Source organism: Pectobacterium polonicum, from assembly GCF_005497185.1.
GTDB classification, from domain to species: domain Bacteria; phylum Pseudomonadota; class Gammaproteobacteria; order Enterobacterales; family Enterobacteriaceae; genus Pectobacterium; species Pectobacterium polonicum.
Window position 1 is genome coordinate 115,344 of sequence record NZ_RJTN01000006.1, and the last position, 51,410, is coordinate 166,753.

At 52.6% G+C, this 51,410-nt stretch carries 49 protein-coding genes and 2 CRISPR repeat arrays (1 of these 51 only partly in view); of the genes, 24 read left to right on the forward strand and 25 right to left on the reverse strand.

What is annotated here, in order from left to right; all coding sequences use genetic code 11:
• The 3 genes from EDI29_RS09240 to EDI29_RS09250 form a co-directional block, all read left to right on the forward strand.
• Nucleotides 1-75: the 3' end of a 1-acylglycerol-3-phosphate O-acyltransferase gene (locus EDI29_RS09240; RefSeq protein ID WP_137740656.1), read on the forward strand. Its footprint begins 663 nt before the window's first position; only the last 75 of its 738 coding nucleotides appear in the window; the start codon falls outside the window, past its left edge; it ends in the stop codon at nt 73-75.
• Between the two features lie 99 nt (nt 76-174).
• Nucleotides 175-1,590, forward strand: a complete 1,416-nt coding sequence (gene ftsP / locus EDI29_RS09245; protein ID WP_137740657.1) for a cell division protein FtsP — start codon at nt 175-177, stop codon at nt 1,588-1,590.
• A gap of 317 nt (nt 1,591-1,907) precedes the next feature.
• Complete coding sequence (locus EDI29_RS09250) at nt 1,908-2,645, forward strand: GntR family transcriptional regulator (RefSeq protein WP_137740658.1); 738 nt, start codon at nt 1,908-1,910, stop codon at nt 2,643-2,645.
• A gap of 42 nt (nt 2,646-2,687) precedes the next feature.
• Here EDI29_RS09250 and dkgA read toward each other — a convergent pair whose 3' ends face one another.
• The 3 genes from dkgA to EDI29_RS09265 form a co-directional block, all read right to left on the reverse strand.
• The gene (gene dkgA / locus EDI29_RS09255; RefSeq protein ID WP_137740659.1) at nt 2,688-3,515 is read right to left on the reverse strand and encodes a 2,5-didehydrogluconate reductase DkgA; all 828 of its coding nucleotides are present in this window, start codon (nt 3,513-3,515) and stop codon (nt 2,688-2,690) included.
• Between the two features lie 518 nt (nt 3,516-4,033).
• Nucleotides 4,034-5,197 carry an alcohol dehydrogenase gene (gene yqhD, locus EDI29_RS09260; protein ID WP_137740660.1) on the reverse strand — a complete coding sequence of 388 codons (1,164 nt, stop codon included), beginning with the start codon at nt 5,195-5,197 and terminating at the stop codon, nt 4,034-4,036.
• 3 nt (nt 5,198-5,200) lie between these two features.
• Nucleotides 5,201-5,941, reverse strand: a complete 741-nt coding sequence (locus tag EDI29_RS09265) for an NADPH-dependent oxidoreductase (RefSeq protein WP_137740661.1) — start codon at nt 5,939-5,941, stop codon at nt 5,201-5,203.
• Between the two features lie 210 nt (nt 5,942-6,151).
• Here EDI29_RS09265 and EDI29_RS09275 point away from each other — a divergent pair, with 210 nt between their 5' ends.
• On the forward strand, nt 6,152-7,117 hold the full coding sequence (locus tag EDI29_RS09275; protein ID WP_137740663.1) for an AraC family transcriptional regulator: 966 nt from the start codon (nt 6,152-6,154) through the stop codon (nt 7,115-7,117).
• Nucleotides 7,118-7,146: 29 nt separating this feature from the next.
• Here EDI29_RS09275 and EDI29_RS09280 read toward each other — a convergent pair whose 3' ends face one another.
• The 3 genes from EDI29_RS09280 to EDI29_RS09290 form a co-directional block, all read right to left on the reverse strand.
• Nucleotides 7,147-7,806, reverse strand: coding sequence for a DedA family protein (locus tag EDI29_RS09280; RefSeq protein WP_107170935.1), 660 nt, complete (start codon nt 7,804-7,806; stop codon nt 7,147-7,149).
• Nucleotides 7,807-8,136: 330 nt separating this feature from the next.
• The gene (gene metC, locus EDI29_RS09285; RefSeq protein WP_137740664.1) at nt 8,137-9,327 is read right to left on the reverse strand and encodes a cystathionine beta-lyase; all 1,191 of its coding nucleotides are present in this window, start codon (nt 9,325-9,327) and stop codon (nt 8,137-8,139) included.
• Between the two features lie 336 nt (nt 9,328-9,663).
• On the reverse strand, nt 9,664-11,217 hold the full coding sequence (locus EDI29_RS09290) for a carotenoid oxygenase family protein (protein WP_206664358.1): 1,554 nt from the start codon (nt 11,215-11,217) through the stop codon (nt 9,664-9,666).
• A 161-nt stretch (nt 11,218-11,378) separates the two neighbouring features.
• Here EDI29_RS09290 and EDI29_RS09295 point away from each other — a divergent pair, with 161 nt between their 5' ends.
• Complete coding sequence (locus tag EDI29_RS09295) at nt 11,379-11,987, forward strand: TetR/AcrR family transcriptional regulator (protein ID WP_137740665.1); 609 nt, start codon at nt 11,379-11,381, stop codon at nt 11,985-11,987.
• A 138-nt stretch (nt 11,988-12,125) separates the two neighbouring features.
• Here the strand turns inward: EDI29_RS09295 and EDI29_RS09300 are convergent, their stop codons facing one another.
• The 3 genes from EDI29_RS09300 to EDI29_RS09310 form a co-directional block, all read right to left on the reverse strand.
• Nucleotides 12,126-13,418 (reverse strand): TRAP transporter large permease, encoded by a 1,293-nt coding sequence (locus EDI29_RS09300; RefSeq protein WP_137740666.1) that lies wholly within the window; start codon nt 13,416-13,418, stop codon nt 12,126-12,128.
• Between the two features lie 15 nt (nt 13,419-13,433).
• Entirely contained in the window at nt 13,434-13,940 is a 507-nt protein-coding gene (locus tag EDI29_RS09305; protein ID WP_137740667.1) for a TRAP transporter small permease, read from the reverse strand.
• A 217-nt stretch (nt 13,941-14,157) separates the two neighbouring features.
• Nucleotides 14,158-15,135 carry a TRAP transporter substrate-binding protein gene (locus EDI29_RS09310; protein ID WP_137740668.1) on the reverse strand — a complete coding sequence of 326 codons (978 nt, stop codon included), beginning with the start codon at nt 15,133-15,135 and terminating at the stop codon, nt 14,158-14,160.
• A gap of 673 nt (nt 15,136-15,808) precedes the next feature.
• Between EDI29_RS09310 and exbB the strand changes: the two genes are divergently transcribed.
• Together exbB and exbD are read left to right on the forward strand one after the other, a co-directional pair.
• Complete coding sequence (gene exbB / locus EDI29_RS09315; protein ID WP_137740669.1) at nt 15,809-16,813, forward strand: tol-pal system-associated acyl-CoA thioesterase; 1,005 nt, start codon at nt 15,809-15,811, stop codon at nt 16,811-16,813.
• Between the two features lie 3 nt (nt 16,814-16,816).
• Nucleotides 16,817-17,242 carry a TonB system transport protein ExbD gene (gene exbD / locus EDI29_RS09320; RefSeq protein WP_005973764.1) on the forward strand — a complete coding sequence of 142 codons (426 nt, stop codon included), beginning with the start codon at nt 16,817-16,819 and terminating at the stop codon, nt 17,240-17,242.
• Between the two features lie 222 nt (nt 17,243-17,464).
• On the opposite strand, the gene EDI29_RS09325 is transcribed toward exbD, so the two are convergent.
• From EDI29_RS09325 to EDI29_RS09350, 6 genes are all read right to left on the reverse strand, one after another.
• A complete protein-coding gene (locus EDI29_RS09325) occupies nt 17,465-18,484 on the reverse strand; it encodes a YiiG family protein (protein WP_137740670.1) in 1,020 nt (339 codons plus the stop codon).
• A 474-nt stretch (nt 18,485-18,958) separates the two neighbouring features.
• Nucleotides 18,959-19,978, reverse strand: a complete 1,020-nt coding sequence (locus tag EDI29_RS09330; RefSeq protein WP_137740671.1) for a LacI family DNA-binding transcriptional regulator — start codon at nt 19,976-19,978, stop codon at nt 18,959-18,961.
• 30 nt (nt 19,979-20,008) lie between these two features.
• Complete coding sequence (locus EDI29_RS09335; protein WP_137740672.1) at nt 20,009-21,418, reverse strand: glycoside hydrolase family 32 protein; 1,410 nt, start codon at nt 21,416-21,418, stop codon at nt 20,009-20,011.
• Nucleotides 21,418-22,788, reverse strand: a complete 1,371-nt coding sequence (locus EDI29_RS09340; RefSeq protein WP_137740673.1) for a sucrose-specific PTS transporter subunit IIBC — start codon at nt 22,786-22,788, stop codon at nt 21,418-21,420. Before EDI29_RS09340 ends, EDI29_RS09335 begins: the two co-directional genes overlap by 1 nt.
• A 79-nt stretch (nt 22,789-22,867) precedes the next feature.
• Nucleotides 22,868-24,403: a carbohydrate porin gene (locus EDI29_RS09345; protein WP_137740674.1), complete on the reverse strand. Its 1,536-nt coding sequence runs from the start codon at nt 24,401-24,403 to the stop codon at nt 22,868-22,870.
• Between the two features lie 185 nt (nt 24,404-24,588).
• Nucleotides 24,589-25,524 carry an aminoimidazole riboside kinase gene (locus EDI29_RS09350; protein WP_137740675.1) on the reverse strand — a complete coding sequence of 312 codons (936 nt, stop codon included), beginning with the start codon at nt 25,522-25,524 and terminating at the stop codon, nt 24,589-24,591.
• A gap of 471 nt (nt 25,525-25,995) precedes the next feature.
• Between EDI29_RS09350 and EDI29_RS09355 the strand changes: the two genes are divergently transcribed.
• From EDI29_RS09355 to cas2e (EDI29_RS09395), 9 genes are all read left to right on the forward strand, one after another.
• Nucleotides 25,996-26,547 (forward strand): bactofilin family protein, encoded by a 552-nt coding sequence (locus EDI29_RS09355; protein ID WP_137740716.1) that lies wholly within the window; start codon nt 25,996-25,998, stop codon nt 26,545-26,547.
• A 27-nt stretch (nt 26,548-26,574) separates the two neighbouring features.
• Complete coding sequence (cas3, locus tag EDI29_RS09360) at nt 26,575-29,292, forward strand: CRISPR-associated helicase Cas3' (protein ID WP_137740676.1); 2,718 nt, start codon at nt 26,575-26,577, stop codon at nt 29,290-29,292.
• 574 nt (nt 29,293-29,866) lie between these two features.
• The gene (casA, locus tag EDI29_RS09365) at nt 29,867-31,435 is read left to right on the forward strand and encodes a type I-E CRISPR-associated protein Cse1/CasA (RefSeq protein ID WP_137740717.1); all 1,569 of its coding nucleotides are present in this window, start codon (nt 29,867-29,869) and stop codon (nt 31,433-31,435) included.
• Nucleotides 31,419-32,054, forward strand: a complete 636-nt coding sequence (casB, locus tag EDI29_RS09370; RefSeq protein WP_137740677.1) for a type I-E CRISPR-associated protein Cse2/CasB — start codon at nt 31,419-31,421, stop codon at nt 32,052-32,054. The genes casA and casB overlap by 17 nt, the downstream gene beginning before the upstream one ends.
• A 3-nt stretch (nt 32,055-32,057) precedes the next feature.
• Nucleotides 32,058-33,125 carry a type I-E CRISPR-associated protein Cas7/Cse4/CasC gene (gene cas7e, locus EDI29_RS09375; protein ID WP_137740678.1) on the forward strand — a complete coding sequence of 356 codons (1,068 nt, stop codon included), beginning with the start codon at nt 32,058-32,060 and terminating at the stop codon, nt 33,123-33,125.
• Between the two features lie 9 nt (nt 33,126-33,134).
• A complete protein-coding gene (cas5e, locus tag EDI29_RS09380) occupies nt 33,135-33,869 on the forward strand; it encodes a type I-E CRISPR-associated protein Cas5/CasD (RefSeq protein ID WP_137740679.1) in 735 nt (244 codons plus the stop codon).
• Complete coding sequence (cas6e, locus tag EDI29_RS09385; RefSeq protein WP_137740680.1) at nt 33,869-34,516, forward strand: type I-E CRISPR-associated protein Cas6/Cse3/CasE; 648 nt, start codon at nt 33,869-33,871, stop codon at nt 34,514-34,516. Before cas5e ends, cas6e begins: the two co-directional genes overlap by 1 nt.
• Nucleotides 34,517-34,543: 27 nt before the next feature.
• On the forward strand, nt 34,544-35,461 hold the full coding sequence (cas1e, locus tag EDI29_RS09390) for a type I-E CRISPR-associated endonuclease Cas1e (protein ID WP_137740681.1): 918 nt from the start codon (nt 34,544-34,546) through the stop codon (nt 35,459-35,461).
• Nucleotides 35,462-35,755 (forward strand): type I-E CRISPR-associated endoribonuclease Cas2e, encoded by a 294-nt coding sequence (gene cas2e, locus EDI29_RS09395; RefSeq protein WP_005973730.1) that lies wholly within the window; start codon nt 35,462-35,464, stop codon nt 35,753-35,755.
• 84 nt (nt 35,756-35,839) lie between these two features.
• A CRISPR array of direct repeats spans nt 35,840-36,234; the repeat unit is 29 nt; unit sequence GTGTTCCCCGCGCCAGCGGGGATAAACCG.
• A gap of 11 nt (nt 36,235-36,245) precedes the next feature.
• On the opposite strand, the gene EDI29_RS09400 is transcribed toward cas2e (EDI29_RS09395), so the two are convergent.
• Together EDI29_RS09400 and EDI29_RS09405 are read right to left on the reverse strand one after the other, a co-directional pair.
• Nucleotides 36,246-36,617: a helix-turn-helix domain-containing protein gene (locus EDI29_RS09400; RefSeq protein WP_029369175.1), complete on the reverse strand. Its 372-nt coding sequence runs from the start codon at nt 36,615-36,617 to the stop codon at nt 36,246-36,248.
• Between the two features lie 73 nt (nt 36,618-36,690).
• On the reverse strand, nt 36,691-36,951 hold the full coding sequence (locus tag EDI29_RS09405; protein WP_010310024.1) for a type II toxin-antitoxin system RelE family toxin: 261 nt from the start codon (nt 36,949-36,951) through the stop codon (nt 36,691-36,693).
• Nucleotides 36,952-37,187: 236 nt separating this feature from the next.
• Between EDI29_RS09405 and EDI29_RS09410 the strand changes: the two genes are divergently transcribed.
• Complete coding sequence (locus EDI29_RS09410) at nt 37,188-37,604, forward strand: helix-turn-helix domain-containing protein (protein ID WP_137740682.1); 417 nt, start codon at nt 37,188-37,190, stop codon at nt 37,602-37,604.
• 211 nt (nt 37,605-37,815) lie between these two features.
• On the opposite strand, the gene EDI29_RS09415 is transcribed toward EDI29_RS09410, so the two are convergent.
• Nucleotides 37,816-38,325: a hypothetical protein gene (locus tag EDI29_RS09415; RefSeq protein ID WP_137740683.1), complete on the reverse strand. Its 510-nt coding sequence runs from the start codon at nt 38,323-38,325 to the stop codon at nt 37,816-37,818.
• A gap of 353 nt (nt 38,326-38,678) precedes the next feature.
• Here EDI29_RS09415 and cas2e (EDI29_RS09420) point away from each other — a divergent pair, with 353 nt between their 5' ends.
• Together cas2e (EDI29_RS09420) and EDI29_RS09425 are read left to right on the forward strand one after the other, a co-directional pair.
• A complete protein-coding gene (gene cas2e, locus EDI29_RS09420) occupies nt 38,679-38,903 on the forward strand; it encodes a type I-E CRISPR-associated endoribonuclease Cas2e (protein ID WP_395303186.1) in 225 nt (74 codons plus the stop codon).
• 84 nt (nt 38,904-38,987) lie between these two features.
• A CRISPR array of direct repeats spans nt 38,988-39,322; the repeat unit is 29 nt; unit sequence GTGTTCCCCGCGCCAGCGGGGATAAACCG.
• 183 nt (nt 39,323-39,505) lie between these two features.
• Nucleotides 39,506-39,964: a hypothetical protein gene (locus EDI29_RS09425; protein ID WP_137740684.1), complete on the forward strand. Its 459-nt coding sequence runs from the start codon at nt 39,506-39,508 to the stop codon at nt 39,962-39,964.
• Nucleotides 39,965-40,044: 80 nt separating this feature from the next.
• Here the strand turns inward: EDI29_RS09425 and EDI29_RS09430 are convergent, their stop codons facing one another.
• Together EDI29_RS09430 and EDI29_RS09435 are read right to left on the reverse strand one after the other, a co-directional pair.
• Entirely contained in the window at nt 40,045-41,397 is a 1,353-nt protein-coding gene (locus tag EDI29_RS09430) for a pyridoxal phosphate-dependent decarboxylase family protein (protein ID WP_137740685.1), read from the reverse strand.
• 33 nt (nt 41,398-41,430) lie between these two features.
• Entirely contained in the window at nt 41,431-42,699 is a 1,269-nt protein-coding gene (locus EDI29_RS09435; protein WP_137740686.1) for an MFS transporter, read from the reverse strand.
• 154 nt (nt 42,700-42,853) lie between these two features.
• Between EDI29_RS09435 and EDI29_RS09440 the strand changes: the two genes are divergently transcribed.
• Genes EDI29_RS09440 through EDI29_RS09450 form a run of 3 tightly spaced genes read left to right on the forward strand, consistent with a single transcriptional unit; the run spans nt 42,854 to nt 44,487 of the window.
• Complete coding sequence (locus tag EDI29_RS09440; RefSeq protein WP_137740687.1) at nt 42,854-43,300, forward strand: winged helix-turn-helix transcriptional regulator; 447 nt, start codon at nt 42,854-42,856, stop codon at nt 43,298-43,300.
• 9 nt (nt 43,301-43,309) lie between these two features.
• Nucleotides 43,310-43,807, forward strand: coding sequence for a YhbP family protein (locus tag EDI29_RS09445; protein ID WP_137740688.1), 498 nt, complete (start codon nt 43,310-43,312; stop codon nt 43,805-43,807).
• A 26-nt stretch (nt 43,808-43,833) separates the two neighbouring features.
• Entirely contained in the window at nt 43,834-44,487 is a 654-nt protein-coding gene (locus EDI29_RS09450; RefSeq protein ID WP_137740689.1) for a Rossmann-fold NAD(P)-binding domain-containing protein, read from the forward strand.
• An 11-nt stretch (nt 44,488-44,498) separates the two neighbouring features.
• On the opposite strand, the gene nrdG is transcribed toward EDI29_RS09450, so the two are convergent.
• The 5 genes from nrdG to pyrB all read right to left on the reverse strand — a co-directional run bounded on the left by nrdG (nt 44,499) and on the right by pyrB (nt 49,484).
• Nucleotides 44,499-44,963 (reverse strand): anaerobic ribonucleoside-triphosphate reductase-activating protein, encoded by a 465-nt coding sequence (gene nrdG / locus EDI29_RS09455; protein ID WP_137740690.1) that lies wholly within the window; start codon nt 44,961-44,963, stop codon nt 44,499-44,501.
• An 81-nt stretch (nt 44,964-45,044) separates the two neighbouring features.
• Nucleotides 45,045-47,183: an anaerobic ribonucleoside-triphosphate reductase gene (gene nrdD, locus EDI29_RS09460; RefSeq protein WP_137740691.1), complete on the reverse strand. Its 2,139-nt coding sequence runs from the start codon at nt 47,181-47,183 to the stop codon at nt 45,045-45,047.
• 400 nt (nt 47,184-47,583) lie between these two features.
• Nucleotides 47,584-47,970 carry a 2-iminobutanoate/2-iminopropanoate deaminase gene (gene ridA, locus EDI29_RS09465; protein WP_039354809.1) on the reverse strand — a complete coding sequence of 129 codons (387 nt, stop codon included), beginning with the start codon at nt 47,968-47,970 and terminating at the stop codon, nt 47,584-47,586.
• A gap of 98 nt (nt 47,971-48,068) precedes the next feature.
• Nucleotides 48,069-48,533, reverse strand: a complete 465-nt coding sequence (gene pyrI / locus EDI29_RS09470; protein ID WP_039491703.1) for an aspartate carbamoyltransferase regulatory subunit — start codon at nt 48,531-48,533, stop codon at nt 48,069-48,071.
• 15 nt (nt 48,534-48,548) lie between these two features.
• Entirely contained in the window at nt 48,549-49,484 is a 936-nt protein-coding gene (gene pyrB / locus EDI29_RS09475; RefSeq protein WP_137740692.1) for an aspartate carbamoyltransferase, read from the reverse strand.
• A 449-nt stretch (nt 49,485-49,933) separates the two neighbouring features.
• Here pyrB and EDI29_RS09480 point away from each other — a divergent pair, with 449 nt between their 5' ends.
• On the forward strand, nt 49,934-50,398 hold the full coding sequence (locus EDI29_RS09480) for a NanQ anomerase/TabA/YiaL family protein (RefSeq protein ID WP_039279253.1): 465 nt from the start codon (nt 49,934-49,936) through the stop codon (nt 50,396-50,398).
• A gap of 368 nt (nt 50,399-50,766) precedes the next feature.
• The coding region (locus EDI29_RS09485) for a helix-turn-helix transcriptional regulator (protein ID WP_137740718.1) at nt 50,767-51,410 on the forward strand (644 nt) is incomplete at its 3' end.

A 51,410-nucleotide genomic window follows, 5' to 3' on the forward strand; every position in this document is an offset into this window, starting at 1 on the left:
CATGATGTGATGGCGGCCAAGATTGCGGCGCTGGATGCGGAAGTGGCGGCGCGCGAAGCCGCAAATAAAAAATAACTTTCCCCTCGGGTTACGCGATTATTTCTTCCGATTGTCTATTCAAGAACGAATCGGAAGTTAAACTTTGCTTACGGTTAATGGATTTACGGAGTCATTATGTCACTCAGCCGACGTCAGTTTATTCAGGCATCGGGCCTTGCGTTATGTGCGGGTATGACGCCACTAGCAGCGAAAGCTAGTGGGAATCCCACCGCATTGCCGATACCGCCATTACTGGAGTCGCGCCGAGGCCAGCCTCTTTTTCTGACGATGCAGCGTGCTCATTGGGCATTTTCTGGCGATCGTAAGACGTCCATTTGGGGAATTAACGGCCGTTATTTAGGGCCGACGGTGCGAGTCTATGACGGCGATGACGTTAAGCTGATCTACAGCAACCGTCTGAATGAGCCTGTCGCGATGACGATTGGCGGGTTGCAGGTGCCAGGGCCGCTGATGGGTGGTGCTGCCCGCATTATTTCTCCAGGAACCGACTGGTCACCGGTATTGCCCGTTCGTCAGCCAGCGGCGACCTGCTGGTATCATGCGAATACGCCGAATCGCATGGCACCCCATATTTATAATGGATTGGCAGGGCTGTGGCTGGTGGAAGACAGCACCAGCAAATCTTTGCCGCTACCTAATCACTACGGTGTCGATGATTTCCCATTGATTATTCAGGATAAACGACTGGATAACTTTGGTGTCCCTCTCTACAACCCGCCTTCTAACGGTGGGTTCGTCGGTGACTCGCTGTTAGTTAATGGCGTGCAAAACCCCTTTGTTGAAGTTTCTCGCGGCTGGGTTCGCCTGAGATTGTTGAACGCGTCGAACTCCCGGCGTTACGTAATGCGGCTCAGTGATGGCCGAGCGATGCATGTGATCGCCAGCGATCAAGGGCTATTACCGGCACCAATGGCGGTGAACCAACTGTCGCTCGCGCCTGGAGAACGACGCGAAATACTGGTCGATATGTCGCAAGGCGAAGAGGTCACGCTGACGGCAGGTGAGTCGGCTGGGATTATGGATCGCCTGCGCGGCTTGTTCGAGCCTTCCAGCATCCTGATTTCTACCCAAATTGTTACGCTTAAACCGACGGGGCTGTTGCCATTAGTCACGGACAACCTGCCGATGCGTTTGCTGGCCGACAACATCATTGAAGGCAGCATCAGCCGCACGCGTGAGTTCCGTCTGGGTGACAGTCTGCCTGGTATCAACGGTGCGATGTGGGACATGACGCGTGCTGATGTGCAAACTCAGCTTGGCCGCTGTGAACGCTGGATTATCCACGCCGATACGCCGCAGGCATTCCATATTCAGGGCGTTAAGTTTCTGGTGCGCAGCGCGAATGGTCGCCCACCCGCGGTGGAAGACAGCGGCTGGAAAGATACGGTATGGGTGGATAACGATGTCGAACTGCTGGTGTATTTCATGCAGCCTTCCTCAATGGCGTTCCCTTTCCTCTATTACAGCCAGACGCTGGAATTGGCCGATCGCGGCTCGACGGGACAGCTTATCGTACAGACGGCGATGTGAGTTTCTATTCTGCCAACAATCCTTCGCCGTTACGGACGTAACGGCACTATCTCCCGCCCTCGTTTGTTTCTTAATGTGATCCACTTCTATTCAGACACAGCAAAATTAAAGATACGGACCTGTGCGGACGATACCTTATAGAGTGATGTCGCTCTGCACTAAGGGAATATTTCGGATACTGGGTTTAATGAGTCATAAAAATATTTTTTATTACAACAAATTCAGAATCAGAGTATTTCGTGGCGTCCTGGAATCAGGTTCACTTCTGTTTTAACTCATACGTAGCCAGAATGCTGCGTTATTGAAAAGGCCGTACTATGCGGGAATTACTGCTTTGGGTCAGGGATCAGCTTGCTGTGGCGTCGTCGGCACCCCGCTATATGCAGCTTGCGTCGTTGCTTGAATCAGAAATCGGCCGCCGGAAGACGTTATCAGGCCAGTTCTTACCTGCGGAAAGATTGATTGCGCAACAGTTGGGATTATCGAGAGTAACGGTTTCCCGATCTTTGTCGTTACTGGAAGAGAAGGGGCTGATTGTTCGCCAGCAGGGGGTTGGGACTCGCGTTGCCCAACGGCTTAATTATGCGTTGAGTACTGAAGACGAAGGGTTCACCGCACTGGTCCTGAAACAAGGCGGTGTTGCCGGCAGCCTCTGGCTGGAGAAGGTAATACAGGTTCCACCTGCTACTGTTGCTGCAAAAATGTCTCAGCCGGAAGAGGAAGCCGTCACCTACCTGCGACGCGTCCGGCTCAGCAATGGCGAACCTGTCTCGCTGGAAACGACCTGGATACCGCAAAAATTCCTACCCAACCCGGAAGCGCTTGAGCAGTCCCTCTATCAATATTGGGTGGCGCGTGGGATCACACCGGATAAAAAACGCTATCGTTTTAAAGCAATGTCCTGTGCAGAAGAGATTGCCGAACGCCTTGGTATCGTAGCGGGGGCACCCGTGCTGTATTGCCAACTGCATGTTTACAACGAACAGGGTGAACTGCTGGAATACAGCGAGGCACATTGCCGTAGCGATGTGTATGAGATTCAGTTTGCTGATTAAAGAAAAAATGCCAGCAGGGGGAATGCTGGCATCAAAGGCGGGTTAGTCGTTTCTCGGTTCGTCAGGATCTGAACCCAGGCGTTTTCCGCTGTCCAGCTTGGCAATTTCACCCAGCTCGTCTTTATCCAGACGGAAATCGAACACCTCGAAGTTTTCCTTGATACGTGCAGGTGTCACTGATTTAGGGATCACCACCAACCCGCTGTCCAGATGCCAGCGGATCACGATCTGTGCCGGTGTTTTCCCGTATTTCATCGCCAGTTTGCGGATAATCGGGTGATCAAAGACCCCTTCGCCACCCTGCGCCAGCGGGCTCCAGGATTCAGTCTGAATATGGTGTGTGGCATTCCAGGCGTGGAGCTGTTTTTGCTGAAGAAGCGGGTGCAGTTCGACCTGATCGATGACAGGCAAGACGCCCGTTTCTTCTTTTAACCGCTGTAAGTGGTGGATATGGAAATTACTGACGCCGATACTTTTCGCCAGACCTTGTTCCTGAAGCTTGATGAGCCCGCGCCAGGCATCTACAAAGGTATTCTGTTGCGGTAATGGCCAGTGAATCAGGTAGAGATCGACGTAGTCTAACCGAAGCTTCCGCAGACTCTCTTCCAGCGCCTGTTGGGGATCGGTGTGATCGCCATTCCAGAGTTTGGTGGTGATGAACACCTCTTCACGCGGTAGATTTGCGGAACTCAGCGCCTGACCGACCGCTTCCTCGTTCTTATAAATCGCGGCGGTATCGATCGCTCGATAACCGATGGACAAGGCTTCAGTCACGGCGATCACCGTGTCCTCACTGCTTGCTCGCCAGACCCCAAGGCCCAACTGGGGCATGATATTGCCGTCCGCCAGCTTAACTTTCGGTTGCGTCATCTCATTCTCCTTTTATATCCGTTAATCCATAAACGTATCATAGGGTTAACTGGATGGGCGACCTGTTCATATCACGGACATAGCGGAACGTGATCCCTAGCAGGAACAGGCATATGATTTCATTCTAGTAGAAAAATGCATCAGTTATACGTTGCCTGATGATAAAGGGAGCCGATTGACTTAATGCCGATCGTTTAAGCATCGAGATACACGGGGCGACCACAGGGGTGAGGCGTCCCTGCGGGAACCTCCCCTTGTGTTTCCCCTGATAACGGGCTTAAGTGACCAATATTAGCCGAGCGGCTCCCTTTAACAGACACAGCATTGAGGGTATATACTCGTCATACTTCAAGTTGCATGTGCGTTGGCTGCGTTCACTCACCCGAATCACTTACTTGAGTAAGCTCATCGGGATTCCCTCGCTTGCCGCCTTCCTGAAACTTGAATTATTTAGAGTATCGATATGGTTAAACGATAGCGTTTTCTCCTGTCACTCGAAGGATTGGGATTAGAGGGGCTTAACGCGCTGCCTCATAAATCTTCTGGCTTTCTTCCAGCGTGATGTCACGATGCTCGCCTAGGGCAGTCAGGCCGTGCTCGCTGAGTTTGGCGACCAGCGTTGGAATGGCGCTGCCATCCAACTGATAGTCCGACATGCGGGTCGGCACGCCCATTTTCTCGAAGAAGTCACGTGTGGCGGCAATCGCGCCGTCGATGCGCTGATCTTCGCTACCGTCACGCAGGTTCCAGACGCGCTCGGCGTATTGCAGCAGTTTGTCGCGCTTCTGGGCTTTTCTTGCCGTCAGCATGGCGGGGAGGACGATAGCCAGCGTCTGGGCATGGTCAAGACCGTGCAGCGCCGTTAATTCGTGTCCCAGCATGTGGGTTGACCAGTCCTGCGGCACGCCTGCGCCAATCAGGCCGTTCAACGCCATGGTGGCGCTCCACATCACATTGGCTCTGACCTTGTAGTTTTCCGGTTCAGCCAGCGCGCGCGGACCTTCTTCAACCAGCGTCAGCAGCAACCCTTCCGCAAAACGATCCTGTACTTTGGCATCGACGGAATACGTCAGGTACTGCTCAACGGTGTGAACGAAGGCATCGACCACACCGTTCGCGATCTGGCGAGCGGGCAGGGTGTAGGTCACAACCGGGTCGAGCACCGCAAAAAGCGGCTGCGTGTGGCGTGAGCGGAAAGCGAGCTTATCGTTGGTTGATTTACGGGTGATGACCGCGCCGTTGTTGGATTCAGAACCGGTCGCAGGCAGGGTGAGCACGGCTGCCAGTGCGACGCCGCGATCGATTTCCGCGCCACCCGTTTGCAGAATATGCCACGGGTCTTGCGCCGCCTGATAGTCTGCGGCAGCCGCGATAAATTTCGTGCCATCGACGACAGAACCTCCGCCAACCGCCAGCAGGAAATCAATCTTCTCTGCACGAACGACCTCGACGGCTTTCATCAGCGTTTCATAAGTCGGGTTCGGTTCAATGCCGGAAAATTCGCGTACGTTGCGGCCTTCTAAGGCGCGATAGACCTGATCCAGCACGCCGTTGTGCTTCACGCTGCCGCCGCCGTAGGTGATGAGGATGCGAGCATCGGCAGGAATCTCTTTGCCTAATTCAGCAATCTGGCCTTCGCCAAACAGAATCTTGGTCGGGGTGTGGAGTGTGAAATTTAGCATAGGTTATTTCTCCAGTTTAAAGCCCTGTTGAAGGATTGCGGGTAAGACTTTCGGGAAGTAGATGTGTTGGTAGTAGCTGGCGGTGTTATCCCCCCAGTTATCGCCGTCTGCGCGGCCGGTTTGCTGCCAGTGTGTCACCAGCGTTTGGTTATATTGCTCAATCGCCGCAGGCAGAACGTCCTGATGATAGCTTTCATCATGGCGGAATGAATTCAGTGGCAGGCGCGGCTTCTGATGCGCCGGGGTGTCCACATAGCCGATAGCGACGCCTGCAACAGGGAACGTCAGTTCAGGAAGCTCCAGAAAGTCGATCATTGCCTGTGGTTCGCGACGAATACCGCCAATCGGGACGATACCCAGCCCAAATGAGCGGGCGGCGGCCATCAGCGTGCCAAGCGCGATGCCGACATCGGTTGTACCTGCGATCAGGCTTTCTATACTTTCATGCGCGTGTTGCTGCTTTCCGCTCATGGCAATCCCGACCTGCGTTTTGTGCATATCTAGCACTACGGTAATAAATACGGGAGCTTTGGCAATCCACGACTGGCCGCCAGCCAATTCGGCAATGCGTGCTTTGCGTTTCGGGTCGCGGGTGACGATGAGCGAGACCTGCTGAGAGTTTACGGATGTCGGTGCCAGATGGGCAGACTGAATAATGGCATCCAGCACGTCATCGGGAATCGCTTCATCAAGGTAGCTACGTTCACTGCGGTGTGAGGTGAACAGCTCAATCATTTTATTCATGTCTTTTCCCGTGGGATGAGGGGATGGCGGTATGCTCAATATTGTCATCAACCCACGTAAGACGTTCAATGCACATTTCTGTTTGGTTATTGCCTATTTCTCCAGAATGCAGGAGAAAAGGGTGATAATAATTCGCAGGTATGTCATTTTGTTTCTTCTGTCAGGAGAGAGGCTTCGGGCAGGAAAAAATAACGGTAGTGAGATAACACTATGTTGATTGAAGACCAAGGCGTGTTGACGAAAGGCCAATGCGATCGGCTTGTTCAGCAACCCACCGCGCGGCAACGCATCGTGCAACAGGCCATACGCTGTTCAGCCAAAAGCTGGGCCACGCCTTCTCTCGTGCCCCAGGTCAGAATTCTGTATACGGAACAGCATCATCCGCGTGTGCCGGTGATGTATGAACCGACGATTGTCATCATTTTTCAGGGGAAAAAGATTGGCTATCTGGGCGGAAAAACCTTCCAGTATGACCCGGAAAATTACCTGTTGATGACCGTGCCGCTGCCGTTCGAATGTGAAACGATAGCCAGCGTTGAGAACCCGCTGGTGGGGATGGCGATCCGCATCGATATCCAAATGCTTCAGGATTTGCTGATCGACATCGGTGATGATGACAGCGCGATCCGCCCCTGTTCCTGCACGTGTGGAGTGAATAGCGCACCGCTGACCGATGAGATTCTGTGTGCCGTTGAGCGACTGCTGGATGTGATGAATAACCCGCGTGATGCTCGTGTTCTGGGCCCGACGATTGTGCGCGAGATTATCTACCATATGCTCTGTGGCGAAAGTGGTTCGGCATTGCAGGCGTTGGTGAATCGGCACACGCACTTCAGCCAGATCACTAAAGCGCTGCGACGCATTGAGAATCACTACGCCGATAGTCTGAGTGTGGAACAGCTGGCCGCCGAGGTGAACATGAGCGTCTCTGCGTTTCATCATAACTTCAAGGCGGTCACCAACACATCGCCGTTGCAATACCTGAAATCCTACCGCTTGCATAAAGCGCGGGTGATGATGCTCAACGATGGCCTGAGAGCGGGCGTTGCAGCCGCTCGCGTCGGGTATGAGAGTGCGTCGCAGTTTAGCCGGGAATTTAAACGCTACTTTGGCGCGACGCCGGGTGATGAAGTGGCAAGATTAAAGGCCAGTAATATGGTGGTTGAGGAAAGCTGAATACAGCAATAAATCGCACGGTTGCCCGATTAGGCGACTGTGCGCTTTTTACGCCATACTACAACAGCCATGCCGATCAGGCCGCTGACCAGTAAAATAATCGGCAGCAGGATCAGCGCGGTCATCACCTGATCCTCATAGCGTTTGACCAGCGGAATGTGGCTGAGCGCATAGCCGAGCGTGACAATCCCCCCGACCCACAGCAGCCCGCTGAGCCAGTTGAAAATTTGAAAACGCGTATTGTTTAACCCAGAAATCCCCGCCATTGTTGGCAGCAGCGTGCGAATGAAGGCTAAAAAACGGCCAACCAGCAGCGCCATCAGGCCGTGACGGTGGAATAGATGATGAGCACGCTGGTGATAATGCGCAGGGAGCTGTAACAGCCAGCCTTTTACCAATCGGGTATCGCTCAGCCAGCGCCCTTGAAGATAGCTGAGCCAGCAGCCCAGACTGGCGGCGATGGTAAGCAGAATCATCGTGGGGAAAAAGCTCATCACGCCTTTGGCAATCATGGCTCCGGTGAGCAGCAGCAGGCTATCACCGGGCAGAAAAGAGGCAGGTAGCAGGCCGTTCTCCAGAAACAGCGTCGTGAACAGGATGCCGTAAATCACCCAAATGACGTGGGGATCGGCCAATGCACTAAAATCCTGCTGCCAGAGCGCCTGAATAATGTCGTGAACCACACTCATATTACTTCCCGCCAGTGACGATATTCACTATCTCTCAGGCTGCGGCGTGGAACGCTGGGTTACCTGAAATCTACTGTCTATCAAGCCCTAATGGGCAAAATGCCTTGCCGCATGATGAGAAGGCGGCAGGGCTTAATGCTTAATTTTGGTTAAGGTAACGCGGTTTTTGGTAAGCGTTGACTCATGATTATCATAACGCATTACCCACCGCGCCGCAGGGGAAATCAAGATGCGGCGGTTTTATGGCCGTCACACTTTCTATATTTTATTTCCTGCCTAATTTCTTTTCCTGTCGTTTGGCAGCGGTGAGCTTGCTGATGCCTTGCCAGACTAAGCTTTCAGTCTGCTGAAACCGGCGGCCAGATCGTCGATCAGATCGTCACTGTCTTCAAGTCCAATATGTAACCGAATAAGTGTGCCGGTAAAATCCACACCGCCAACAGGGCGGATGGCGGCCAGATCTTCCGGCTGATTCGCCAGAATCAGCGATTCAAAGCCGCCCCAGGAGTACGCCATGCTGAAGTGCTCAAAATGGTCCAGATAGTGCGCCAACGCTTCTTTGCTCAATTTCTCTTTCAGCACAAAAGAGAACAAGCCGTTGCAGCCCTTAAAGTCGCGTACGTAGAATTCATGCCCTTTGCACTCTGGTAAGGCAGGGTGGTTAACCACCGCAACTTCGGGTTGCTCCGCCAGCCACTTGGCAATGCGGATGCTGCTTTCCTGATGCTGTTTGAGTCTAACGCCCAATGTGCGCAAGCCACGGCTGGCGACATAGGCGGTATCGGCATCGACCATTTGTCCCATCAGGTAGGAGTGTTCACGCAGTTGCGCCCAGCAGCGTTCGTTAGCGACCGCCGTGCCTATCATGGCATCGGAATGGCCGACGATATATTTGGTCGCGGACTGAATGGAGATATCAATATCAAAGTCGAATGCCCTGAATAAAATGCCTGCTGCCCAGGTGTTATCAATCATGACAATAATGTCGGGATTGATGCGGCGCACGGCTTGTACGATGGCGGGTACATCGTGTACTTCCATCGTGATGGAGCCGGGCGATTCGAGAAAGACGACTTTGGTATTAGGCTGGATCAGTTCGGCAATACCGGCACCGATAAGTGGATCGAAATAGGTGGTGCTGACGTTCAGCTTGCTGAGGACTTTATTACAGAAATCCTGCGTGGGTTCATAGGCTGAACTGGTCACCAGCACATGATCGCCTGCTGAGACGAAAGAGAGAATCGCGTTAGAGATAGCCGCTGCACCGCACGGGTACAACACACAGCCTGCGCCGCCTTCCAGTTCCACCATCGCTTCCTGAAGCGAGAAATGGGTCAGCGTGCCACGGCGGCCATAGAACAGCGCACCCTTAGCGCGGTTAATCGTGGCGTGTTTTTTGTCCTGTACGGTATCGAATACCAAAGAGGACGCACGCTGAATAACGGGGTTGACGGAGCCGTGGGTGAATTTCTTGCTGCGTCCTGCGGCGACTAATGCTGTTGCCGTTTTTTTGCTTGTCATAACCACTATCACCTTTTCTGTTCAGTTCTGCCGGATGACTCACTACGCCGACTATTCCCGACAGTGAACGGTGGGGAATCGCGGGGGCATGATTGGATTTATAAGCGCTCGATTGATGAGGTCTACGTTATCACGGCTTGGGCAGCGTGTGGGCGGGTTTTGCTATTGTTGAAAATATTTCTCTTTTGGAATTAAGCAGGGAAAGCCTGATGGATATGCGTTCAGAAGGTTGGAGATGTGAGTTGCTTTTATGCGCGGTAAATATCGGGAATGCCCCGCAAGCACCGTGACTAAACCGGGCTTCCGGGGCCGATTACTCCATTACACGTTTTCGGTTTATTTCCCTGACCAGTTGCCGTGCAGGGACATCCGTAGACGGAAAGGGACTTTTACTCTTGCGACCGGCCCTTGAGTCCATTGAGCGGTATCGAGGATGATCAAATCCGATGTGCGTTTTCTCAGGTCGTTCATGATGCAGACGACCCATCCGTCGCCTTCCGCCGCCTGTGCATGGCGCGGAATGAAGATCGGTTCCTGAAAACATTGCGCATCGCCCGGATACCACATTTCATTTTCCCCTGTGGCCACATTGATGCGGGCCAACTGGTTGAAAAACTGGAATGGTGGAGCCCCGAGCGTCGTGGTATCAAACGGCAACTGCGGATCGTAAGCCAGCGTGAAACCGTAATGATAAGGTTTGCCGCTGTAGCGCTCATCGCATCGTGGAAATTCGCATGGGAAAGGTGTGCGGGTCAGCAATTGCGGAGTGACAGTCGTATCGTCTGCGTTTAGATCAAAGGTCCAGCGCATCAGCGCCGCTTTCAGCGCTTCCGGCGGCGGGACATAACCGCCTTCCTCTGGGAAAAAGTAGAAGACGTTACCGTTGGTTACGGGCATATCGACGAAAATTTTGCTGCCGTCTTCATAAGCGTTAAGCGTATGCCCCTGAAAGCCGTTTGCCGGGCCGTAAAACCAGCGTACATCATCGGCGGAACCGTCCCGCGGCACGATACCGAACAGCTGCGGCAGGTCCGGCTGCCATTGGAAGTGTTGGCCGCCGCTTTTCATGCGATCAAGATCGGCAGTCAGCGGAATGATGGGGAAAACGACGTAATTCTGCGTGACGGCAAAGTCGTGGATCATGGCAGCATAGGGAGCCTGAAACCAGATCTCTCGCACCAGTTTGCCTTCGGCACTGATTTCAAAATAGGCAATATCAGGCGTTGCTTCGCCTTTTGCTTCATAGGCGAAGCAAAGCAGAGCGCCTGTATCCGGGTCCACTTTCGGGTGGGCAGTGAAGGTTGCCGACGTGATTTGCCCGTGAAAATCCCATTCACCCAGCGTTTCCAGCGTCTCCAGATCCATTGCCCACGGTAAGGCATCTTCCTTCATTGCCAGCAGGACGCCATTATGTTCGATCACCGTCGTGTTGGCGGTGGTGTTGTTGTCGGCTGCCAGCGGATCGTTGGTATAAACGTTACGGTAAGTACCGTTTAAGGAGCGATGCTCACGTCGCTGTGCTTTGAGGCGTTCGGTTTCAACATAGCGCCGTTGCAGGCTGACTCTGCCATTCTCAAAGCGGAAAGCACTGACGATACCGTCGCCGTTGAAGAAAATATCTTTGCCCAGCATCGGCGGGTAGTGAGGATCGGGGGCGACCTGATAAAAGGTGCCTTTGATCGCTTCCGGAAGCGTCCCTTCGACTTCGAGATCGACGACGCTGACTTCAACACGACTGGGTTGATAAAGTCCGGTGAATTCGGGGATGTTTGGGAATTGCAGGCTCATACAGGTGCTCTCCATTATTATGGTTTGTCTAAGAATCAGTACCTCGCCTGCGCCAGAATCGTTGAGTTCGGTGCGGGCGATACAGCGTGTAATACCTTTCATCGTGCAGTCTGTAGAAAAGCGATGCGATGAATCGCTGTTCCGAGAAGGTGGTATCTCATAATTCAATAACTGAACGATGTAGTACAATTAATCATGGTCTGGACCAAAGATCAATATTTCCTGTACTATATCGTTCACAAAAAATGCGGAAGAGTAGAAACATGCGTAAAAAAACAGAAGCTAGGCGTTTGCAATTCGTGATGGCGGCTGGAAAATTATTTCTGGATCATGGGTTTGCTGCGGTGACGATGGAATCTATTGCGGCGGAGGCGACCAGCTCTAAAGTGACGCTGTATAACTACTTTTCCTCCAAAGAAGCGCTGTTTGAAGCCTATATTCTCGAAGCGGGCAAGGGAATGGTGGAGCGACTGCTGGATTCGTCGACGAAGGGTCAGACGCGTGACGAAACGCTGCATCACCTGGGACGATCCTACCTGGAACTGGTGACGAAACCCGATATTGTGGCGTTAAACCGTCTGACGATCGGCGAAGCCGGGCGTTTCCCTGAATTATCGCGCCTGTTTTATGCGCTGGGTCCAAAGAGAACACTTTCCAGTATTGACGAAGTCATGAGCCAACTGATGGAAAAAGGATGGATACGTCAGGCTGAAGTACGTAAGGTCTCCCTGCACTTTAAAGCGCTGTGTGAGGCGGAAATGGTGGAAAGGATATTGTGGGGTCTCGAACCGGTTGAGGTTGAACCTGACGCGCTGGAAGCCGCTGCGCTATCTGGCGTGGAAGCATTTATTCAGCTGTATGGTAAGGAATAGGATAAGGGAGGCACCATAGAATTGCCGGAATCCTATGGTGTTTATTGCCTGTCGTTTCCCCCGTCTAACAGACGAGGGGGGTTACACAACGCATTGATCGCAAACCTATATTTACGGATTAATGATCATCACTGAGCGTTAACCCGTATGAACGCCAAAGAATTTGGGCAGCCAGAGTGAGATGGCCGGAATATAGGTGACCAGCATCAGCACAAAGAAAAGTCCGCAGTAGAAGGGCAGCATCGCTTTAACGACCTGCTCTATCTTCTGCTTACTCACCGCACTGGCGACGAAAAGTACCGACCCTACTGGCGGTGTGATCAGGCCGATCCCGAGGTTCACCAGCATGATCATACCGAAATGCACCGGATCGATACCGAGCGATTGGGCCACAGGCAGCAGAACGGGCGTCAGGATCAGGATCAGCGGTGCCATGTCCATCAGCGTACCGACCAGCAGCAGCATGATGTTAATCCACATCAGGATGACGTACTTGTTATCCGAAATGGAAGTGAAAAACTCGGTAATGCGTGCGGGTAACTGCATATAGGTCATGATGGCACCGAATGCGGCAGCGAAACCGATCAGGATCATGACGATCGTGACGGTTTTTACCGTGCGGTACATCAGCTTGGGCAGTTCTGACCACTTATAATCTTTATAGATAAACATGGTCACGAAAAAGGACCACAGGCAGGCGATGGCCGCAGACTCGGTTGCGGTAAAAATGCCGGACAGAATTCCCCCCATGATGATGACAACGGTCATCAATCCCCACAGGGTATCGACAAAGATTTTCAGCGCCTGACGGAACGGTACGCGTTCGCCTTTCGGGTAGCCTCGTCGATGTGCGAAACCGACGCACATCACCATCAGGGTGAGGCTGAGCAGCAGACCGGGCAAGATTCCCGCGATGAACAGCGAGGCAATCGAAACCGTGCCGCCGGTTGCCAGCGAGTAGATGACAGAGTTGTGGCTCGGTGGTGTCAGAATCGCCTGTACGGAACCGCTGGCAGTGACGGCGGCAGAGAAGTCGCGTGGGTAGCCCTTCTTCTCCATTTCTGGGATCATCACTGAACCGATTGATGCCGTGTCTGCCACCGAAGAGCCGGATATTGCACCGAAAAATGTCGATGCGACGATGTTAACGAGTGATAAGCCGCCGCGAATAAAGCCGACAAAAATATACGCGAAGCTGACCAGCCTGCGGGCGATGCCGCCTTCGGCCATAATGGCTCCAGCCAGAATAAAGAAGGGGATTGCTAATAGCGAAAATTTGTTCACGCCGTTGGTAATCTGAATCATGACTGCCTCAAGCGGCAGATCGATCCAGAAAGCGCCAACAATCGCGCTCAACCCTACCGCGTAAGCGACAGGAACGCCGACCGCCAGCAGCACGGCCAGCGTGGCAACAAGAATAAATGCATCCATGGTATTGGCTCCGAATTAAGAACTGCCAAGCATGACCACAGGGCGTTTATCCTGCGGGCCGAAAAACATTTTTTCGATGATGAAGAGCACGGTGATGAACGAGCCGATAGGCAGCGGCAAATAACTTTCACCCGCGGTTAATAATGGAAATTCTGCGACGGGCTGTTCCCATAATTCCATACAAAGCACGGTGCTGTAATAGAGAATAAACAGGCTAATTAAGAGCATCAGGAGATTCGACAGGTGAACGCAAATCTTCTTACCGGATTCTGGCAATCTGTCGGTAAACATGCTGACGGCAATATGTGAGCTAGAACGGTAACTGACGGCTGCACCGACAAAAGTAAACGTCACCATACAAATAATCGAAATGGGTTCTGGCCAGGATAATGCTGAATTTAAAACATAACGTGCGAATATGCCGATAGGAATTATTAGCGTCATAATTAATAACGCCAGACCAGAAACCCACATGGCAATACGATAAAGTACATCCATAGTTGAGAGATAAGACTGTGCCATTGTGTCACCTATATTCACTCCGCTGAGTGATAAGCGAAGGGGAATCAATCTTGCTGATTGTTAATATCAGGCCATTAATGGTGGCGGATAAATATTATGAAGCTGCTGACAAATCCGTAGCGCGGTGATAATGGATAGCGCTTCCATTATCACCGTTTTCATTTCGCAAGTCGGTTCGTCAATAGTCTGCTATTTATCTGCTGGAATGTGGTCTTGATTATTGGGTGTCGGCGACGGCTTTAATCAGATCCTGGTATTTGGCACCAAACTGATCGCGTACAGGCTGCGTGGCTTTGAAATAGTACTCGGTATCAATGTCATGGAATTGAACGCCCCCGGCCTTCATTTTATCCAGAGATTGCTGAGTATATTCATTCCACAGCACGCGCTGTTCCTGCTGCGCTTCTTTCGCCAGCTTCAGGATAAGATCCTGATCTTCTTTGGAAAGCTTGTCCCATTTTGTTTTGGAGTACAGGAAAAGCTCAGGAATAATAAAGTGGCGGCTCCAGGTGAAATTCTTGGCAACAGGCATGTAGTTATGCGCAACATAGGTTGGCGGATTATTCTCGGTGCCGTCAATCACGCCGGTTTGCATACCGCTGAAGACTTCACTGGTGCCCATGGCGATGGCGTTGGCGCCCATGGCTTTCAGCGTTGCGAGAGCGACCTGACTGGTTTGAACGCGAATCTTCATACCTTTGAGGTCTTCTGGTTTTGCCACCGGCTGCTTGGTGATTAAATTACGCGTTCCCGCGTCCATCCAACCTAGGAAAACCAATTTTGATTTACTGCTCTGGGTAATCTTGTCACCAATTTCCTGCCCGATTTTTCCATCCAGGACTTTATGCAGATGATCTTCATCACGGAAAATATAGGGCAGCGTAAAGACTTCTATTTCCGGCAAAATAGCGGCAACGGGCGTCATTGATACACGAATAATATCAATTGCACCGAGCTGCGCCTGCTCAATCATTTGTTTTTCATCACCTAATACGCCGCCAGGGAAGGTTTTAATTTCCAGTCTGCCATTTGTGGCAGCTTTTAATTTTTCTCCCATTTTCTGTACGGCGACGACATTCGGGTATCCTTCAGGGTGAACATCGGAGGCTTTAATTTGTTGCGCCTGAATCGCTTGGCTCATCAGGAGTACAGTAGAACTCAGACAAACGCCGATCAATGTTTTCGACAGCTTCATTGAATTATCTCCAGAGGTAGGGTGACATTATCGATAATCAAATGGTGATTGAAAAAATAAACCCATGAAAAAATAGAATAACTTATGGTGGTACAGTGGTGAGACGACGGCATCCTTGTATGGGATATTATCGTGGTGCGCGTCGGTATTCTCTATGAGTTAAGCTAACCTATTATACAACTTCGTAGAATGACTCGTGTCACAAAAGAAAAAGCTAATATGAAATGCTGTTTTATCGGGGTTTTATTCCTTTTTTCTCACTCTGAATATGCGTAACATAGTGTTTTTATTTATCTTATTGTGTATTTGTGTTTCTATTCATTTCATTTAACTTATCGCCAGCCACCATGAAATGGTGTGATAACTTAATGTCGATCACAAAAACCTAACGGTACGACGCTGCGTTTTAGGCGAGTGTCTGTGGTTCTCTCCTGTCAGATAGATTCCTGAATACGATTCTTGATGGTTTTTATGCATTTCCCGTCGATATACAGGTAATACCCCCAAAAACCCTGTCAGAACGCAAGAAAAAGTGTGTTATCTGACGTAAATAATAATGAGAACGACTATCAATTCGTTCAGGGTTTGGTATCATTTCAGGCTGCGTTATTGCGGCATTCATACCTGCGGGTATGTGCGCGTTATTGTACAGAACGAATGGTGGAGGCACAGCGTGAAGACGGCTGTCAGTAATACAACTCAACAGGTGTTATCAACCTGGCAAAAAAAACGTGGTGCGTTCAGCGCATTTTCCCGTAGCGTGCTGGTTATCCTGCTGTGTACGGCGGGACTAAGTGGAAATGCGTTTGCAGCGCCGGCAACGACGCCGTTATCGACAGAGAATGCAGCGCCAGCCGCTCAGCCTGCTGCTGCACCCACTTCTGCCCCCGTGACAACCGATGCACCAGCATCCGCGCTCACGCTTCCGGCCAGTGCAGCGCCAGGTACGAATAACCTGATGAAGACTGATTTGTCCGTCTGGGGCATGTATCAGCATGCTGATGCCGTGGTGAAAACGGTGATGATCGGCTTGCTGTTGGCTTCTGTGATTACCTGGGCGATTTTCTTCAGTAAAAGCGTTGAAATGTCTGGCGCGAAACGTCGCCTGCGCCGTGAGTATCTGGCCTTGGAACAGGCGAAAACGCTGGACGATGCGCTGGAAACGGCGGAAGCGTTCAAGCCGGGCAGCGTAGCGCAGCAACTATTGGTGGATGCGCAGAACGAACTGGAACTCTCTGCACGTTCGGATGACAACAACGGGATTAAAGAGCGCACCGCGTTTCGTCTGGAGCGTCGCGTCGCGGCGACCGGGCGTCACATGGGGCGTGGCAATGGCTATCTGGCAACGGTCGGTGCGGTTGCGCCGTTCGTAGGGCTGTTTGGTACAGTATGGGGCATCATGAACAGCTTCATCGGTATTGCACAGACGCAAACTACTAACCTGGCGGTGGTTGCACCTGGGATTGCAGAAGCTCTGCTGGCGACGGCGATTGGTCTGGTTGCTGCGATTCCTGCGGTGGTTATCTACAACGTCTTCGCACGTTCGATTGCTGGTTACAAAGCGACGGTTGGCGATGTGGCGGCGCAAGTGTTGCTGTTGCAAAGCCGCGATCTTGACGTTGCCGCCAGCAACGATAACCGGGCGTCTTCAGCAGCGCATAAACTGCGGGTGGGTTAAGTCATGGCGATGCATTTGAAGGAGGACGTGGGTGATGACGGTGAAATGCATGACATCAACGTCACGCCGTTCATTGACGTCATGCTGGTTCTGCTGATCATCTTCATGGTGGCGGCACCGCTGGCAACGGTGGACATTCGTGTCGATCTGCCTGCATCATCAGCAGTACCGCAGCCGCGTCCAGAGAAGCCACTTTATCTGACGGTAAAAGCAGATAAGCAAATGTTTCTGGGGGAAGAGGCGATTAACGAGCAGTCTCTGGCTCAGGTGTTGGATGCGAAAACCAGCGCCAACAAAGAAACAACTATCTTCTTTCAGGCGGATAAAAGCGTTGATTATGAAACTATCATGAGCGTGATGGATTCACTGCGTAAAGCGGGCTACCTCAAGGTTGGCTTGGTTGGTGCGGAAACCGCTGCCGCTAAATAACGATTACGAGTGATGTTTTAAGAAGGAATGCGGGATGAAGATTCAAACCGCATTCCTTTTTTTATTTCAGAATGACGTTATTGCTGCATGAATGCTGGAGAACGCCGCAAGCTCTGCACGCAAAAAGGCTACCAAGGCACTATTTCCCGTCCCCTTCACCAAGATGCGCGACAAGGTTAATTCGCCGCGCGATCGTCTTCCTATGCAACGTGGTCGCATGAGTTAGCGCAGGCGGTTGCTGCTTTCTACGAGGGAGTTGTAGTTCTTGATGAGCTTATCGGCGCTGCCATCCACCATCCAGCCGGAGTTCTTGGACAGTAGCAGGCGCTCACCTTGGCTGTAGGGGGTTTTATCGCGCACGCGGCGCAGGCGCTCTTTGGCGGACACGCGATAATTTTCCAATGGTGAATCCATTACGGACCATGTCGCGGGTTTTGCGGCATCGGGCTGCTTGGCCAGTTCGATCAGGGCGTCAGCGTTGTCTTCATAGGCTTTGAGCCGGGCTGTGGCGGCGTTGATGTCGAAGTTATCCTGCGTCAGCATGTTCACCAGCTGTTTGGCGCTGAGCATGGTAGCCATATACCAGTAATTGAACTGACGACCCTCACTCTTCTCAATTTCTGCCAGTTGCTTCAGCTGGCGCTCATCGTTAGCTTCTTCCAGAGCCTGATTGAATTGACGACTGGCTGTGTTGAATGCCGCATAGTGCTTGACGATGTCGCCGTGCATCGCTTTACCGCGTGCCATTGCATCATCTTTATAGTTCTCACGACTGTAGTAAGTCGAGGCTTCCTCTAGCGTTTGGCCCCAGGTGGTGACGGCTGTAGAGTAGTCCTTGGCAGCGGTATCCAGCGCTGGCATGGCGGGCTCGCTTTGGGCTGCGTTGATAAGAGGCTCGCTACAGTTTTTCAGGCTGGATTCCGATACTGAGTAGATGCCGTAAATGACGCGCTCTTTGCCCGTAGGGCCTGACTTCATGTCTTTCACCCAGGATGTGTACCGCTCCATCGCTTTGTGGGCGCGCTCATGGGTGGCGTTGAAACATTGGATGTAGAGATTGAGTTTCTGGTTAGCATCTACTTGAGGTTTCGCCGCTGGTGCGGGCGCTGTGTTGGCGGCGGTGGAAGCGGACTGGGTAGGGGCATCGGCTCCACCGGGTTTGTCTTCGCAGGCCGCTAAGCCGATGGTGGCGGCAATCAACGCTGCCAGTCTAACGGATGTACGGATAGTGCGAACGTTCATGTGAACTCCCTTTTCTTTGGTCGTGGTGTATCGTGATTATGTTGTCACATCAGGGCTATCGTTAGACGCCTTTGGGTGATGCGTTACATGTGATGATGTTTATCTTTGAAGAAGTGATGCCCTCTTCGATCGCAACTATCTGCCCTTCGTAACACGGAACTATCCCGCTTAAGGGAGACAGATGAAATTGCAATTTGTCTTTGAACGCAGGGTGACTGAGGAAAGCAGCGGGGTGCTGATTGGCTGAGCGATGCCTTATTAATTGCCTTATTTATCATTCAGGTGAACCTTAGCGTCTTCCTTGACCATAATGCTTAGACAAAATGATTCCGCATTATTGCTATCAATGCAACCCTTAACTTCCCGATCGGTCAAGCTGACGGGACGGAAATATCTGGCGTTAATAGCAGAAGACGCCATAGACCCGCTAGCAATGAGATAACCGGCGAATTGCGGATTGAGAACGGCTTTGGCCTATGCCCGTGAGTCAGGATGACGCCAGTGAATACGCGTTGGGATATAGCGTCGATCTTCTTCAAGCGGCTGTTGTGCAATCAAACTCGTAATCATTTCAAAGCTGTTACGTGCCAGATTTTCGCAGTCCTGTGCCACGGTATCGATCTTCAGCGGTAAACAATCAAACAGATAGTGGTCGTCAAAGCAGCACAGCCGGATACCGCTTTCCATCAGGTTATGCTGGTTCATATAGCGCAGCACGCCTTCCATCAGGCCACAAGCGGCAACAAACAGCGCCTTTGGTGGACGCCCTAGTGTTGCACACAGCTGAGCAAACATTTCATAGCCCGCGCTGGGGTGGTAGCTGCCGTGAATAATCCACTCTGGCTTGCAGTCGATACCTGCCCGCGTCAGCCCAAGCTGGAAGCCTTCCAGCCGGTGGCGAGTTGGGGAAATTCGCGGTTGGCCGCCAAGGAAATAGAATTCATCACGATGCTGGCGGGCGATACGCTCGACCATTTCCGCCGTGGATTCTACCGCTTCGGAAATCACCATCGGCAGTGTGGAATCACCAATAATTCGGTCGAATTGTACGACGGGCAACTGTTGATTAATTTTCTGATATTCGACATCGCTTAACAGGCTGGAAGCGACGATCAAGCCATCGACCTGCCGCTGTACCAGGCTGTTGACCGCCATCATCTCCTGGCTGGCATTTTCGTCAGTACAGGCAATCAGTAACTGTAACCCCGCTTCACGGCACAGCATTTCCAGCTCGCGGGAAATCACGGCGAAGCCGTAGTTGGTCATTTCCGGCACCACCAGTCCTAGCGTGTTGCTGCGTGAGGAACGCAGCGAACGGGCGTGAATGCTTGGCTGATAACGCTGCTCGTGCGCGACGGCTAAAATGCGATCGCGGGTTTCATCAGAAACGCGAAACTCTTTGCTGCGGCCATTAAGCACCAGACTGGCGGTGGATTTTGATACACCGGCCAGCGCGGCGATGTCACTGATTGTTATGCGTTTAGTCGGTTTCACCGCGAGGTCTGCTATCAGAAAAAAGGAAAGTTATTCTATCACGCATGGCGCTAACAGCCAGTGTTGTAGCGTTAATCGCCCAGAGCCGCTGAACGCGATCGTCGCCTCGCTTTCTGGGAAATAGCGTGCAGACATCACGGCCTCGCCATCGTTGATAAAAATTTCAACGCTGGAGCGATCGCACAGTATCTGCAATTGACGTAGATTGCCGCGCCAATAGCGGTGTTCGGGTTCCCCGGTGCGACGGTTGTGTCGGCTCATCGTTACGCGTTCACCATCCCAACAGAGAACAATCTGCGAGGCAAGGTTACACTGGAATTCCCCCTGAACGGTGACGAGCACTTCCGCGTGACTAATGGGTAGCGGTGATGCATAGTTTGCGACACCCTGCCAACGGTAATGCTGCTTGCGCAGCTGTTGCAATTCGCGAGCAGGACGTTGATAAACGTGGTTGCCATGCAGTGTAAGTTCACGCGGACAGGTCATGGTATGAATCCAACCGTATTCGATCGTCGGTTCAAAAAACTCATTATCGTCAGGAATCGACATCCAGCCGAATAGCAAGCGTCGCCCGTCTTCACTCAGCGTGGTTTGTGGCGCATAAAATTCAAAACCGAGATCCAGTTCGTGGAACGCCTGATGTGGGTAAGCACCGCTGTTGTAGTCGAGTGAGCCAATAAAATAGCCGGCCTGGAAGGTATTCAGGTAGCGTTCTTCCTCGGCAGGGACACCCTGTGGGCAGCAAATCAGTACATCTTTGCCATCCAGCGGGAAGAGGTCTGGACACTCCCACATATAGCCAAAATCACCGAGTCCACCTAAACGGGAACCGGCGATCTCGCCGATCTTGTCCCATGCCAGCAGGTCGGTAGAACGATAGAGCAGTACTTTTCCCTGAAGATCGAGATCCTGCGCACCGAGCACCATGTACCAACGTTCGTCATGACGCCACACTTTCGGATCGCGGACGTGGCCAGTATAGCCGTCGGGGAGCGTTAGGACTGCTCCCAACTTGTCATATTCACCGTTAGGGTTTTCGCGGGCGAGGCATTGAAACGCGGTGCGTGAGCCGTCGTCGTATTTCACGTTACCCGTATACATCAGCATGATTGCCCCTTGATCCACCACGGCAGAACCGGAGTAGCAACCGTGGCTTTCATAGCTTTCACTCGGCACCAGTGCGACGGGCTCATGCTTCCAGTTCACCAGATCGGCGGAACTCCAGTGCCCCCAGAATTTTGCTCCGTGGGCACAGGACAAAGGATTCCACTGATAAAACAGATGGTAACGCCCGTTGTGATGAATAAATCCGTTCGGATCGTTGAGTAGACCCACGCACGGGGAAAGATGCCATTCCGGGCGATACGGGTCTTCTTGTTTCCGTGAGTGGCCTGACATCAGGGCGTGCGCCATGCGCTTTAGTAAGTGGATTTCCTTCATTATTCGCTATCCGTTTTATATTTCAGCAGTAAGGAAATGACAAAGGCTGCGCCGAATGCAATCAACATCCCAATCAGGTAGTTAAGCATCGACCCGCCTTGCACAATGGCCAGCCCCGGAAAACCGGTCAGCCCGACGGCCGTCATATTGACGTGATTAAAGACGACCCATGCACCACCGAGCGCACCGCCTGCCAGTGCCGCCAGGAACGGCTTAATGAAGCGCAGGTTGATACCAAATATCGCCGCTTCCGTGATACCCAGCAGACAAGAAAGCCCTGCCGGAACGGCAATGGCTCGGGTTTTGGCATCGCGCGTTTTGAAGTACACCGCCAGACACGCGCCGCCCTGTGCTACGTTTGCCATCGCCCAAATTGGCAGCAGGAAGTTAACGCCGATATTCGGATTACCAAGCAGTCCAGCTTCAATGGCATGGAAGCTGTGGTGGACACCGGTGATGACGATGACGGAGTAGAGGCCGCCGAACAGCAAACCGGCCAGCCAGCCAGCGTGAGCAATCAACGTGCTGAGTAAGAAAGAAATGCCATCGCCCAACGCACGTCCAGCCGGCCCGATGATCAACATCGCGACGAAACCGGAGATGATGACGGTCAGGAAAGGCGTGACGATGATGTCCAGCGCATCCGGTACGATTTTACGCAGGCGCTTTTCCACGATGCTCATGAACCAGACCGCCAGCAGTACCGGGAATACGGTGCCCTGATAGCCGATCATGGCAATGTCCATGCCGAAGAAATGCATGGTCTGGAAGCCCCCGGCAACGCCCCAGGCATTGGTCAGCGCCGGATGCGTCAGGATACCGCCCAGCGTTGCGCCCAGATAGGGGTTGCCGCCGAACTCCCGCGCGGCGGTAAAACCGATCAGAACAGGCAGGATAATAAAGGCAGCGGAGCTGAACATATCCAGCATCACGAAGATCGCGCTGCTGGAATCGACCCAGCCGTAGGTCTTGATCATGCCGAGCAGCCCCATCAACAGACCAGACGCGATAATCGCTGGCATGATGGGGACGAAGATGTTCGAGAGCAGACGCGCCAGACGTTGCAGCGGGTTCAGTTTTTTCGCCGCGATGGATGCCGCTTCGGATTTGCTCGATTCACTGATGCCCGCCGCTTTGATGAACTCGGCATACACTTTGTTGACCAGTCCGGTGCCGAAAATGATCTGCATCTGTCCGGCGTTCTGAAAGCAGCCTTTAACGCCGTCAACATTCTCGATCGCTTTTTTGTCTGCCAGATTGTCGTCATTCAGTACCAGACGCAGACGGGTCGCACAGTGGGCAGCGCTGGCGATGTTTTCTTTCCCGCCGAGAAGGGGGATGAGCGCGGCGGCAGTAGCGTTGATATCCATGTTATTCCTCTTTTTCAATAGGATATGCTGTTTCTTCGGCGTCGATTAGTGCGTAATCGACGCCAAGGTCAGACAATTATCAGAACCAGGTTTCCATCTGGATACCGAAGTTCCATTCGCCGCCTGCTTTAAAGCCGGTGGAGCCAAACGTATCTTCACTGGAGTAGTTATCCAGTCGCTTATCCCAGTCCATGTAGCTGGCAAACACACGCAGTTCAGGGCGGCTAAAGAAGTTGCCGATATCGCCGACCTTGAACGTCGGTGCGAAGGTCAGCTTGTAGAAGCCGCCGCTCACCTGATTCAGGTTTCGATAGCCGCGCGGGTCGAGGTCCATGTATTGATAGCTGCCTTCATAGGCCAGTGCAAAGTTTTCGGTGATTTCCTGAATCAGGCGCGCATTAAAGGTCACCCATTCGTAACTGTCGCCGTTGACGTAACGGTCTTTGCTGGTTTGCGCCAGAATGGACGGGGCGAAGCTCCAAGTCTTATTCAGCGCCGTTGTACCGTAGGTCGCAAAGCGCCAGGTGTTGGCGTCATTGGTCAGGTTGCCGTCGGCACCGATGTTCTTCACTTCACCGCCCAGACCGTGGCCGTAAAGGATCGCGGTTTTTGATGTCCCGTCACGTAAGCCATAGAAGCTGTCACCGTGGTAAGCCACCATCGCGTGGTAGCCTTTATCACCCGCATTGGTATTGGTGACGACTGTTCTATCACGGCTTGTGCCAGTGTTTTCTTTTACCTCGTTGTTCTTGGCGGTTAATCCACTCAGCATGAACTGGAATGGCCCGGCGTAGTTGTTGGCGGTGAAGACGTAGTTTTTGATGTCGTTATCCAGCGAGGTAATTTCGCCGAGGCTGCGGCCATACAGCGAGAAGTTACTCTTGGCGTTATCCGCCCATTTCACGTCATAGATCCCGCCACCAGTGCCTGCAAGGAACACCACGTCGCTATCGAGCCAGTGAATATCGAAGTTATCGCGATCGAAGCGCTTACCTGCCCAGAGCGTGGTGTCCTTAAAGGCGCCGGTGAAAGTCGGTAGTGAGCCCAGCTCGACGAAGGCTTCGCGGATGTTCAGGTCGCTGGTGGCTGCCGTCCAGTCGTTATAGCTGCGTTGGCCGTCCGCCATCATCACCTTGAAACGCGTGGTCGCGCCGTTATCCAGCTTCTGTTTGTGCTCCAGTTTGATCTCAACGTAGGTGTCGTCTTCATTACCCAACCGGCCAATATGTCCGCCCGTCTGACCAGCAGGGGACATACCCGGCCCGATATCGGTTTTGGCGCTGGTGGCAGAATCATTGATCGACAAACCGGAACGTGCGTAGCCGTGGAATTCAAATCCATCGGCGAACGACTTCTGCTTGGCCAGCGCTGTCGTGCGCTGTTCCACCTGCTGGGTTTTCTGTTCGGTTTGTGTGGTGCGGGTGGCGAGCTGCTGGGTTTGTTTTTCAGCGGCATTGGCTCTGGCCTCGGCGGCTTGAGCACGAGCTTCTGCCTGTTGTAAACGCTGCTCCATGGCGTTCAGGCGGGCCTCAATACTGTCGGTGTTGGCAGCAGATACATAAAGCGGGGAGGAGAGTAATAACCCTATCGTCACAGCAAGGTGGCTTGGTTTCATTTTTTCGTTCTCGTCGTGAAGGAGATTTATTTTTTTGATTTCTCATGTTTAGCTAAATTGCTAAACCGGTTTTTCATGAGAAAAATAAAAGCCGGAAGATGGGTTAGCAAGAAATTTCATTCGCCCGATTCTGTAACTGTGATCCTGACTACAAAACCGGGCGTTAACCGTATGAAACGAGGGGGTTAGGGCTTGGTTACGGGGAGGGGGTGCAATTGCTGCGCGTAAGGGAGTGCTGTCATTGCACCTTTTGCCGTGGTAGCCAGCGCACCGCACCGCTGCGCCTGCTCGATAATAGGGTCCCAGCTAAGTGGCTGTGACAGGTCGTCATATTGCGCCAGGCCATGCAGTAAACCCGCAACGAAAGCATCCCCTGCGCCAGTGGTATCAACAGGTTTCACCGTTGGTGCGGCAAAGTGCTGTAGCTGGTGGCGATCGTGCAGCCAGACGCCTTCGCTGCCCAGCGTCACCAGCAGCAATCGAGTCGGGTAGCGCTGCATGAACTGCTGAATCCCGTCTTCAACATCCACTGTTGGACAGAGAAAAGCCAGCTCCTCGCGCGACAGTTTCACCACATCGGCCAGCATTAGCGCCTGTGTCAGGCAGTCGCGTAGTTCCTGCTCGCTTTGCCAGAGGTCGTCACGGATATTAGGGTCGAAGCAAATCCGCCCCAGCGAGGCTTTAATCTGCCGCATCGCCTCAAATGCGGTACTGCGCGACGGTTCTTGCGACAGCGCGATGGAGCAGAGGTGCAACCACTCTCTACGGCTAAATATTGGTAGATCTTCCGGCTGTAAAAACAGGTCGGCGCTGGGACGCACCATAAACGTGAAGGTGCGCTCCCCTGTTTCATCGAGGCTCACGACCACGGTTGAGGTTCGGTGGAGCCTGTCGTGCGCCATATAGTGGGTATCGACGTTTTCCTGCTCCAGCACCGTTTTGAGAAAATGCCCAAAAACATCGTCACCGACGCGACCGACAAAGGCGCTGTTTCCCCCCAGTCTGGCAATGCCGACAGCGACATTGGCTGGCGCACCGCCGGGGCATTTCAGATAGCGTTCCGTATCTTCCGGGATGAGATCGACAACCGCGTCGCCCATGACCCAAATTCTGTTTGCCATAAAGTTACTCTTATCAACGATAGTCAGACTGTTTGCTAAAATAGAAGAATCGGTTTAGCTAAGCAATACTCTTCACCGCAGAGATGTGCTTACATCAATAAAACGCACATTTCCCCACCGCGCTGGTGAAAATTTATGCGATAGTCATCACGTTGCCACGGTCGTCAGGCTAAATAAAAGGGCTGACTATCCGATATGTATGGTGCATGGCGGAATGAATCTGGGAATGAAGCCGCAAAAAAGGACGAATGGAGAAGGATATGTATTACCCCACCTCTTTCTGGGTTTATCCCGGTGCGTAATTACAACCTGCTTTGGGGAATATGGGCGATATGGGCGTTATTGGTTGCCGTCTGGCTGATGGATATCTATAGCGAATTTCCCCTTCGCTACTATGGTCATGGCGTGGTTGCGCTACTGGCCGTGAGTGCCGCGATCGCATTTTTCTATACTGTTAAAAGGAATAACACGATGTTTTCATTTGATAAAAACAAAAAAGACGTAAAAGAACCGCAAGGGCGCAGTGAAGTAAACAGCTCTCCCGCGATTAGCCCATCGAACGAGTTGATTAATTCAGTGAATCCTGTGCGCGTGAAAAAGGACACCTTTATTTCTCAGGGCGCGCGTATGACGGGCTCTTTATCCGTTGATGGCAACATCACCGTGGAAGGTCAGGTAGAGGGTGATGTGCAGTGTGATAACACGGTGAAAGTGGAGCACACCGGTCAGGTAAACGGTGAAATAAAATCGCAGCAGATCGTCATCAACGGCCGCGTTGAAGGACGCCTGGCAGCCAGCGTTGTGGCGATTTTGGCGCAGGGAAAAGTGTTCGGTGATATTTTTACCGATGAACTCTCTATCGAAAAAGGCGGTATCTTCACCGGCCAATCTCACCCGCTAACGCCGCCAGCGCAGGGTCAGGAAAAACTGGCCTACGTGGAAAAGAAAAAAGAGAAAACCAGCAAAGCACCCGCAGAGCAAGAGAACGTCGTGGCGTTAGCGGGAAGTGCGCCGACGGCGTAAGGTGTGCGGTAAAAGGCGGTAAAGTCTATGGACAAGGAAGGCATCATCGACCGGCGCTATTTCCACTATTGGGGCAAAGCGCACAGATCAACGGCGTCGTCGGGGGATGACGATTACCACCTGCTGCCTTATCACGGTTTGGATGTAGCGGCCTGTGGCTATTTCTTGTTAAAGGGGAATTATTTTCAGGCTAGCCATGTACTGCGGGAGCTAGCGTGCGGCGATGATGATGATGTCACGGCATGGTTTACGTATTTTTTGGCCTGGCACGATATGGGGAAATTTGCCCGCGGCTTCCAGCGTAAATATACCAACCCAGACTCTCCGCTGGTTCAGGCTTCAGGACAGGTCGATACGGCGCGGCATGACGCGCTAGGTTTCTGGCTGTGGCAAGCGCGTGATGACTTCCCCTTTCTATTGCCTTTCTCTGCGGATTCGCTCACTTCTGCCCCCCAAAAGACGCTTGATATCTGGCTGAACATCGTTACAGGGCACCATGGCAAGCCACCAGAAGCGCTGAACAAAGGGAGTTTGGCCTTTCATCGTGACGATTATCTGGCAGTGCAAGAGTACCTGCATGATCTGGAAACGTGCTTTCCTTATGCCTCCGCCTTTCCTACATGCTTTGCGGATAAGGGCTGGCGAAACAGGCTGAAGCAGCAAAGCTGGGGATTGGCTGGTTTGACCGTACTGGCAGACTGGCTGGGTTCGCGCCAGCAGGACTTCCGTTATTGCAGTACGCCGATGCCGCTTGAAACCTACTGGCGTGAACGCGCGCTGCCGACGGCAGAAAAGGTCGTTTCGCGTTTGCCACGAACCCCGTCTACTGCTCCTTTCCATTCTATTCAACGGCTCTTCCCCTTTATTCGGCAACCGACGCCGCTACAACAGCAAGCGCTAGAGGCTGATATTTCCGCTGACGGCCCACAGCTTTTTATTCTGGAAGATGTGACGGGTGCCGGGAAAACGGAAGCGGCAATGATACTGGCGCATCGACTGATGGCGCAGCGAAAAGCGAGCGGCATTTATGTCGGTCTGCCGACGATGGCGACGGCAAATGCTATGTACAAGCGGCTGGCGCAAGCCTATCGCGCATTATATTCACCGGAGCACCATCCTTCGCTGATGTTAGCGCACGGTGCGCGACATATGTCATCCGCCTTTATGCAATCGCTATGGGAAGGCGACAGTCAGGGGCAGGCGCAGTACGACAAGGAAGAAAACGCCGCCAGCAAAGACTGCAACATCTGGTTTGCGGACTCGCGCAAGAAAGCGCTGCTGGCAGATATTGGCGTGGGGACGCTCGATCAGGCGCTGATGGCGGTCATGCCGTTCCGCCACCAGTCGCTAAGGGTGCTAGGGCTACAGAATAAACTGCTGATTCTGGATGAAGTACATGCGTATGACGCCTACATGAGCAAGCTGATCGAGCTGTTGATTGGCTTCCATGCACAACAGGGCGGTAGCGCGATCATCTTAACGGCGACGTTACCGCTTAATCTGCGAGAAAAGCTGACGCAGGCGTTTGCACAGGGCATAGCGTGCGAGGCTGCACCGCCCGATCCTAATGCCACGTATCCGTGGCTAACGCAGTTAACGCGTGAAGGATTGCGGGAAACGAAGCTAGGAACGCGGAAGGAGGTGCAGCGCGAAGTCAAGATTGTCTGGGTGACTGAGCGATTGCAGGGTATTGAACGCGTGAAGGATGCCGTGGCGGCTGGGCAATCGATCTGTTGGATCAGGAATACGGTGGATGACGCTATCGCGGTTTATCGTCAGCTCATTGAGGCGGGTATTGCAGAGGAAAATGTGCTGCTGTTCCACAGCCGTTTTGCCTTTTGCGATCGTATGGCGATTGAAGAACGGGCGCTGGCGTGGTTTGGCAAAGACAGTATGCCGGATGAGCGTGCTGGTAAAGTGCTGATTGCCACGCAGGTTGTCGAGCAGTCGCTGGATATTGATGTCGATAACATGATTAGCGACCTTGCGCCCATCGATCTGCTGATTCAACGAGCAGGGCGGCTACAGAGACATATTCGGTTTCTCGATGGGCGTCGTAAAACCGAGGCGGACGCTGCGCCGCTAACGGATGAACGCCCAGCAGCGGTGCTGCATATCATGGCACCGGTCTGGCAACCGGAAGCGGAGGCCGATTGGTTGGGCGATGAACTGCGCAACAGCGGTTACGTTTATCCCGATCATGCTGCGCTGTGGCGCACGCAGGCGATATTACGCAAACACGGTGCGATAAAAATGCCGGAAGCGGCGCGTCTGCTGATCAACAGCGTGTATGAAGAACAGATTACGGTGCCTCCGGCCTTGGAGGCAATAGCCTGCACGGTTCTGGGGAAAAACTACGGCCAGCGTTCTTTTGCACTACAGTCTGCGCTGGCGTTGGTACACGGCTACTGTGCTCAATCCAGCGAGTCTGGCTGGGATGATGACGTGGATATCTCCACCCGCATAGGAGAGGAAACGCTGGATCTGTATCTGGCGTGGAAACCGGAACATGATGACCAGTTACCGCAGCCTTATGCCACATCGGACACTTTCGCCTGGGAACAGAGCCGCGTGCAGATACGAGTCAGTTGGTGGCAGAAACGTAAAACCGGATTACCGATACTGGAAGATGAGGCATTGGAGCGGTTTCGGCAGCAGTTACACCGTCCACAGGCCGAGGTGCTGCTGTTGAATCGGGGTGAGACCCACGCGTTTTATAGCGAACGGATGGGGTTGATGCTATGACATTTCTTACATTGTCAGGCCACCAAATTGGTGGCCTGACTCGTTATTAACCTTCTCGCGGTTTGTCCCCGCTGGCGCGGGGAAGTATGAAGCACTTCCGAGATACTCGGTTTATCCCCGTTGGTACGGGGAACGCTAACTAGTTAAATTTAGCATATCGCTAAGCTTTTACCGCCGATTTCTTCACATCCGAAATACTCTTGTAATTTCTATCATCTCTTCTATATTTCTATTTGTTGCCTGAATCCATTAAGTGGTGTTCAAGCACAAGGTACTGAACACTCACTAATGGATTGGTTGACACCTTTAGTCCTACACGGTGTGTTCACGATCAATCAAACCACGCCAGAAGGAATATGAATATTGATCATTATTCCCGTTATTACTATTCCAGTGAATATCACTATTCACCAAACCAAGGTGGAGGCTTCGCCGCCGCCGTATCCTGCCCCCACCCTCAGCCACAAACGTGAGCCATCTCTCTGGCGTCGCGGCTTGAATGCGTTAAAAAAGAGACTGTAGAACCAGCCTTAATCAGGCTTGCCGCAGGGATGCGGCGCACACAGGAGGTATGATGTTTTCATTGATTGAAGAACCCTGGCTACCTGTTGTATTCGCGGATGGTCGGGTGGGTAACATTTCCCCGCTGCAACTTCCCGACGACACGATTATCGATCTTGCCTGGCCGCGTGCCGATTTTCAGGGCGCGGGCTATCAGTGGCTTATCGGTTTACTGCAAACCGCCTATGCGCCCGCCGATGACGATGACTGGGATGAGATTTGGGAGGACGGTTTTCGCCCCGATTTCCCACAGGCATTAGCTGCGCTGGCACCAGCGATGCAATTTGGTGCGCAGAAGCCCACATTTATGCAGGATTTCGCCACGCTCGACAGCGACCCGACACCGATTTCCGGCCTGCTGATTGATGCCCCCGGCGGCAATACGCTCAAGCTGAATAAAGATCATTTCATCAAGCGCGGCACGGTCAATGCGGTGTGTCCGCACTGTGCGGCAATGGCGCTGTTCACGCTGCAAACCAATGCGCCATCCGGCGGGCAGGGGCACCGCACCGGGATGCGCGGCGGCGGGCCGATCACAACGCTGCTTATGCAGGAAGACGCCAAGCTGCCGCTGTGGAAAAAGCTTTGGATGAACGTGCTGACGCAGAAGGTGATGCCCAAGGGCAAGCCCGATGCCACGGTGTTCCCGTGGTTAGCGGATACGCCCACCAGCGATGGCGCTCACCCGCCTGTGACGCCGGAAAATTCACATCGGCTGCAAGCCTATTGGGGCATGCCGCGCCGCATCGAGCTGGATTTCACCACGTTACAGGAAGGGGAATGCGATCTGTGCGGCACGGGATCGACCGCGTTGCTCACGCAGTATCGCACCAAAAACTACGGTATTCAGTATGACAGCTGGCGGCATCCGCTCACCCCTTATCGGCGGGCGCTGAAAGGCGACGATGCCCCTTTTCTGTCGGTGAAAGGGCAGCCGTGCGGGCTGGCGTACCGTGACTGGCTAGGGATGATGGTGGCGGTGGAAGATAAGCTCAACCACACCTATCCCGCCGCCGTTGTGCAGCACAATGCTGGCAAGCGGACGCTGCGCAACACGGGGTTGTGGTGTTTTGGCTACGATATGGACAACATGAAGGCGCGTTGTTGGTATGAACACCACGTTCCGCTGCTGTTTACTTCTGCGCATTTTCGTGACGATCCCTACGCGTTTCGGGAATATAAAGATCGCTTACAACTGGCGGTGGAGCTGGCGCGGGACAGTGCCACGCTACTGCGTCAGATGATTAAGGAAGCCTGGTTCTCGCGTCCGAAAGACGCAAAAGGGGATTTCAGCGCCATTGATGTCGCGTTTTGGCAGGAGACGCAGCCCGATTTTGTGCGACTGTGCCGATCGCTGACTCAGGGGGATGCTCCCGCTACGGCGCTGAAAACCTGGCAAAAGGCACTCTATCGCTACCTGTTGGAGAACTACGATGCGCGTGTGTTTAGTAACCCAGACGAACATCGCGATCTGGTTAAGGCGGCGGGAACACGGAAAAAGTTGAGTGCGTTTTTCTATAAGCAAAAAGCGGCAGAATCCATTAAACAAATGCAGGAGGCAGTGGATGGCAAACACGGCTGATTTTTTGGTCATCAACAAGGATGACGCAAAAAAGATTAGTGACTGGTTCGAGGAGTTACAAAACCGCCACGGCACCTCCGGTAATGGCCGTGCGCGACGGGCAGAGCTGCGCCGTGCCAAACAGCCTCCTTATGGCGTGCTGACCTGTCAGGGCTATCACGATCTGGCGGGGAAATTAGCGGCGCGGTTAACGCAAGAGCATCACATTGTAGCGCTGGGGATTTTTGTTTCTGTCGCGGCACATGCGGCGAAAAACATGTTGAAGACCAGCTTCGCTGCCCAGCTAGGTGAAAAGCAGGGTGGCGATCGTCCTTTTCTTTCCCCTTTGCGCTTTGAACGGCTACAGCGGGCACAAACGCCGGAAGAACTGCATCGCCAACTTTTCCGCGCGGTACAAATACGCGGTGAGGCAGGGGTAAACCTCCCTTCGCTGGCGGACGGTATTTTCCTATGGGCGGACGAGTGGCAGGCACGGCAGGAAAACCGGGCGCCTAACCTTCACCCCTTGCGGCGCAATGCCGTGCGCTGGGCGTGCGAGTATGCGCAGGCGTCACAAAACCTCACCGCCGATGAGCCAGACACGACAGAAACGTCAACGACAGCTTCAGACAAGGAATAACTGATGACCACTTTTATCCAGCTTCACTTTTTAACCGCTTATCCATCTTCCAATCTGAACCGTGATGATGCGGGTCGCCCGAAAACCGCCATCGTTGGCGGCGTCGAGCGTTTGCGGGTGTCCTCGCAGAGCCTGAAACGTGCATGGCGTACCTCTGAGGTGTTTGAAGACGCACTTGATGGATATATCGGCACCCGCAGCCGCCGTTTAGGGCGTGAGGTATACAACGCGCTGATTGCCAGAGGCATGGTTGAAAAGCTGGCAGATAAAGCGGCGCTGAGTATCGCAGCCCAGTTTGGTAAACCGAAGAAAGAAGAGAAAGACAGTAAAGATCCGCTGGAAAAGTATGATATCGAACAGCTTGCACATATCAGCGTGCAGGAAAAAGCGCGGATCGATCAATTGATCGCCCAGCTAGCGACAGAATCGCGTGAGCCAAATAGTGAAGAGCTGAAACTGTTGCGCAAAGAGACTGCCAGCGTCGATATCGCGCTGTTTGGTCGTATGCTGGCCTCCAGCCAGGAGTTCAATATTGAAGCGGCGTGTCAGGTCGCGCACGCGCTGGGCGTGAGTGCCGTTACCATCGAAGATGACTTCTTTACGGCAGTGGATGACTTGAATACGGCAGCCGACAGCGGCTCGGCGCATATGGGCGAGCAGGGCTTTGCTTCGGCGCTGTTCTATCACTATGTCTGCATTAACCGCGATCTGCTGCTGGAAAACCTGAATAACGATGAAGCGCTGGTGGCGCGGACCCTGCGTGCGCTGACGGAAACGGTGCTGACCGTATCACCGGGCGGCAAGCAGAACAGCTTTGCCAGCCGAGCGCTGGCGAGCTATGCGCTGGCAGAAAAGGGAAGCGATCAGCCGCGTACTTTGTCGGTCGCGTTTTTCAAACCTATTCGCAGTGACAATCAGGTCAATGACGCCATCGATCTGTTGCGTAAGCAAAAAACCAAGTTTGACCGGGTGTACGCCTCTGCGGGCAGCGTTCCTGCCTACGAGCTGAACGTGGAAGCCGACAGCGAGGGCGGATCGCTGCAAGGGTTACTGGATTTTATCAGCCAGTAGGAGCGCGCGATGGATAACTATCTGGTCTTCCAGATCTATGCCCCACTGGTGTCATGGGGAGAAGCGGCGGTCGGTGAAGTACGCCACACCTCAACGGTGCCTAGCCGTTCCGCCCTGTTGGGGCTGTTGGCGGCAGCGCTGGGGATTCGGCGTGACGATCGGGCAGCACTGGCTGAGTTTAACCGGCATTACTCTGTGGCGGTGCGGCCGCTTTCCGATCGTGAAACCTGGCTGAATGACTACCACACGGTGCAGATGCCGAAAGAAAATCGCAAAGTGCCACGCTATACCCGGCGTGATGAACTGCGGCCGGAGGCGGGGCAATCACCTGAAACCATGCTGACCTCACGCGAATACCGTTGTGATGCCTATTACCACATTGCCATTAGCGTCACGCCGGGTGCGCCTTATTCGCTAACTGCGCTGCGTGATGCGCTGTTATCTCCCGTGTTCGCGCTCTATTTCGGGCGTAAAAGCTGTCCGCCCGCTCTGCCGCTGGCACCGCACCTATTTTCAGGCACGCTGGCCGAGGTGTGGCAGCAGGCAAGACTGACGCCTGCATTGAACGATCTCGCCTTGCAGTCGATCGGTCGTGCCGAAGGGCTGTGCTACTGGGAACAGGAAAGCGATACGGGATTAACGCCGCAATACCGTGTGTTGCGTAACGATCAGCCCGCCGATCGACGGCGTTGGCAGTTCACTTCCCGCGTGCAATACGTCGGTAGTGAAAAGGGAGAGGAATAATGTATTTTTCCAGAATAACGCTGAACCTTAGTGCGTTACCGCATGCCATGGCGACAAAGCGATTACACGCAGGAGGCTATGCCAGCCACCAATGGCTCTGGCAATTATTTCCCGACCAGCCACAGCGGTCGTTCCTTTTTCGTGAAGAGGAACAAGAGACCAAGAACTTATTTTATCTGCTCTCCAAACAGGCACCGCAGATTGACCATAATCTGTTTCGAGTGGAAACCAAACCGTATCAACCGCAGTGGCATAACGGCATGACGCTGGCATTTTCGCTACGTGCTAATCCGGTGGTCACGCGAGACGGCAAGCGGAGCGATGTGCTGATGGATGCGCGCCATCAGGCGAAAGCGGCCGGGCTATCTGGTGTGGCATTGTGGCAGCATCAACAGCAGCGTGCTCATGACTGGCTGGTGCGTCAGGGGGAAAACGCGGGCTTTGCGGTGTCGTCGTGTCGGGTCGATGGCTATCAACGCCACCGCCTGAATAAGCCCGGCCAGTCGGCTGCGATCGTGTTCAGCAGCGTGGATTATGACGGCGTGCTTCACATTACGGATGCTGAGCGGTTTGCGGCATCTGTCCGACAGGGATTAGGAAAAAGCAAAGCATTGGGGTGCGGCCTGCTGTTGCTGAAACGGGCGTAGCCTGCCCCGTTACAGGGAGAGTTAACGATGTATGTTCCGCTTAACCCGATCCCGCTCAAGGATCGGGTTTCACTCATCTTTCTGCAATACGGGCAGATTGATGTCATTGACGGTGCGTTTGTGCTGGTGGATAAAACCGGCGTGCGCACGCATATTCCCGTGGGGTCGGTTGCCTGCATCATGCTGGAACCGGGCTCGCGGGTTTCTCATGCTGCCGTGCGACTGGCAGCAACGGTTGGCACGCTGCTGGTGTGGGTCGGCGAAGCGGGCGTGCGGCTGTATGCGTCCGGTCAGCCCGGTGGTGCACGGTCGGACAAATTGCTCTATCAGGCCAAACTGGCGCTGGATGAGGAATTGCGCCTGAAGGTGGTGCGCAAAATGTTTGAGCTACGTTTTGGTGAACCAGCACCGAGCCGCCGTTCGGTCGATCAGCTCAGGGGGATTGAAGGTGCCCGCGTGCGCCAAACCTATACGCTGCTGGCGCAGCAGTATGGCGTGAAATGGAATGGCCGACGTTACGATCCGAAAGACTGGGAACGAGGCGACAAGGTTAATCAGTGCATAAGTGCGGCGACGTCCTGCCTGTACGGTATTACGGAAGCTGCGGTGCTGGCGGCGGGTTACGCCCCAGCGATCGGGTTTGTCCACAGCGGCAAACCGCTTTCTTTTGTTTACGACATTGCCGACATCATCAAATTCGAGGGTGTGGTGGCGAAAGCCTTTGAAATTGCAGCCCGTAACCCTGCCGAACCCGATCGTGAAGTACGGCTTGCCTGCCGTGATATTTTCCGCAGCCAGAAAACGCTGAGCAAACTAATTCCCCTGATTGAAGAGGTGTTGTCTGCGGGGGGGATTACGCCGCCGCTACCGCCGGACGATGCACAGCCGCCGGCGATCCCAGAGCCGAAACCGTTTGGTGACAGTGGTCATCGGGGGCAGGGTTAAATGAGTATGCTGGTGGTTGTGACGGAAAACGTCCCACCGCGTTTACGCGGCAGGCTGGCGGTGTGGCTATTGGAAGTCCGCGCGGGAGTGTATGTCGGTGATACCTCACAGCGGGTGAGAGAAATGGTCTGGCAGCAGATTATTGAACTGGCTGAACAGGGCAACGTGGTGATGGCGTGGGCGACGAATACGGAATCCGGTTTTGAGTTCCAAACCTGGGGCGAAAACCGCCGAATGCCGGTAGATTTGGATGGCCTGCGGTTAGTCTCATTTTCACCTATTGAAAATCAATAAGTTAACGATCTTTAACAACATGGAAAAATCGGTGGGATTTTCTCTACCGAAAAAAGTGTTATAAAACAAATCTCTATTTTTAGAGTGTTCCCCGCGCCAGCGGGGATAAACCGAGGATACTGTGCAGCATCAAATGTCGCACCGTGTGTTCCCCGCGCCAGCGGGGATAAACCGATAGACGCGCTCGTTGTAATCGCGCCAAACGGGTGTTCCCCGCGCCAGCGGGGATAAACCGTAATACAGATTTTCGTTAACTTTTGACTTCAGGTGTTCCCCGCGCCAGCGGGGATAAACCGTTTTTGACGCCGTACAGGGTATCGCCTTCTATGAGTTCCCCGCGCTAGCGGGGATAAACCGAGCGGGTGGGTTGGCTTTAGTGGTTGGACTTAGTGTTCCCCGCGCCAGCGGGGATAAACCGCTATAGACTGTCGGTGCCGGAACTTCCCACCAGTGTTCCCCGCGCGAGCGGGGATAAACCCTAATCCGTTCGCTAAAGAATTAGCTGTTCTGGCTCACAGTTGTACAGCTTAGCTAGCTTTTTTCGGGTGCGTTTCTGCGGTCTTGAATCTGGGGATTCAAGCTGAGAGACGGCGGCTTGGGTAATGCCAAGTGCGGTTGCAACCTCTTGCTGTGAGAGGCCCCTAAAAATTCGCCAGGCTGCCTGTAAGCTGATGTCTTGATCAATGTGAATACTCACTACTTCATGAGGAATGGAAACATCATCCTCTTCGCTATGAGCGTAGGGAATGCTCTCATAAAGGGCGGGTTCATCAGCGTTTGCGATAAGTTTCTGGTATAACTCATACGGAACAACAGCATATTCAGGTTTACCGCTTTTATCCCGAATGACTTGTATGCTCATAGTGTATTGCTCCAACATTTTCTTGCGATGGGTAAAAATCAGTTGTGGTGTAAAGAGGGATACGCTTCCCTCCTCAATATGTCGTTGTGGTCCTTCGCTTGACTTCAAGTATCTCGCACACTTGTGGTTCGCCGTTGATGAGCTCAAAGATAATGCGGTAATCTCCAACTCGTAGACGATACCGTTTGCCAGACGATTCGAGTTTTTTCAGATCCAGATTCACATCTGGAAATGTACTAAGCTCGCCCACTTTGTCTTTGATTCGTCTTCGATATCTGGTGTCAATTGTGCCGAGTTGTTTTAATGCCCGTTTTGACCAACTAACCTTAGTCATGAATCCCTCAAACGAAAGTCTTCCCTGATATAAGTTAATTATAAGACAATTTAACGATTTTTCTTATTTTTTGTTTATGATTTTGCTGTGCCTTCAGGGATAAACCGTGGCTGCGCAATTCTGTGATGCGTGGCAATGCGAATCTTCCCCGCGCCAGCGGGGATAAACCCTAATCCGTGGGAATCGCTAAAGAATTAGCTGTTCTAGCTGACAGAGTATTACCGGAGGAATAAAGAATGATGTACGCAGACGCCATCAAGGCCGCTAACAACCTGACGAGTATCGTACCATTCCTCGGAGGCAGCACCTCGCGTAAGGATTATGAGGATGCGCTGAAACTCACTGAATACCTGATCGAAAGTGAGCCGGATAGTCCGCTAATCGATATGCTGACTGCCAAAATTGACAAATACGAAGATGATGCACCGGAGTTTGCAGCCTTCAACGAACGTGTTAAAGCACTCCCAGCCGGTATCACTTTACTGCGCGTCCTCATGGATCAGCATCAGCTAACACAAAGTGATTTTGAAGCTGAGATCGGTAAAAAGTCACTGGTATCCCGCATTCTAAACGGTGAGCGCACTCTAACGCTTGATCACATGAGAGCGCTTGCTAAACGATTCGATATTCCCGTGAGTGCTTTTGTTGATTGACACGACCGTTCAGCAATTCTTGCTAAGAGCGGAATTATGCATCTCGTAAGGAATAAACAGCGGTATGACGCAATGGCTGGCTGTTGTGTAAGTATTCCCCGCGCCAGCGGGGAATACCTTAATGATTAAAAGCAATCGTCGATATGCTTGTAAATATTGATATAAAGATCACAGAATGGATGCTGTAATAAAATACAGGAAATATATGTGCTTATCTTTCTATTATATTACCCATTAAATTATATCTCCTTAAAAGTAGTTGTTCTTCTGCTTTTGTTTTTTCCTTCTCTGCATTTTCTTTATCTGTTTTTGCTATATTTTCAACGACATTTAAAACTGCGTCGAATCGAGCCGCTACTTCAGATGCATTTAGTACTCCATTCATAGAAAGGAAGCATAAACTATTTAAAGAATAAACTAAAACATTAGTGGTGGTGTTTCTTTTTGCCAGATCCACTATGGCTGTTTTTAAGCTGGCATCAATTTTTCCATTATTTCCTAATTTATCAGTCAACTCGGCAGCTACAGTGCCATCAATGGTCTTTGCCGTATCCGCTGGTGCATCGGGACAATATTTAGCATTGACACTATTTGGTATTAAGATGCCAACTCTCTGGCTTGAACTGCTTCTGACAAGCGTTGGTGAATCATTCTCAATGGTTTTTGTAACCATACACCCAGATAACAACATAGCGATAGATATAACAAGAATAACTCTCATTTTATTCACCTATATTGACGAATAGTGGGAGGCGATTGTTAAATTAGGTTGTCTTTTTATTTTCTACTTAGTGCCAGCGTTTAACGGCACCTATTAAACCTATAACACAAGTATGAAAATTTTCATTATGGGTTTTATATTTAATAGGGGTTATTTTGTTATTTGCATTTCCTGCTAATTATTTACTGCGTTACTTCAAGACGATGGATATGCATTGATTGCTTCCAATTTATGTCAATATACTTGTAATCATTAGATATAGTGGATGAAAAATATTGGCATTTACAGGTTATATCGACATTCGGTTGAGAAAGAGTATTTTTAACGGGGAAGATTTTTACCGAGAAATAAAAATGCAGTGGTATAACTCTTGCCGCAGTGTGCAGCGTTTAATTCAGCAACTGAACGTTTTCCAGATGTATGAAATCGAACTGGCAGAACAGGGCAACATGGTGATGGCGTGGGCGACGAATACGGAATCCGGTTTTGAGTTCCAAACCTGGGGCGAAAACCGCCGAATGCCGGTAGATTTGGATGGCCTGCGGTTAGTCTCATTTTCACCTATTGAAAATCAATAAGTTAACGATCTTTAACAACATGGAAAAATCGGTGGGATTTTCTCTACCGAAAAAAGTGTTATAAAACAAATCTCTACTTTTAGAGTGTTCCCCGCGCCAGCGGGGATAAACCAGCATCTTTTACTTTGCGTGGGTCAGCGCTATACGTGTTCCCCGCGCCAGCGGGGATAAACCGTTGCCCGCTGTCTTTAAGTGCCATGATAGAACGTGTTCCCCGCGCCAGCGGGGATAAACCGAACTGATCGAGCGCCGCTGTTTCGCTATACATGTGTTCCCCGCGCCAGCGGGGATAAACCGAATTAGCAAATGAATTTGTTGAGCAAAAAAGTGTGTTCCCCGCGCCAGCGGGGATAAACCGCGCTCAAGATGCTTTCAGACTTCCAGAATAAGGTGTTCCCCGCGCCAGCGGGGATAAACCGAGCAACGAGAACGGCGATTACTGTAGCCCTGAGTGTTCCCCGCACGGAGCCAAATCCCGCTTCTGGCTGGCGCGATGGGGGATTGCGTGTCAGTATTAAAGCACGCTATTTTTGCGCTCACCGTAATGGTGACGTGCTATGCCGATGATTTTGTCTTCCATACGTTACCCGTAAGGAGGTGATATGAAAGTCGAAGCCGCAGAGTCGTCCGTTTTTGCCAGCCAGCAGGTGATGGCGAAGCGTTCCACAGAACATGCGGAGAAAGTGGCGCTGTCTGAACAGCTTCAGTCTTATCAGGCGGGCAGCGGTGCCGTTCCTGCTGGTCAGACGACGCGCTATGATTTCACCCGCATCAGCCCTGCCGAACTGTATGAAACGGTTGGTAGCCTGGTTAGCAGTGGGCAGTTGGGGCGTGAAGAAGGTTCCGCGCTGCTGGGTTTTATCTCGTCACCACGAGAGAATATCGGCAGTGTGCCGCCTTCTAATGTGTTCCAGCCGATCAATGTTTTCGATACCATCCAACAAGGCGTCGCGGGTGCATCATCCCGTAGCGAAGTGCAAAATACCGAAAGCCTGCAACGCGCCGCCGAGGCGTTGAACCGCTTTCAGGGGCAGGTTTCCAGCATTAGCGTGTACGTCTAGCACATCGGTACGCAATGGCCTGATGGCGTCGTCCTTTCTCTTCTCCCCGTGTTTGCGGGGAGGGTTGTTTTACGCTGCGATCAGCGTGGGGTCTGAGCTTTGATTTCTGTCAGCAGCGCGATGAGCGCCTGCACGTTGTCGTCCTGCGTGCGCCAGGATGACACGCTGATGCGTAATGCCGGACGCCCTTGCCAGACGGTGCCGCCAAACCATGCCTTGCCCGAAGCCTGCAACGCTTCTCGTATCGCCGCTGTTTGGCTGTCGGTTTCCCCCCGCAGCAGAACCTGATTAAGCACAACCCGATTCAGTATCTCAAATCCCGCATGGCGTAGGCCATCGGCGATGAAGGTTGCCTGTCGGCAGTGTCGTTCGACCATCTCCGCTACGCCGTCGCGCCCCAGCGTACGCAGTGCCGCCCATACCGGAATCCCACGCGGGCGACGGGAAAATTCGAGCGTCAGATTCTTCTGCGCATCGCGTGCCGCACTGGAGTAAACCGCATCTGCGTTCATCGCCTCGGCCAGCACGTCCGCATCGCGGCAAATCGCCATCGCACAGTCGTAGGGGGTGTTCAGCCATTTATGCGCGTCTGTAGTCCAGCTGTCGGCCAGTTCGATACCCTCGGTGAGCGCGGAGTGGGATGACGCTCTGGCCCACAGTCCGAATGCACCATCAACGTGAACCCAGGCTCCCGCCGCTTTAGCGATGGGAATGATCTGCGCAAAATCATCGAACTCGCCCGTGTTTACCTCGCCAGCCTGCAAACAAAGAATCGTACGATCGTCCAGCGGAGGGAGCTGAGCGACATCGATCTGCCCAAAGGCGTTAACGGGCGCGATGCGTAAATGGCGTAGTCCGAAGCCGAGTACACGCAGCGCTTTTTTCACGGTAATGTGCGTCAGTTGCGAAATGACGACCTTAATTTCAGGTGCGCCGATCAGTCCATCGTTGTCAAAATCCCAGCCCTGTTTTGCCAGCAGAGAACGGCGCGCGGCGGCCAGGCAGGAAAGCGTGCAGGCGGTGGCGCTGGTGCCGAAGCCCACAGCGCTTTCTTTGGGTAAGTCCAGCGCATCGAGTACCCAGCGGCTGGCGAGGCGTTCCAGCGTGGCGGATACCGGCGAGTTATCAAAGGTGGAGGCGCACTGATCCCAGGCAATCATCAATCGCTCTGAGGCGGCGGCAACCGGCAATGCCGCACCGATAACAAAACCGAAATAGTTCGGGCCATTTGAAGCGGTGGTGGCCGGTGAACCGACTTCATCCAGTAGCGATAGCGTGTCTTCAGCCGAAAACCCCTGTTGAGGCAACGCCTCATCAAAACGCGCCAGCGCCGCGAGGGCATCGGCATCGGGGAAAACCCGGCGCTGTGCATTTTCCGCCAGATAACGTTGACCGCGCTCGTCGGCATCGGCCAGTAAAGTCAGTTCGCTCATGGTTTCTCCTTCATCAATAATCATTTTCTGTTATCACAACGGTGTAAATGCTGTCGGTAACGGGGCTGAAAGGTGCTGCGTCATTTTCCAGAAGAGTAGTGCCAACAGGCTGACGGCTGCACCAAGGAGGCACACGCCTGACCAGCCAGCAGCGTCATACGCCACGGTGGTTGCCATCGCGCCCAGTCCGCTGCCGAGGCTATAAAACAGCATATAACAGCCAACCAGACGGCTGTGCGCATCAGGATGCGTCTTGAAAATCATGCTTTGGTTGGTGACGTGAATGGCCTGTCCGCCCAGATCGAGCACGATGATGCCGATTACCAGCGCGAAGAGAGAATAGGGCGCTAACCACAGCGGTAGCCACGATGCCAGCAGCAATAACAGGGCGATGCCGCTGACCCACTGTTCTCGCCCTTTATCGGCTAGCGAACCCGCTTTCACCGCTGCCAGTGCGCCGAGAATACCCACCAGACCAAATGCGCCAATAATCGTATGAGAAAAGAAATAGGGCGCGCGGCTCAGCGGCAGAACTAACGCGCTCCAGAAAATGCTCAGGGCAGCAAACATCAGTAAAGCGATGACGCCACGTATTTGCAATACCCGCTCTTCACGCAGCAGAGTCAGCATAGAAAGCAGCAGAGCGGGATAGTGTGGGCGCTGTTGGGCGGGTGGCTGATGTGGTAGTGCACGCCACAGAAATACGGCAAGCAGGAGCATCAGCAGCGCGGAGAAAAAGTACACGCTGCGCCAGCCTGCTATATCGGCGATGAAACCAGACAGGACGCGAGCCAGCAACAGCCCAATCACCACGCCGCCTTGTGCGGCTCCCACCACGCGCCCACGCTCCTGCGGTGCAGCAACTGTTGCGGCATAAGCAATCAGACCCTGAGTCATTGCCGTGCCGAGCATGCCTACGGCCAGCATACCGATCAATAAATACAGGGATGTGGTAGCGAGTCCAACGGCAATCAGCGCCACGATGAGCGCACTCACCTGAGCCAACATCAAATAGCGTCGGTTGAGGATATCACCCAGCGGGACCAGAAGAATTAACGCCAGCGCACAGCCAAGCTGTGTTGCGGTCATTACCCCGCCAACGGCAGCGATGCTGATGTGAAAATCTACCGATAATGCATCCAGCAGCGGCTGTGCGTAATACACATTGGCGACACTGAGGGCGCTAGCACAGGCAAACAGCAATACTAACGCGCGCGGTAGTACCTTCTGCGCAGGCGGTGTCGTGCTGTAAAGATCATATTCAGTGACGGATGACGTGGTATGAATAGGGCTATTTTTCATAATATTGGCTTTCATTATTCTATGTGGTTTCAAAATAAAACCAGTTGAAGCATGAATGATCTGGTTTTACTCTGCAACCAGAAAATGTGCGGCCAGTTTTTCGGTTTGTGGATAAGGCAGATAGGATGAACAGGAAAAAGGGGAGGACATAGTCATGGTGAAGCGCAAAAGTCTGAAAGAGGATGCGTGTCCCGTTGCGCGCGCGCTGGATGTGGTCGGCGATCGTTGGACGTTAATGATTATCCGCGATGCTTTCGACAATCGCCGCCGTTTCAGCGATTTTCAGCGCAGTTTGGGTGTAGCCAAAAATATTCTTACCGACCGTCTGCGCACTTTGGTTGATGAGGGCATTTTGTCCGTTCAGCCCGTTTCCGAGAGTTCGGCCTATCAGGAATATGTTCTGACACCAAAAGGTGAGCAGCTATTCCCGCTCGTCGTGGCGCTACGTCAGTGGGGCGAACAGCAGCTGTTCGCTGAAGGGGAACCCCACTCCCTGCTATTGGATAAGCACACCAGCCAGCCTCTGCAAGCTATGCTGCCACATTCTGCGCAAGGGCAACGGTTGGCTGGGCAAGATACGTTCGTTCAGAAAATAGATTGAGGTGCCGTGATGCAGAAAGAATCGAGAGAAACAGGCAGCGATCTTGAGGCAATCTCCCGCTATCTGAAGAAGTTGCACGTACTGACATTATGCGTGGGTGAAAATTCGGAATTATGGTGTGCGAGTTGCTTCTATACTTATGACGATCAACAAATAGCCTTCTATCTAATGACGGAGTTACAGACGCGCCACGGTGAAATCATGGCAAGGTTGCCGCAGGTGGCTGGTACGGTCAGCGGCCAGCCGAAGAGCGTAATGTTGATTAAAGGCGTACAGTTTCGGGCGCAGGCGATGCAGTTGGAAGGAGATGACGCGCAGCAGGCCAGAGCGCGGTACAACGCACGTTTTCCTATTGCACGAGCATCAAAAGCGCCGATCTGGCGGCTCGAACTGACAGAAGTAAAAATGACGGACAATGCGCTGGGCTTTGGTAAGAAACGCTACTGGCAGCGCGACGAGCAAACGAGCCAGAAAGAACACGATAAGCATGAAAAGATGAGAGAGTAAAAGACGCAAAGTAAGGGGGAAATCGGATGAGCCGGGTACTGTTATTAGGTGCAACGGGGTTAGTGGGACACGAATTGTTAGAACTGCTGAAAGCCAATAACCGCGTAGAGACGATCTATGCGCCGACTCGTAAGCCGTTGGCGCAGTCGAAGAAAGTGGTCAACCCACACGATCCCGATCTGTCTGCTGCATTGGCGCAGTTGACCGATCCTGTCGATATTGCCTTTTGTTGCCTGGGATCGACGCTCAAGACGGCAGGCAGTAAGCAAGCTTTCCGCTATGTGGATTACACGCTGGTCGTGGAAGGATCGAAAGTCGCGTTAGCGCTGGGCGCGACGCACCTTTTGGTGGTCAGTTCGCTGAGCGCGAATGCAACATCGCCTTTCTTTTATTCGCGGGTGAAGGGGGAAACGGAAAGATCGCTGCGTCAGCAAGGCTGGCAGCATCTGACATTGGCACAACCGTCGATGCTACTGGGTGAAAGAGAGGACAGTCGCACGCTGGAGAGTCTTGCCGCGCCGCTGTTCCGCCTGTTCCCGGCGAAGTGGCGGGCGATTGAGGGAAAAACGGTGGCGCAGGCGTTGTTGAATCAAGCATTCTCATCGGAGCCAAAAGCGCGGGTGACGGTACTGGAATCCGATCAATTACGTTCGTTGGGTAAGTGGCAACCGCTTCAGTAGCTTCTTATCGCTCAACGCAGGCGGTGAACAACCTGATTGCTGCTACCGCGCCAAATCAGTGCGGGATCTTTCAGATCTTGCACAAATTTTCCATCGACTAACACGTTGATGAGATCGACCACCCGCTGTTGTTCCGGTGTGATGTCCGCCAGCACGTAGCCTGTCCAAACCCAGATATCTTTGCCGGGGCATTCCGTGCGGATACGTTCTACCAGCCGCAGAATATCAGGCACATTCTGTGGGTGAAGCGGATCTCCGCCAGACAGCGAAATGCCCTGACGCGGGATCTCCGTATCCTGAAGATCGGCGATGATCCGATCTTCCTGTTCCTGCGTAAACGGCTGACCGGAGTTGAGCCGCCAGGTGCTTTTGTTGTAGCACCCGACACATTCATGCACGCAGCCAGCGACAAACAGCGTACAGCGGGTGCCGGGGCCGTTGACCACATCGACGGGATAATATTGGTGGTAATTCATACGATAGAGCCCATGTTATGAAGCGGGCGCGTGTTGACGGTGCCGCGAAAGGTGGGCCGCATTGCTGCGGCCCAGAAGGGATCACCCCAGTTGACCGTTGCCCAGATGCTTAATCCGGCGTTTAACTTCTTCCTGCTTACCGGCGTTGAACGGGCGTGCATCCGGGCTACCGAGGTAGCCGCACACGCGGCGCGTCACGGAAACGCGTGCCGAATCGTGGTTACCGCATTTCGGGCAGGTGAAGCCTTTGCTGGTACACTCGAATTCACCGGTGAAGCCACACTCATAGCATTCATCGATCGGCGTGTTGGTGCCGTAATAAGGCACGCGCGTGTAGCTGTAATCCCACACGTCTTCCAGCGCTTTGAGGTTGTGTTGCAGGTTCGGATATTCGCCGTAGCAAATGAATCCACCATTAGCCAGCGGCGGATAGGGCAGCTCAAAGTCGATTTTCTGATAAGGGTTCACCTTCTTTTCCACATCAAGATGGAAGCTGTTGGTGTAATAGCCTTTGTCCGTCACGCCCGGTACGACGCCAAACTCGGCGGTATCCAAACGGCAGAAGCGGTCGCACAGGTTCTCGCTCGGCGTGCTGTACAGGCTGAAGCCGTAACCCGTTTCGTCTTTCCACTGCTCGGTGGCGGCTTTCAGGCGAGTGATAACGGCCACGGCTTTGGCACGCAGCGCCTCGTCATCAAACACGTGCGTTTGGCTACCGAAGAGCGCGTTAATCGTTTCATGCAGGCCGATGTAGCCCAGCGAAATTGAAGCGCGTCCGTTCTTGAAGATGTCCGCGATGCTGTCGTCCGCTTTTAAGCGCACGCCGCAGGCTCCTTCCATATACAGGATTGGCGCGACGCGAGCTTTTACGCTTTCCAGCCGCGCAATGCGTGTCATCAGCGCTTTCTTTGCCAATGCCAGGCGCTGGTCCAACAGTGTCCAGAAGCGATCTTCATTCCCTTCGGCTTCCAATGCAATACGCGGCAGGTTCAAGCTGATGACACCCAGATTATTACGCCCGTCGTGAATCTGCTGGCCGTTTTCTTCATAAACGCCGAGGAAACTGCGGCAGCCCATTGGCGTTTTAAACGAACCGGTGACGTTCACGACCTGATCGTAGTTCAGGATGTCGGGATACATGCGTTTGCTGGCGCACTCCAGCGCGAGCTGCTTGATATCGTAATTCGCATCGCCCGCTTTGTGGTTCAGACCGTCGCGGATAGCAAAGACCAGTTTCGGGAATACTGCGGTTTTGTGGTTTTTACCCAGTCCGGCAATACGGTTGCGCAGGATCGATTCCTGAATCAGACGCGATTCCCAGCAGGTGCCAAGCCCGAAGCCAAAGGTGACGAACGGCGTCTGGCCATTAGCGGTGTGCAGCGTGTTGACTTCATATTCCAGTGACTGAAAGGCGTCGTAGCACTCTTTTTCCGTGCGGGTCAGAGCATAGTTTTCTGCATCTGGGATCTGCCACTCTTCTGCCACGGCTTTGTGTTTCGCATGGCTGGCGGTGACGAACGGTGCCAGAATTTCATCAATACGGTTAATCGTGGTGCCGCCATAAATGTGGCTGGCGACCTGCGCGATAATCTGTGCGGTGACAGCGGTAGCGGTTGAGATCGACTTCGGTGGCTCAATCTCCGCATTACCCATTTTGAAGCCGTTGGTCAGCATGCCGTTTAGATCGATCAGCATACAGTTGAACATCGGGAAGAACGGCGAGTAGTCGAGGTCGTGATAGTGAATCTCACCACGTTCATGCGCCAGCACCACATCACGCGGCAGGATGTACTGTTTGGCGTAATGCTTGGCGACGATGCCCGCCAGCAGATCGCGCTGGGTTGGGATCACTTTACTGTCTTTGTTGGCGTTCTCGTTCAGCAGCGCCATGTTGCTCTGCTCGACCAGACCGCGAATTTCCTGATTGAGGCGACCGTGGCGTTCACGCGCAATATCTCGGTCATGGCGGTATTCGATATAGGTACGCGCCAGCTGCTTATAGTTGCCGGACATCAGCAGATTTTCGACTGCATCCTGAATATCGCGGATATCTACGCGCGATTTATCCTGCATTTGTTGAGCGACCGCACAGGCCACAGTTGCACAATAGTCTGCATCATTGACACCGGCTGCATGTGCCGCGCGCTCGACCGCCTCTTTGATACGCACTTCATCAAAAGGCACCTGGCAACCGTCCCGTTTAATCACTACTGGTTTCACGTTTTCTTCCTCTGGAAAGGTTATCCACAGGCAAAAGCCCTACCCGACAAGGGTTACAGAGGGCTGTGGATGATACTGTGGATAAACACTATATGTAGGTCGTGTTTATAGGATAGGCACTATATATTGAAATTGCGTAGGGGTGTTTGCGCTTTTATCGCAGCAAAATTGACGTAGAGCAAAGAAATCATCATGTCGGAGCGAATTTGAACCTGAACAAAAAATAGTCAAAAAAGGCGAGTAAAGCGTGAAGGCTTGCTACGCGCGGGTTGGCAGAAATTCGTCTGTTTTTTGACCGTAATGTGTGTCTGGGATGTCCATAATCTTGTTATGGTGAAAGAAAGAGCAGAAAAAAGCGCACCGGTTATCGTGCGCTTTTTGGGGATGGTGCTGCCGATCGTTAGCGACGAACGGCGATCGCTTCGATTTCGATTTTCACGTCTTTCGGCAGACGGGCGACTTCAACGCAAGAGCGAGCCGGGAACGGTGCGCTATGTTCGTTGAAGAAGGCTTCATACGCGGTGTTCACGAGAGCGAAATCGTGCAAGTCTTTCACGAACACGGTCATTTTCACGATATCGGACACTTTCAGGCCAGCGGCTTCCACAATCGCCTGAACGTTTTCCAGTGACTGGCGCGTCTGGGCGGTGATGTTGTCAGCCACCAGACCACTTTTTGGGTTTACCGGAATCTGGCCGGACGTGAAGATCATACTGCCAAGGTCGACGCCCTGAACATAAGGGCCGATGGCGGCTGGGGCGTGCTCAGTGCTGATAATGCGTGACATGGTATCTCCTTGATGGGGGCGTAAAAAGAACGCGGACGCAGCCATTATTCAAAAAAGCCCCGTGACAGGCAATGTCCATTACGGGGCAGAGCAGAAAACTAGCGATCTTGCAGCACCGCCTGACGCTCAAACTCTTTCTCACAGTACTTACACTTGAGGTGAACGTCGCCGTCGCGCTGCTTCACGCTGAATGACGATGACACCGGCTCGCTGCGGCTAATGCAGTTGCTGTTCGGGCAGGTGAGTACGCCGGTAATGTGGTCTGGCAGCGTCGGTACCAGTTTGCGCACCACGTCATACTCATCGATCTGATTGACGGTCGCCTGCGGTGCGTAGATCGCCAGCTGATTCGCCTGCTGTTCAGTGAGAAACACGTTTTCGATCTTGATCAGATCTTTGCGCCCAAGGTGGTTGGACGGCAAATTCAAGCCGATGGTGATGCGCTGGTCTGTCGCCGTCAGTTTAAACAGCGTCAGCAGTTTAAAACCTACCTGTGCGGGAATGTGGTCGATCACCGTGCCACGTTTGATCGCTTCAACCTGTAATTTATTATCGTGTGTCATGATGGTTTTTTCCTCTTACAGAACCAGTTCGCGATTCAAGACCAGTGCCAGCAGCGCCTGGCGGGCGTAAATGCCGTTGCCCGCCTGTTGGAAATAATAGGCATAAGGCGTGGCATCCACATCAATGGTGATCTCATCGACGCGCGGCAGCGGGTGCAGCACTTTCAAGTTCGGGCGGGCGCTGTGCAGGTCGGCGGCTCGCAGGACAAACTGGGATTTGATGTTGATGTATTCGGATGGGTCCAGACGCTCTTTCTGGACGCGTGTCATGTACAGAATATCCAATTCGCCGACGACGTCGTCGATGCTGTTGTGCAGGCTGTAAGTAATATTCTTCTCTTTCAGCATGCTCAAAATGTAGTCCGGCATTGCCAATGCGTCCGGGGCGATGAAGTAGAAGCGGTTGCCTTCGAACTTCGCCAGCGCCTGCGTGAGTGAATGCACGGTGCGACCATATTTTAAATCGCCGACCATTGCGATGTTGATGTTATTCAGCCGGCCTTGCGTTTCCTGAATGGTGAACAGATCGAGCAGCGTCTGCGTCGGGTGCTGGTTCGCGCCGTCACCGGCGTTCAGTACTGGAATACCGCCAGAAAATTCGGTGGCAAGGCGGGACGCGCCTTCCTGCGGATGACGCATCACGATGGCATCAACATATTGGCTGATGACGGAGATAGTGTCGGCCAGCGTTTCACCCTTTTTCCCCAGCGATGTGTTATTGCTGTCGGCGAAACCGACGACGGAGGCCCCCAGGCGATGCATCGCAGTTTCAAAGGATAGACGCGTCCGGGTGGAGGCCTCGAAGAAGCAACTGGCAATCACTTTATGTTTTAACAGCTCAGGCTGAGGTTTGGCTTTCAGGCTGGCGGCTACATTCAGCGCCAGCTCTAAATCTTCCCGACTGAGGTCGTTAATCGAAATAATATGTTTTTGATAGAGCGGATTGACCATGTTGTCTTTCTCCTAACGAGTAAACAGGAAATGTCGTATCTGGCGGCCCAGACGGTGGGCAAAAAAAAGCCCCTCATTGAGGGGCTTTCTTAATTGATCGATTGAGCAACGGAAAGGAAAACGCTGGCTGGCTGCCGGATGGCAGTTGTGGTTGAGAACCAACATGAGCAGCGGATTTTTTGGTGTAACGGTGCATGACCCCTCCCGGCAAACTGTCGGGAATTATACGCGCCGACTAGGCTATTTCAAGCAGAAAACGTGGTTTTTTACGCATCGCAATCGGTTGCGGAGTGAGTGCTATGTGCATGATGGCTGTAGACAGGGGAAGAGTGGTTGAGAAGAGTGATGAGCAGTTCACTGTTTCGGATTAACGCGCTGGCGGGCGTCACATTTGGAGAGTATAAGGATTGTAAAACAGGGTTTCATTTTTTCTATCAACGAGGTTTTTTATGATTACTGGCAATGTCCACCACCTTGAACTGGTTCCTTATCTGCCTGCCAAACTGCGTGAAGCGATTGAGTACGTGAAGCAAAATATCACGGCGGATACCCCGCTGGGCAAGCACGATATCGAGGGTAACAGCGTGTTTGTGCTGATCTCCAACGACAGCACCGACCTGCTGGAGAAGCGCCGTGCCGAGTATCACGCCAAATATCTGGACATTCAGATTGTGTTGTCCGGTGTGGAAGGAATGACGTTCAGCAACTTGCCTGCGGGCAAGCCAGACACTGATTGGCTGGCGGATAAAGACATTGCTTTCCTGCCTGCTGGCGAGCAGGAAAAACAGTTTGTGATGCAGGAAGGGGATTTTGTCGTCTTCTTCCCCGGTGAAGTGCACAAACCGCTGTGCGCCGTCGGCGAACCTGCACACGTGCGCAAAGCCGTGGTGAAAATCGACGCATCGCTGGTGTAGGATTTCTGTGAACAAGGAACGTTCAACCATAAAATGGAAGAAAATAATGGCAATAATTCCTCAGATGCCTCCCGGTGGTTTTCCCCTTCTCAAGAGCAGTAAAAGAAAAACCACGTAAATATGGCAAGGCCTAGAAAAAAACAGCCAGTCAGTTGTTTAACTGACTGGCATTATTAAGAAAATGATTTTCTTGCTAGAAAATCTCATGATCTTTCGATTATAGGTATATTATTACTTTAAATTATGTAGGATGTTTTCCCTGGCATTGGCCTGTCACAGACTTTTTATTCTATTTTAGTTTTTATAAACAGGTTCATATCAGGTACGGCATATTTTATGTAGGGTAAATTTAATGTAGGGATGCACTGATGAAACAAATTACATTACCTGACAGATTAATCACAATGTTCGAAAACGATCCTCTGGTCGGCTGGGCAATAAAAGACACAAGCTCCCGTTTTATTTATGTCAATAACACCTTTAAAACCTGGCAAACCATATCAACTCGTTATGATTATGAAGGCTTGAACATTAGGGATATCCCTGTTCCTGTCGCCGAATTTTCAGACATTTTTAACCAGCAGGAACGAGAGATAGAGCGTACCGGTAAGGCAGTGAGAGCCATTACAACGCATATTCAAGGCACGGAAAAAATAATGCAGCCTGCCTACAATATTCAGGAGCCAATCTATGATGAACATCGCAACTGTGTAGGCACGGTTATCAGCGTCAGACATGTTAGGATCATCACACCGACCTCGTTGCTAAATGGAACCATAATTCAACACTCTACCTTCGAGCCCCCTTCTAAAATATTTACCGAGAAGGAATGGGAGGTTATTTACCTGCTTGTCTGTGGGATGATGCTTAAAGATATAAGCAGCATCCTCTCAATCACCGTTGATGCCGTTAACAGCAGACTCCGAAGCTGCTACAGAAAAACAGGCTTGAATTCACTATCAGGCCTAAAGGAATACTGTAGAGATAACCGATTTGATAACTACATCCCGCT

What these genes read in the sequence shown, in the direction of transcription:
- ftsP (WP_137740657.1), top strand. Translation starts at nt 175, where the DNA reads ATGTCACTCAGCCGACGTCAGTTTATTCAGGCATCGGGCCTTGCGTTA.
- EDI29_RS09250 (WP_137740658.1), top strand. Translation starts at nt 1,908, where the DNA reads ATGCGGGAATTACTGCTTTGGGTCAGGGATCAGCTTGCTGTGGCGTCG.
- dkgA (WP_137740659.1), bottom strand. Translation starts at nt 3,515, where the DNA reads ATGACGCAACCGAAAGTTAAGCTGGCGGACGGCAATATCATGCCCCAG.
- yqhD (WP_137740660.1), bottom strand. Translation starts at nt 5,197, where the DNA reads ATGCTAAATTTCACACTCCACACCCCGACCAAGATTCTGTTTGGCGAA.
- EDI29_RS09265 (WP_137740661.1), bottom strand. Translation starts at nt 5,941, where the DNA reads ATGAATAAAATGATTGAGCTGTTCACCTCACACCGCAGTGAACGTAGC.
- EDI29_RS09275 (WP_137740663.1), top strand. Translation starts at nt 6,152, where the DNA reads ATGTTGATTGAAGACCAAGGCGTGTTGACGAAAGGCCAATGCGATCGG.
- EDI29_RS09280 (WP_107170935.1), bottom strand. Translation starts at nt 7,806, where the DNA reads ATGAGTGTGGTTCACGACATTATTCAGGCGCTCTGGCAGCAGGATTTT.
- metC (WP_137740664.1), bottom strand. Translation starts at nt 9,327, where the DNA reads ATGACAAGCAAAAAAACGGCAACAGCATTAGTCGCCGCAGGACGCAGC.
- EDI29_RS09290 (WP_206664358.1), bottom strand. Translation starts at nt 11,217, where the DNA reads ATGAAAGGTATTACACGCTGTATCGCCCGCACCGAACTCAACGATTCT.
- EDI29_RS09295 (WP_137740665.1), top strand. Translation starts at nt 11,379, where the DNA reads ATGCGTAAAAAAACAGAAGCTAGGCGTTTGCAATTCGTGATGGCGGCT.
- EDI29_RS09300 (WP_137740666.1), bottom strand. Translation starts at nt 13,418, where the DNA reads ATGGATGCATTTATTCTTGTTGCCACGCTGGCCGTGCTGCTGGCGGTC.
- EDI29_RS09305 (WP_137740667.1), bottom strand. Translation starts at nt 13,940, where the DNA reads ATGGCACAGTCTTATCTCTCAACTATGGATGTACTTTATCGTATTGCC.
- EDI29_RS09310 (WP_137740668.1), bottom strand. Translation starts at nt 15,135, where the DNA reads ATGAAGCTGTCGAAAACATTGATCGGCGTTTGTCTGAGTTCTACTGTA.
- exbD (WP_005973764.1), top strand. Translation starts at nt 16,817, where the DNA reads ATGGCGATGCATTTGAAGGAGGACGTGGGTGATGACGGTGAAATGCAT.
- EDI29_RS09325 (WP_137740670.1), bottom strand. Translation starts at nt 18,484, where the DNA reads ATGAACGTTCGCACTATCCGTACATCCGTTAGACTGGCAGCGTTGATT.
- EDI29_RS09335 (WP_137740672.1), bottom strand. Translation starts at nt 21,418, where the DNA reads ATGAAGGAAATCCACTTACTAAAGCGCATGGCGCACGCCCTGATGTCA.
- EDI29_RS09340 (WP_137740673.1), bottom strand. Translation starts at nt 22,788, where the DNA reads ATGGATATCAACGCTACTGCCGCCGCGCTCATCCCCCTTCTCGGCGGG.
- EDI29_RS09345 (WP_137740674.1), bottom strand. Translation starts at nt 24,403, where the DNA reads ATGAAACCAAGCCACCTTGCTGTGACGATAGGGTTATTACTCTCCTCC.
- EDI29_RS09350 (WP_137740675.1), bottom strand. Translation starts at nt 25,524, where the DNA reads ATGGCAAACAGAATTTGGGTCATGGGCGACGCGGTTGTCGATCTCATC.
- EDI29_RS09355 (WP_137740716.1), top strand. Translation starts at nt 25,996, where the DNA reads ATGTTTTCATTTGATAAAAACAAAAAAGACGTAAAAGAACCGCAAGGG.
- cas3 (WP_137740676.1), top strand. Translation starts at nt 26,575, where the DNA reads ATGGACAAGGAAGGCATCATCGACCGGCGCTATTTCCACTATTGGGGC.
- casA (WP_137740717.1), top strand. Translation starts at nt 29,867, where the DNA reads ATGTTTTCATTGATTGAAGAACCCTGGCTACCTGTTGTATTCGCGGAT.
- casB (WP_137740677.1), top strand. Translation starts at nt 31,419, where the DNA reads ATGGCAAACACGGCTGATTTTTTGGTCATCAACAAGGATGACGCAAAA.
- cas7e (WP_137740678.1), top strand. Translation starts at nt 32,058, where the DNA reads ATGACCACTTTTATCCAGCTTCACTTTTTAACCGCTTATCCATCTTCC.
- cas5e (WP_137740679.1), top strand. Translation starts at nt 33,135, where the DNA reads ATGGATAACTATCTGGTCTTCCAGATCTATGCCCCACTGGTGTCATGG.
- cas6e (WP_137740680.1), top strand. Translation starts at nt 33,869, where the DNA reads ATGTATTTTTCCAGAATAACGCTGAACCTTAGTGCGTTACCGCATGCC.
- cas1e (WP_137740681.1), top strand. Translation starts at nt 34,544, where the DNA reads ATGTATGTTCCGCTTAACCCGATCCCGCTCAAGGATCGGGTTTCACTC.
- cas2e (WP_005973730.1), top strand. Translation starts at nt 35,462, where the DNA reads ATGAGTATGCTGGTGGTTGTGACGGAAAACGTCCCACCGCGTTTACGC.
- EDI29_RS09400 (WP_029369175.1), bottom strand. Translation starts at nt 36,617, where the DNA reads ATGAGCATACAAGTCATTCGGGATAAAAGCGGTAAACCTGAATATGCT.
- EDI29_RS09405 (WP_010310024.1), bottom strand. Translation starts at nt 36,951, where the DNA reads ATGACTAAGGTTAGTTGGTCAAAACGGGCATTAAAACAACTCGGCACA.
- EDI29_RS09410 (WP_137740682.1), top strand. Translation starts at nt 37,188, where the DNA reads ATGATGTACGCAGACGCCATCAAGGCCGCTAACAACCTGACGAGTATC.
- EDI29_RS09415 (WP_137740683.1), bottom strand. Translation starts at nt 38,325, where the DNA reads ATGAGAGTTATTCTTGTTATATCTATCGCTATGTTGTTATCTGGGTGT.
- cas2e (WP_395303186.1), top strand. Translation starts at nt 38,679, where the DNA reads ATGCAGTGGTATAACTCTTGCCGCAGTGTGCAGCGTTTAATTCAGCAA.
- EDI29_RS09425 (WP_137740684.1), top strand. Translation starts at nt 39,506, where the DNA reads ATGAAAGTCGAAGCCGCAGAGTCGTCCGTTTTTGCCAGCCAGCAGGTG.
- EDI29_RS09430 (WP_137740685.1), bottom strand. Translation starts at nt 41,397, where the DNA reads ATGAGCGAACTGACTTTACTGGCCGATGCCGACGAGCGCGGTCAACGT.
- EDI29_RS09435 (WP_137740686.1), bottom strand. Translation starts at nt 42,699, where the DNA reads ATGAAAAATAGCCCTATTCATACCACGTCATCCGTCACTGAATATGAT.
- EDI29_RS09440 (WP_137740687.1), top strand. Translation starts at nt 42,854, where the DNA reads ATGGTGAAGCGCAAAAGTCTGAAAGAGGATGCGTGTCCCGTTGCGCGC.
- EDI29_RS09445 (WP_137740688.1), top strand. Translation starts at nt 43,310, where the DNA reads ATGCAGAAAGAATCGAGAGAAACAGGCAGCGATCTTGAGGCAATCTCC.
- EDI29_RS09450 (WP_137740689.1), top strand. Translation starts at nt 43,834, where the DNA reads ATGAGCCGGGTACTGTTATTAGGTGCAACGGGGTTAGTGGGACACGAA.
- nrdG (WP_137740690.1), bottom strand. Translation starts at nt 44,963, where the DNA reads ATGAATTACCACCAATATTATCCCGTCGATGTGGTCAACGGCCCCGGC.
- ridA (WP_039354809.1), bottom strand. Translation starts at nt 47,970, where the DNA reads ATGTCACGCATTATCAGCACTGAGCACGCCCCAGCCGCCATCGGCCCT.
- pyrI (WP_039491703.1), bottom strand. Translation starts at nt 48,533, where the DNA reads ATGACACACGATAATAAATTACAGGTTGAAGCGATCAAACGTGGCACG.
- pyrB (WP_137740692.1), bottom strand. Translation starts at nt 49,484, where the DNA reads ATGGTCAATCCGCTCTATCAAAAACATATTATTTCGATTAACGACCTC.
- EDI29_RS09480 (WP_039279253.1), top strand. Translation starts at nt 49,934, where the DNA reads ATGATTACTGGCAATGTCCACCACCTTGAACTGGTTCCTTATCTGCCT.